50 protein-coding genes (1 of these 50 cut by a window edge) are annotated in these 55393 nt (G+C 69.1%); 25 read left to right on the forward strand and 25 right to left on the reverse strand.

The window, feature by feature from the left end; genetic code table 11:
* Positions 1 to 161: 161 nt before the first annotated feature.
* A complete protein-coding gene (locus tag Q8Q88_RS03715) occupies positions 162 to 1073 on the reverse strand; it encodes a methyltransferase domain-containing protein (RefSeq protein WP_305673854.1) in 912 nt (303 codons plus the stop codon).
* Positions 1074 to 1565: 492 nt separating this feature from the next.
* On the opposite strand from Q8Q88_RS03715, the gene Q8Q88_RS03720 reads away from it, so the two are divergent.
* From Q8Q88_RS03720 to clpB, 9 genes are all read left to right on the forward strand, one after another.
* Positions 1566 to 1838: a hypothetical protein gene (locus Q8Q88_RS03720; RefSeq protein WP_305673855.1), complete on the forward strand. Its 273-nt coding sequence runs from the start codon at positions 1566 to 1568 to the stop codon at positions 1836 to 1838.
* A 31-nt stretch (positions 1839 to 1869) separates the two neighbouring features.
* Positions 1870 to 2517: a ComF family protein gene (locus Q8Q88_RS03725; RefSeq protein ID WP_305673856.1), complete on the forward strand. Its 648-nt coding sequence runs from the start codon at positions 1870 to 1872 to the stop codon at positions 2515 to 2517.
* A 32-nt stretch (positions 2518 to 2549) separates the two neighbouring features.
* Entirely contained in the window at positions 2550 to 2807 is a 258-nt protein-coding gene (gene grxC / locus Q8Q88_RS03730; RefSeq protein WP_305673857.1) for a glutaredoxin 3, read from the forward strand.
* Between the two features lie 38 nt (positions 2808 to 2845).
* Positions 2846 to 3679 carry a carbon-nitrogen hydrolase family protein gene (locus Q8Q88_RS03735; protein ID WP_305673858.1) on the forward strand — a complete coding sequence of 278 codons (834 nt, stop codon included), beginning with the start codon at positions 2846 to 2848 and terminating at the stop codon, positions 3677 to 3679.
* Positions 3676 to 4104: a DUF1178 family protein gene (locus tag Q8Q88_RS03740; RefSeq protein WP_305673859.1), complete on the forward strand. Its 429-nt coding sequence runs from the start codon at positions 3676 to 3678 to the stop codon at positions 4102 to 4104. Before Q8Q88_RS03735 ends, Q8Q88_RS03740 begins: the two co-directional genes overlap by 4 nt.
* Positions 4105 to 4206: 102 nt before the next feature.
* Positions 4207 to 4659 (forward strand): CHRD domain-containing protein, encoded by a 453-nt coding sequence (locus Q8Q88_RS03745; protein ID WP_305673860.1) that lies wholly within the window; start codon positions 4207 to 4209, stop codon positions 4657 to 4659.
* A 107-nt stretch (positions 4660 to 4766) separates the two neighbouring features.
* On the forward strand, positions 4767 to 6176 hold the full coding sequence (locus Q8Q88_RS03750; RefSeq protein WP_305673861.1) for a M20/M25/M40 family metallo-hydrolase: 1410 nt from the start codon (positions 4767 to 4769) through the stop codon (positions 6174 to 6176).
* Positions 6177 to 6187: 11 nt separating this feature from the next.
* Entirely contained in the window at positions 6188 to 8413 is a 2226-nt protein-coding gene (locus Q8Q88_RS03755; RefSeq protein WP_305673862.1) for a sulfatase-like hydrolase/transferase, read from the forward strand.
* Positions 8414 to 8534: 121 nt separating this feature from the next.
* A complete protein-coding gene (gene clpB / locus Q8Q88_RS03760; RefSeq protein ID WP_305673863.1) occupies positions 8535 to 11117 on the forward strand; it encodes an ATP-dependent chaperone ClpB in 2583 nt (860 codons plus the stop codon).
* Between the two features lie 57 nt (positions 11118 to 11174).
* Here the strand turns inward: clpB and Q8Q88_RS03765 are convergent, their stop codons facing one another.
* The 3 genes from Q8Q88_RS03765 to arfB all read right to left on the reverse strand — a co-directional run bounded on the left by Q8Q88_RS03765 (position 11175) and on the right by arfB (position 12653).
* Positions 11175 to 11558, reverse strand: coding sequence for a hypothetical protein (locus Q8Q88_RS03765; RefSeq protein ID WP_305673864.1), 384 nt, complete (start codon positions 11556 to 11558; stop codon positions 11175 to 11177).
* Positions 11559 to 11630: 72 nt separating this feature from the next.
* The gene (locus tag Q8Q88_RS03770; protein ID WP_305673865.1) at positions 11631 to 12176 is read right to left on the reverse strand and encodes a hypothetical protein; all 546 of its coding nucleotides are present in this window, start codon (positions 12174 to 12176) and stop codon (positions 11631 to 11633) included.
* 51 nt (positions 12177 to 12227) lie between these two features.
* Entirely contained in the window at positions 12228 to 12653 is a 426-nt protein-coding gene (gene arfB, locus Q8Q88_RS03775) for an alternative ribosome rescue aminoacyl-tRNA hydrolase ArfB (RefSeq protein ID WP_305673866.1), read from the reverse strand.
* A gap of 201 nt (positions 12654 to 12854) precedes the next feature.
* Between arfB and Q8Q88_RS03780 the strand changes: the two genes are divergently transcribed.
* Complete coding sequence (locus Q8Q88_RS03780) at positions 12855 to 13346, forward strand: GNAT family N-acetyltransferase (RefSeq protein WP_305673867.1); 492 nt, start codon at positions 12855 to 12857, stop codon at positions 13344 to 13346.
* Here the strand turns inward: Q8Q88_RS03780 and Q8Q88_RS03785 are convergent.
* The gene (locus Q8Q88_RS03785; protein WP_371129807.1) at positions 13343 to 13828 is read right to left on the reverse strand and encodes a Fur family transcriptional regulator; all 486 of its coding nucleotides are present in this window, start codon (positions 13826 to 13828) and stop codon (positions 13343 to 13345) included. The genes Q8Q88_RS03780 and Q8Q88_RS03785 overlap by 4 nt on opposite strands.
* Before the next feature lie 127 nt (positions 13829 to 13955).
* Between Q8Q88_RS03785 and Q8Q88_RS03790 the strand changes: the two genes are divergently transcribed.
* The gene (locus Q8Q88_RS03790; protein WP_305673868.1) at positions 13956 to 15998 is read left to right on the forward strand and encodes a TonB-dependent receptor; all 2043 of its coding nucleotides are present in this window, start codon (positions 13956 to 13958) and stop codon (positions 15996 to 15998) included.
* A gap of 148 nt (positions 15999 to 16146) precedes the next feature.
* Here Q8Q88_RS03790 and Q8Q88_RS03795 read toward each other — a convergent pair whose 3' ends face one another.
* From Q8Q88_RS03795 to Q8Q88_RS03810, 4 genes are all read right to left on the reverse strand, one after another.
* A complete protein-coding gene (locus Q8Q88_RS03795) occupies positions 16147 to 17241 on the reverse strand; it encodes a DUF4167 domain-containing protein (protein ID WP_305673869.1) in 1095 nt (364 codons plus the stop codon).
* A 241-nt stretch (positions 17242 to 17482) separates the two neighbouring features.
* Positions 17483 to 18352 (reverse strand): peptide chain release factor N(5)-glutamine methyltransferase, encoded by an 870-nt coding sequence (prmC, locus tag Q8Q88_RS03800; RefSeq protein ID WP_305673870.1) that lies wholly within the window; start codon positions 18350 to 18352, stop codon positions 17483 to 17485.
* On the reverse strand, positions 18349 to 19119 hold the full coding sequence (locus Q8Q88_RS03805; protein WP_305673871.1) for an MOSC domain-containing protein: 771 nt from the start codon (positions 19117 to 19119) through the stop codon (positions 18349 to 18351). Before Q8Q88_RS03805 ends, prmC begins: the two co-directional genes overlap by 4 nt.
* A 53-nt stretch (positions 19120 to 19172) precedes the next feature.
* Positions 19173 to 20498 (reverse strand): S9 family peptidase, encoded by a 1326-nt coding sequence (locus tag Q8Q88_RS03810; protein WP_305673872.1) that lies wholly within the window; start codon positions 20496 to 20498, stop codon positions 19173 to 19175.
* Positions 20499 to 20625: 127 nt separating this feature from the next.
* Here Q8Q88_RS03810 and Q8Q88_RS03815 point away from each other — a divergent pair, with 127 nt between their 5' ends.
* On the forward strand, positions 20626 to 21861 hold the full coding sequence (locus Q8Q88_RS03815) for a YihY/virulence factor BrkB family protein (RefSeq protein WP_305673873.1): 1236 nt from the start codon (positions 20626 to 20628) through the stop codon (positions 21859 to 21861).
* Here the strand turns inward: Q8Q88_RS03815 and prfA are convergent.
* The 3 genes from prfA to ispG all read right to left on the reverse strand — a co-directional run bounded on the left by prfA (position 21819) and on the right by ispG (position 24570).
* The gene (gene prfA / locus Q8Q88_RS03820) at positions 21819 to 22895 is read right to left on the reverse strand and encodes a peptide chain release factor 1 (RefSeq protein WP_305673874.1); all 1077 of its coding nucleotides are present in this window, start codon (positions 22893 to 22895) and stop codon (positions 21819 to 21821) included. The two genes, Q8Q88_RS03815 and prfA, sit on opposite strands and share 43 nt — an antisense overlap.
* A gap of 130 nt (positions 22896 to 23025) precedes the next feature.
* The gene (locus Q8Q88_RS03825; RefSeq protein ID WP_305673875.1) at positions 23026 to 23319 is read right to left on the reverse strand and encodes a hypothetical protein; all 294 of its coding nucleotides are present in this window, start codon (positions 23317 to 23319) and stop codon (positions 23026 to 23028) included.
* A 111-nt stretch (positions 23320 to 23430) separates the two neighbouring features.
* Positions 23431 to 24570, reverse strand: a complete 1140-nt coding sequence (ispG, locus tag Q8Q88_RS03830; RefSeq protein ID WP_305673876.1) for a flavodoxin-dependent (E)-4-hydroxy-3-methylbut-2-enyl-diphosphate synthase — start codon at positions 24568 to 24570, stop codon at positions 23431 to 23433.
* Between the two features lie 163 nt (positions 24571 to 24733).
* Between ispG and Q8Q88_RS03835 the strand changes: the two genes are divergently transcribed.
* A complete protein-coding gene (locus tag Q8Q88_RS03835) occupies positions 24734 to 25165 on the forward strand; it encodes a nuclear transport factor 2 family protein (RefSeq protein ID WP_305673877.1) in 432 nt (143 codons plus the stop codon).
* 76 nt (positions 25166 to 25241) lie between these two features.
* Here the strand turns inward: Q8Q88_RS03835 and Q8Q88_RS03840 are convergent, their stop codons facing one another.
* The 3 genes from Q8Q88_RS03840 to Q8Q88_RS03850 form a co-directional block, all read right to left on the reverse strand.
* Positions 25242 to 26162, reverse strand: a complete 921-nt coding sequence (locus Q8Q88_RS03840; protein WP_305673878.1) for a helix-turn-helix domain-containing protein — start codon at positions 26160 to 26162, stop codon at positions 25242 to 25244.
* A gap of 319 nt (positions 26163 to 26481) precedes the next feature.
* Complete coding sequence (gene ptsP, locus Q8Q88_RS03845; RefSeq protein WP_305673879.1) at positions 26482 to 28749, reverse strand: phosphoenolpyruvate--protein phosphotransferase; 2268 nt, start codon at positions 28747 to 28749, stop codon at positions 26482 to 26484.
* 78 nt (positions 28750 to 28827) lie between these two features.
* Positions 28828 to 29103: a metal-sensitive transcriptional regulator gene (locus Q8Q88_RS03850; protein WP_305673880.1), complete on the reverse strand. Its 276-nt coding sequence runs from the start codon at positions 29101 to 29103 to the stop codon at positions 28828 to 28830.
* Positions 29104 to 29210: 107 nt separating this feature from the next.
* Between Q8Q88_RS03850 and Q8Q88_RS03855 the strand changes: the two genes are divergently transcribed.
* Both Q8Q88_RS03855 and Q8Q88_RS03860 read left to right on the forward strand, forming a co-directional pair.
* Entirely contained in the window at positions 29211 to 31529 is a 2319-nt protein-coding gene (locus Q8Q88_RS03855) for a heavy metal translocating P-type ATPase (RefSeq protein ID WP_305673881.1), read from the forward strand.
* 62 nt (positions 31530 to 31591) lie between these two features.
* Positions 31592 to 33316 (forward strand): alpha/beta hydrolase, encoded by a 1725-nt coding sequence (locus Q8Q88_RS03860; protein ID WP_305673882.1) that lies wholly within the window; start codon positions 31592 to 31594, stop codon positions 33314 to 33316.
* Here the strand turns inward: Q8Q88_RS03860 and Q8Q88_RS03865 are convergent.
* Both Q8Q88_RS03865 and Q8Q88_RS03870 read right to left on the reverse strand, forming a co-directional pair.
* On the reverse strand, positions 33313 to 33858 hold the full coding sequence (locus Q8Q88_RS03865) for a GNAT family N-acetyltransferase (protein WP_305673883.1): 546 nt from the start codon (positions 33856 to 33858) through the stop codon (positions 33313 to 33315). The two genes, Q8Q88_RS03860 and Q8Q88_RS03865, sit on opposite strands and share 4 nt — an antisense overlap.
* The gene (locus Q8Q88_RS03870; RefSeq protein WP_305673884.1) at positions 33831 to 34472 is read right to left on the reverse strand and encodes a metalloregulator ArsR/SmtB family transcription factor; all 642 of its coding nucleotides are present in this window, start codon (positions 34470 to 34472) and stop codon (positions 33831 to 33833) included. The genes Q8Q88_RS03865 and Q8Q88_RS03870 overlap by 28 nt, the downstream gene beginning before the upstream one ends.
* 70 nt (positions 34473 to 34542) lie before the next feature.
* Between Q8Q88_RS03870 and Q8Q88_RS03875 the strand changes: the two genes are divergently transcribed.
* Positions 34543 to 35937 (forward strand): MFS transporter, encoded by a 1395-nt coding sequence (locus Q8Q88_RS03875; RefSeq protein WP_305673885.1) that lies wholly within the window; start codon positions 34543 to 34545, stop codon positions 35935 to 35937.
* Here the strand turns inward: Q8Q88_RS03875 and Q8Q88_RS03880 are convergent.
* Positions 35934 to 37184 carry an aspartate kinase gene (locus Q8Q88_RS03880; RefSeq protein WP_305673903.1) on the reverse strand — a complete coding sequence of 417 codons (1251 nt, stop codon included), beginning with the start codon at positions 37182 to 37184 and terminating at the stop codon, positions 35934 to 35936. The genes Q8Q88_RS03875 and Q8Q88_RS03880 overlap by 4 nt on opposite strands.
* A gap of 176 nt (positions 37185 to 37360) precedes the next feature.
* Here Q8Q88_RS03880 and ubiG point away from each other — a divergent pair, with 176 nt between their 5' ends.
* The 4 genes from ubiG to Q8Q88_RS03900 are packed head-to-tail and all read left to right on the forward strand — an operon-like array spanning position 37361 to position 41000.
* Positions 37361 to 38110 carry a bifunctional 2-polyprenyl-6-hydroxyphenol methylase/3-demethylubiquinol 3-O-methyltransferase UbiG gene (ubiG, locus tag Q8Q88_RS03885; protein ID WP_305673886.1) on the forward strand — a complete coding sequence of 250 codons (750 nt, stop codon included), beginning with the start codon at positions 37361 to 37363 and terminating at the stop codon, positions 38108 to 38110.
* A gap of 25 nt (positions 38111 to 38135) precedes the next feature.
* Positions 38136 to 38939 (forward strand): FkbM family methyltransferase, encoded by an 804-nt coding sequence (locus tag Q8Q88_RS03890; protein WP_305673887.1) that lies wholly within the window; start codon positions 38136 to 38138, stop codon positions 38937 to 38939.
* Between the two features lie 4 nt (positions 38940 to 38943).
* The gene (locus tag Q8Q88_RS03895) at positions 38944 to 39369 is read left to right on the forward strand and encodes a thiol-disulfide oxidoreductase DCC family protein (protein ID WP_305673888.1); all 426 of its coding nucleotides are present in this window, start codon (positions 38944 to 38946) and stop codon (positions 39367 to 39369) included.
* A complete protein-coding gene (locus Q8Q88_RS03900; protein ID WP_305673889.1) occupies positions 39366 to 41000 on the forward strand; it encodes a DUF4166 domain-containing protein in 1635 nt (544 codons plus the stop codon). The genes Q8Q88_RS03895 and Q8Q88_RS03900 overlap by 4 nt, the downstream gene beginning before the upstream one ends.
* Before the next feature lie 21 nt (positions 41001 to 41021).
* Here Q8Q88_RS03900 and Q8Q88_RS03905 read toward each other — a convergent pair whose 3' ends face one another.
* On the reverse strand, positions 41022 to 41432 hold the full coding sequence (locus tag Q8Q88_RS03905) for a nuclear transport factor 2 family protein (RefSeq protein WP_305673890.1): 411 nt from the start codon (positions 41430 to 41432) through the stop codon (positions 41022 to 41024).
* Positions 41433 to 41780: 348 nt separating this feature from the next.
* On the opposite strand from Q8Q88_RS03905, the gene Q8Q88_RS03910 reads away from it, so the two are divergent.
* From Q8Q88_RS03910 to Q8Q88_RS03930, 5 genes are all read left to right on the forward strand, one after another.
* Positions 41781 to 43397: a long-chain fatty acid--CoA ligase gene (locus Q8Q88_RS03910; protein ID WP_305673891.1), complete on the forward strand. Its 1617-nt coding sequence runs from the start codon at positions 41781 to 41783 to the stop codon at positions 43395 to 43397.
* 85 nt (positions 43398 to 43482) lie between these two features.
* Complete coding sequence (locus Q8Q88_RS03915) at positions 43483 to 44427, forward strand: alpha/beta fold hydrolase (RefSeq protein WP_305673892.1); 945 nt, start codon at positions 43483 to 43485, stop codon at positions 44425 to 44427.
* A 66-nt stretch (positions 44428 to 44493) separates the two neighbouring features.
* The gene (locus tag Q8Q88_RS03920; RefSeq protein WP_305673893.1) at positions 44494 to 44937 is read left to right on the forward strand and encodes a hypothetical protein; all 444 of its coding nucleotides are present in this window, start codon (positions 44494 to 44496) and stop codon (positions 44935 to 44937) included.
* Between the two features lie 201 nt (positions 44938 to 45138).
* A complete protein-coding gene (locus Q8Q88_RS03925; protein WP_305673894.1) occupies positions 45139 to 46221 on the forward strand; it encodes a Zn-dependent alcohol dehydrogenase in 1083 nt (360 codons plus the stop codon).
* 196 nt (positions 46222 to 46417) lie between these two features.
* Positions 46418 to 46555 carry a hypothetical protein gene (locus tag Q8Q88_RS03930; protein ID WP_305673895.1) on the forward strand — a complete coding sequence of 46 codons (138 nt, stop codon included), beginning with the start codon at positions 46418 to 46420 and terminating at the stop codon, positions 46553 to 46555.
* A gap of 3 nt (positions 46556 to 46558) precedes the next feature.
* Here Q8Q88_RS03930 and Q8Q88_RS03935 read toward each other — a convergent pair whose 3' ends face one another.
* The 6 genes from Q8Q88_RS03935 to Q8Q88_RS03960 form a co-directional block, all read right to left on the reverse strand.
* Positions 46559 to 47791, reverse strand: coding sequence for a TetR/AcrR family transcriptional regulator (locus tag Q8Q88_RS03935; RefSeq protein ID WP_305673896.1), 1233 nt, complete (start codon positions 47789 to 47791; stop codon positions 46559 to 46561).
* Between the two features lie 250 nt (positions 47792 to 48041).
* Positions 48042 to 49661: a response regulator gene (locus Q8Q88_RS03940; RefSeq protein ID WP_305673897.1), complete on the reverse strand. Its 1620-nt coding sequence runs from the start codon at positions 49659 to 49661 to the stop codon at positions 48042 to 48044.
* Positions 49661 to 53017, reverse strand: a complete 3357-nt coding sequence (locus Q8Q88_RS03945; RefSeq protein ID WP_305673898.1) for a PAS domain S-box protein — start codon at positions 53015 to 53017, stop codon at positions 49661 to 49663. Before Q8Q88_RS03945 ends, Q8Q88_RS03940 begins: the two co-directional genes overlap by 1 nt.
* A 182-nt stretch (positions 53018 to 53199) precedes the next feature.
* Positions 53200 to 54561 (reverse strand): M23 family metallopeptidase, encoded by a 1362-nt coding sequence (locus Q8Q88_RS03950; RefSeq protein WP_305673899.1) that lies wholly within the window; start codon positions 54559 to 54561, stop codon positions 53200 to 53202.
* A 182-nt stretch (positions 54562 to 54743) separates the two neighbouring features.
* Positions 54744 to 55094, reverse strand: coding sequence for an arsenate reductase (glutaredoxin) (arsC, locus tag Q8Q88_RS03955; RefSeq protein WP_305673900.1), 351 nt, complete (start codon positions 55092 to 55094; stop codon positions 54744 to 54746).
* A 23-nt stretch (positions 55095 to 55117) separates the two neighbouring features.
* Positions 55118 to 55393, reverse strand: partial view of a M20/M25/M40 family metallo-hydrolase gene (locus Q8Q88_RS03960; RefSeq protein WP_305673901.1) — the 3' end only. The gene runs 2121 nt beyond the window's last position; 276 of the gene's 2397 nt are visible here — the last part of the coding sequence; its start codon lies beyond the right edge, outside the window — the gene reads right to left on this strand; the stop codon is at positions 55118 to 55120.

The following is a 55393-nucleotide window of genomic DNA, read 5'->3' on the forward strand; positions in this document are numbered from 1 at the left end:
GCGGCGGCTTGCCGGGCTCCGACGGAACCCGCAGGTCTTCGTCGGCCGAGTGGCGGCCCCTCAGGCGGCGTGATGCTTTCGACTTGGCCATGGGCTCCTCCTTTCCAGTCCAACGCGCCGCGCGTCGACGAGGGTCCAGGGTTGGCGGCCGTCGGCTCGCTCTAGTCTTCTTCCCGCGGCAGGGGGTTTTCGACCACGCCCAGGGCGTCGGCCAGGCGCATCTTGGCCGAGCCGGGCTTCAGCGGCTTCTGCTGGCTGGGATCAGGCGCCCATCCGGTCAGGGTGAGGATCTCGAAGGTGGCCGGAATCCGGCCGTCGGGCTCGGCGAAGCGCGCCACATAGAGCTCGAAGGCCCGCGCCAGCACCGCCCGGGTTAGCGGCTTGGGATGGCGTTCGGCCAGCACGCTGGTCTCGCCCATGGCCCGCAGGTCGGCCAGCAGCTTCAGCGGATGGGCGTAGCGGACGGTGACCCGGTCCACATCGGCCACCGGCAGGGCGAAGCCGGCGCGCTGCAGCAGGCCCGCGGCGTCGTAGGCGTCGGCGAAGGGCGAGACGCGGGGTCCGGCCCCGCCGGTCAGTTCGGCCTCGGCGTCGAGCAGCGAGCGGCGCAGCTCGGTGAGCGTCGCCCCGCCCAGCATCGAGCCGATGAACAGCCCGTCCGGCTTCAGCGCCCGGCGAATCTGGATCAGGGCGCCCACCACGTCATTGGTCCAGTGCAAGGCCAGCGTCGAGACCACCAGGTCGAGACTGCCGAAGGCGAAGGGCAGGCGCTCCTCGTCGGCCACCAGCCGCGGTCCGGTCCGGCCGGCCAGCATCTTCGCCGACAGGTCGGCCTCGATCAGGAGGCCCACGCGCGCCTGGGCGTCGCTCTGGGCCAGGGCCTCGCGGAAGGCGCCGGTCCTCGACCCCAGGTCGACGGCGCGCGGGAACTCGCGCATGATCGCCTCGAGGCGGACCACGGCGTCCTCGGCGGCCCGGCGCTTCAGGAAGTCGGCGCCCGCATAGGCCGACGCGGCGCGATCAAGGCGGGTGCGCAGCAGGGCGCGGTCGAAGAGGCGGGGCGGAACGGACATTGTCACTTCAAGATGATGACGCGCGGGCTCGATGGAAGCCGAGCCTGCGTGTGGAGGCCGCGGTTCGTACCGCGCTCGACCTCATTTTCCCACCGCAATCCCTCGATGTCGGGCCGTTGCCGCAGTCGCCGGGCTTTTCCGCCGAGGCCCGGAGCCGGATCAGCTTCATCGACGGGCCGCTGTGCGACGGCTGCGGGCAACCCTTCATTTTGATTACGAACCTGCGAGCGTCAGGAGTCCGCACCTGACCTAAGTTCGGCTTCCGACCGAGGCTGTGTAAAAACTCGCTTCGTCCAGGATCGGGAGCAAATTTCTACCGCGCAGCGGCCGGATTATAGAAAATAGCACGCCTCCCTACCGTCATTAATGCGCGTGGCAGGTAGAATCTTGCGCTGAAAATTCCGCTCGCCGAGTTTTTACACAGCCTCGACCCATGTCAGACGTTAGGTTCGTCCGCTTTTGCGGAGCCCCCACGCCAAGCGAGGACAGGACATGAGCGCCAAGAAGCCTGCAGGACATATGGACCAGCATCCCCAAAACGACTGGGATGCAATCAGCTATGATCCAAGGTTCGACGAGTACACCATTCCCACGGGCGGCGCGCTTCAGCAGCTATTCTACTGCCCCTTTTGTGGCGAACGCTTGCCAGACAGCAAGCGAGACGATTGGTTCGACCAGCTTGAAGCGCATGGCGTCGCGGACCCATGGCATGACGAACTGCCCATCAAATATCAGTCAGATGCGTGGTGGAAAGCGCCTGACTGAAGGTCCGCTCCCCCATTCGCTGACCTTCCGAATGTCCACTCGTTGGGGGAATCGTCTCCCTCCGCTTCCATCGCCGTATGGCGGGTGCGGGACGCCGTTCGAATACGACCAGGGGGAGGGGGTGCGCTGCGCCGACTGCCTGGCCAAGCCCAGGGCCTTCGCCCGCGCGCGCGCCGCCTGCCTCTATGACGAGGCCTCGCGCGGTCCGATCCTGCAGCTGAAGCACGCCGACCGCACGGACCTCGCACCGCTGTTCGCCCGCTGGCTGTCGCGGGCGGCGCGCGACCTGCTGGCGGACGCCGACGCCATCGCCCCTGTGCCGCTGCACCCGAGCCGCCTGCTGGGCCGGCGCTACAACCAGGCCGCCGAGATCGCCCGGCCGCTCAGCCGGCTGGCGGGGGTGGCCTATCTCCCCGACGCCCTGGTGCGGTTGCGGGCCACCGGGACCCAGGGCGGCAAATCCGGCTCCGGCCGGCGGCGCAACGTGGCCGCGGCCTTCGGCGTACCGGCCCGCCGCGCGCTCCAGGTGGTGGGCAAACGCATCCTGCTGATCGATGACGTCATGACCACCGGCGCCACTTTGGAAGGCTGTTCGCGCGCCTTGTTGGCCGCCGGGGCCGCCTGCGTCGATGTGGCGGTCATCGCGAGGGTGAAAGAATCCGCGAACCGCTCCATATGAAGCCCTTAGGATTCCTCTGCGTTCATTGAGCCATGGCCCAGATCACCATCTACACAAAACCGTACTGCCCCTACTGCATCCGCGCAGTTTCGCTGCTGGAGAAGAAGGGCGCGCCGTTCACCGAGATCGAGGCCGCCTTCGATCCCGCCAGGCGCCAGGAGATGATCCAGCGCTCCGGCGGCCGGGCGACCTTCCCGCAGATCTTCATCGACGACCGACACATCGGCGGCTGCGACGACATGATGGCCCTGGAATATGACGGCAAGCTGGATGAGCTTCTCGCCGCCTGAGCTTGAGCCGGGCGCTGGTCTGACCTAACGCTCACGCCATGAGCCTTCGCGTCGGACTGATCCAGACCCGCACCCCCGCCACCCACGCCGCGGCCTTGGCCCATGTGGCGCCGCTGGTGCGCGAGGCCGCCGCCCAGGGCGCGACCTTCGTCGCCACGCCCGAAGGGACCAACATCCTGCAGCGGGACAAGGCGGCCCTGCTGCCGCGGCTCACCCTGCTGGAAGACGATCCGGTGGTGGCCGGCCTGCAGGCCCTGGCGCACGAACTTTCGATAGGTGTGTTGATCGGCTCGGCCCTGGTCAAGCGCGAGGACGGCAAGGTCGCCAACCGATCGGCGCTGATTTCACCGCGCGGTGAAATATCCGCGACATATGACAAAATCCATATGTTTGATGTTGATTTGCCCACCGGCGAGACGTCGCGTGAGAGCGCGGTCTACGAGCCCGGCGACCGGGCGGTGGCGGTCCAGGCCGCCGAGATGAAGCTCGGTCTCACCATCTGCTACGACGTTCGCTTCCCGGCGCTCTACCGGGCCCTGGCGCTCGCCGGCGCCGAGGTGATCGTCACCCCGGCGGCCTTCACCCGCCCGACCGGCGAGGCCCACTGGGAAATCCTGCTGCGCGCCCGGGCCATCGAGACCGGCAGCTTCGTCCTGGCCCCGGCCCAGGGCGGCTTGCACGAGGACGGCCGCGGCACCTATGGCCGGACCATCGCCATCGGCCCCTGGGGCGAGGTGCTGGGCAAGCTCGACCACGACGAGCCCGGGGTCCTGGTGGTCGACCTGGACCTGGCGGCGGTGGCCAAGGCCCGCGCGGCGATCCCGGCGCTCGCCAATGCAATGGCCTTCGAAGCTCCTATATCTATTCAATGATCCGCTACGCCCTGGCCTGCGAGGCCGCCCATGAGTTCGAGGGCTGGTTCGGGTCGTCGGACGATTTCGACGATCAGTTGGCCCGCGGCCTGGTGGCCTGCCCGGTCTGCGACTCCAAGGCGGTGGCCAAGCAGATCATGGCCCCCAACCTGGCCGGCACGAAGAAGAACACCCCCGACCTGCCCTGGCCGATGCGATCCATGGTGATGGAGGCCATGGGCCAGGTGCGCCGGCACGTGGAGGAAAACTTCGATTATGTGGGCGATGCGTTCGCCGGCGAGGCCCGCGCCATCCACGAGGGGCGCTCGGAGGACCGCGGCATCTACGGCGAGGCCACCCCCGCCGAGGTCAAGGCGCTCATCAAGGACGGGGTGAGGATCGCCCCCTTGCCGCCGGCCGCGCCGAAGAAGTCCGAGGTCAACTGAGATCGCATTCGCCGCTCCGTGAAACGAGGCGCGCCGCGGAGCGTTGTCGACAGCACGACAATGCAAGGGACGCCGCGGGCGTCCGAGCCTGGGAGGCTTCCAATGCATGCTTCAAGACTCTCGACTGTCCTTCCCGTCCTGACCATGGGCGTCGCCCTGGCGATCGGCGGGGCCCCCTCCGTCTCCGCGCAGGAAGGCGGCCGTCCTATCAGCGTCGCCCTGACCGGCCCCGCCGAAGCGCCGACGCCCGGCGATGCGGACGGTTCGGGCACGGCCAGCCTGCGGATCAATCCCGGTCAGCAACAGATCTGCTACGAGCTCTCGGTAAGCGGAATCGGGGCGGCCACCGCGGCCCATATCCATAAGGCCCCGGTTGGCACGGCCGGACCGGTGGTTGTGGGGCTGACGGCGCCGACATCGGGCTCCTCGAAGGGCTGCGCCGAGGTCGCTCGACAGCTGGCGCTCGACATCCTGAAGACCCCGGCGGACTACTATGTGAACGTCCACAACGCCCAGTTTCCGGGCGGCGCCGTGCGGGGTCAGCTCTCGAAGTAGGGCCGGATTGGCCGGCGGCGGAAGGCGTCCGGGAGAGCGGCCAAGCATGGCCGTTGCCTGGCGCACCGCCGCCCCATAGGGTCGCTCCACCTCGCTTGGAGTGCTCCATGATCCGTCTGTTTTCCGCCGCGGCGTTCGCGGCGCTGGCGCTGGCCGGCCCGGCCGCAGCCCAAACCCCCCGCCCCGACCAACTCGCCTTCCGAGAACTCTACAAGGAGCTGATCGAGATCAATACGACGCTCTCGTCGGGGAGCTGCACCGCCGCGGCCGAAGCCATGGCTGGCCGCCTGAAGGCCGCCGGCTTCGCCGACGAGGACCTGAAGATAATCGCTCCGCCCGAACGCCCCAAGGACGGCGCGCTGATCGCCACGCTGAAGGGTTCGGACGCCAAGGTCAGGCCGATCCTGCTGCTGGCCCATATCGACGTGGTCGAGGCCAACCGCGCCGACTGGGAGCGCGATCCGTTCAAGCTGGTGGAGGAGGATGGCTTCTTCTATGCCCGCGGAGCCGGCGACGACAAGGCCCAGGCGGCGATCTGGACCGACAGCCTGGTCCGCTACAAGACCGAAGGCTTTAAGCCGCGCCGGACCATCAAAATGGCGCTCACCTGCGGCGAGGAGACCCCCGACACCTTCAACAGCGTCCAGTACCTGATCGCCAACCACAGAGACCTGATGGACGCCGCCTTCGTGCTGAACGAGGGCGCCGGCGGGCGGCTGGACAAGGACGGCGCTCGCGTCTCACTGGGCATCCAGGCCGGCGAGAAGGTCTATCAGGACTACACGCTGGAAGTGACCAACAAGGGCGGCCACTCGTCCGTGCCGGTCCGCGACAACGCCATCTACCACCTGTCCAGCGGCCTGGCGCGGCTGGGGGCGCACGACTTCCCGGTGAAGCTCAACGACGCCGTGCGCGGCAATTTCGAACGCATGGCGGTGATCGAGGGCGGGGAGTCCGGCGCGGCCATGGCCGCTGTCGCCAAGAACCCGGCCGACGCCGAGGCCGTGGCCAAGGTGGCCAAGGATCCCGGCCGCAACTCGATGATGCGCACCACCTGCGTGGCCACGATGGTCAACGCCGGCCATGCGCCCAACGCCCTGCCGCAGCGGGCGCGGGCCAATGTGAACTGCCGCATCCTGCCGGGCGAGGGCGTGGAGGAGGTGCGCCAGGCCCTCGTCAAGGTGCTGGCCGACGACGCGATCAAGGTGACCACGGTGGGCGTACCCAGCCCGGTCTCGCCGCCGCCCAGCCTGGGCAAGAACATCACCGGCCCCGTGGAGCAGGTGTCCAAGAAGATGTGGCCGGGCGTGCCCCTGGTTCCGGTCATGGCCACCGGGGCCACCGACGGGCGGTTCCTGAACGCGGTCGGCATCCCGACCTATGGCCTGTCGGGGCTGTTCGGCGAGGCGGAGGGCAACGGCGCTCACGGCCTGAACGAGAAGATGCGGGTGCGTTCCCTCTATGACGGCCGCGACTTCCTGCACGAGGTGGTCAAGCTCTACGCGAACCAGAAGTAAGGCGAACGGCAATGGCGGCGAAGATCGGTCGGACGCTCGCGGATTCGACCCCGCACTGGCCCGAGCGGCCTGCACCTCCCAAGGGCGCCCCCAACATCCTGGTGGTGCTGTTCGACGATGTCGGCTTCTCGGACTTCGGCTGCTACGGCTCGCCGATCAGGACCCCCACCATCGACGCCATCGCCGGGCAAGGGCTGCGCTATACAGGCTTCCACACCACGGCCATGTGCTCCACCACGCGCGCGGCGCTGCTGACCGGGCGCAACCACCACTCGGTGGGGATGGGCTGCCTCGCCAACTTCGATTCAGGCTTCCCGGGCTATCGCGGCAAGATCTCCAAGGAGGCCGGGACCCTGCCGGAAATGCTGCGGGCCAACGGCTATGGGACCTACATGGTCGGCAAGTGGCACGCGACGCCGCTCACCGAGACCGGGGCCGCTGGGCCCTTCGACGGCTGGCCGCTGGGTCGGGGCTTCGACCGCTATTACGGCTTCATGGACGCCGAGACGGACCAGTATTCCCCCGAGCTGGTGCGCGACAACACCCCCATCGATCCGCCCGCCACCTATCCCGAGGGCTATCACCTGACCGCCGACCTGGTGGACCAGTCGATCCGCTACGTGGCTGACCACGTCGCCGACGCGCCGGACAAGCCGTGGCTGCTGTGGCTGGCCTTCGGGGCCTGTCACGCCCCGCACCAGGCGCCGCAGGACATCATCGAGAGCTATGACGCCGTCTTCGAGGGCGGCTGGGACGCGGAGCGGGAGCGCCGCCTGGCGCGGCAGAAGGCGCTGGGGATCGTACCCCCGGACACACGGCTTCCCGACCGCAACGACGGGGTGGAGGCCTGGGCCGATCACGGCCCCGACGAACAGCGGATATTCACCCGGCTGCAGAGCGCCTTCGCGGGCATGCTGGACCACGCCGACCGCCACCTGGCGCGGCTGGTCGCCTTCCTAGACGAGGCGAACCTGCGCGACGACACCCTGATCCTGGTGCTGTCGGACAATGGCGCGAGCCAGGAGGGCGGCCCCTTCGGCTTCGTCAACGCCATGGGCCCCTACAACATGAAGCCCGAGCCGGTGGCCGAGAAGCTGGCCCGGATCGAGCTGATCGGCGGACCCGACAGCCACTCGAACTTCCCGCACGGCTGGGCCATGGCGTCGAACACGCCGCTGCGGCGCTACAAGCAGAACACCCACGGCGGCGGCATCCGCGATCCGCTGGTGATCTCCTGGCCCAAGGCGATCGCGGCGCGCGGCGAGCTGCGCGGCCAGTTCGCCCACGCCAGCGACTTCACCCCGACCCTGCTGGAGGTCCTGGGCCTGACCCCGCCGGACAGCATCAACGGCGTGGTCCAGATGCCGATGGAGGGGGTGAGCTTCGCCCCGTCCCTGGCCGATCCCGCCGCCCCGGCTCGGAGCCGGGCGCAATATTTCGAGATGTTCGGCCATCGCGGCCTCTGGAAGGATGGCTGGAAGGCGGTGGCCTACCATCCGCCCGGCCTGTCGTTCGACGACGACCGGTGGGAGCTGTTCCACCTGGACGCCGACTTCTCCGAGACCGACGACCTGGCCCAGGCCCAACCCGAGAAGCTCGCCGCGCTGCAGGCCTTGTGGTGGAAGGAGGCAGAGGCCTGCAAGGTCTTGCCGCTGGACGACCGCTTCGCCGCCCGTTTCGCCGAGAACGCCGCGCGCTATTCCGGCCCGCGCAAGCGCTTCGTGTTTCACCAGGGCATGGGCCACCTGCCCACCGACTGCGCCCCGGACGTGCGCTCGCGCGACTACCGCATCGTCGCCGAGGCCAGGATCGAGCCCGGCTGCGAGGGGGTGCTGATCGCCCACGGCGACGCCACCTGCGGCTATTCCCTGTTCGTCCGCGACGGGCGACTGCACCACACGATCAATATCGGCGGGAGTCGGGCCACGGTCAGCTCCGAGGCGCTCCTGGCGCCCGGCTGGCGCAGACTCGGCGTGACCTGCGCTCAGGGCGACGGGCGGACCTTCACCCTGACGGTCGACGACGCGCCGGCCGGTCAGCTCCACACCTATCTGGGCTTCGCCACCCTGATCTCCTGGTCTGGCCTGGACATCGGCCGCGACCGCGGCAGCGCGGTTGGCGACTATCCCGCGCCGTTCAGCTTCACGGGCAAGCTGCGCAAGGTCACGGTCACCATGGACGGCGAGCAGGACCTCGACGGCGAGGCGGTCGGCCAGGCGGAGATGGCGCGGCAATAATCCGCCCAACTAGGCGGGATCGCGATCCCTTGTGTGGCGTTGAAGCCACACTACATCGGGTCAGGCCGGCGTTGCGCTTGATCAAGGCGACGCCTGCTAATCCGCCTATTCAGGGGACAGCATGAACATCGATCTCTATTCCGATCGCGCCAAGCAGGCGATCCAATCGGCCCAAAGCCTCGCGCTTGCGCGGCGCCACCAGCAGCTCGCGCCCGAGCACCTGCTGAAGGTCCTGCTTGAAGAAAAAGACGGCCTGAGCCGGGCCTTGATCCAGAGCGCCGGTGGACGGCCCGAAGCCGCCGACACGGCCGCCGACACCTTGCTGACCAAGCGGCCCAAGGTCGAGGGCGGGTCTGGCCAGCTCTATATGACGCCGGAGGTGGCGCGCATCTTCGCCGACGCCGAGGCCGGGGCGAAGGCCGCCGGCGACGCCTTCGTCACCACCGAACGGCTGCTGATCGCCATCGCCAAGGAAGGCGGCGACGCCGCCAAGGTTCTGGCCGAATCCGGCGTCAAGGCCGGGGCGCTGGAGGAGGCCGCCACGGCCATGCGCAAGGGCAAGACCGCCGACTCGGCCTCGGCCGAGGAAGGCTATGACGCGCTCAAGCGCTATGCGCGCGACCTGACCCAGGCCGCCCGCGACGGCAAGCTGGACCCGGTCATCGGCCGCGACGAGGAGATCCGTCGCACCATCCAGGTGCTGAGCCGCCGCACCAAGAACAATCCCGTCCTGATCGGCGAGCCCGGGGTCGGCAAGACCGCCATCGTCGAGGGCCTGGCCCTGCGCATCGTCAATGGCGACGTGCCCGAGAGCCTGAAGGAGAAGCAGCTCCACTCCCTGGACATGGGCTCGCTGATCGCGGGCGCGAAATACCGCGGCGAGTTCGAGGAGCGGCTGAAGGCGGTGCTGAACGAGGTCACCGCCGCCGAGGGTTCGATCATCCTGTTCATCGACGAGATGCACACCCTCGTGGGCGCCGGGAAGAGCGAGGGGGCCATGGACGCCTCCAACCTGCTCAAGCCCGCCCTGGCGCGAGGCGAACTGCACTGCGTGGGCGCCACCACCCTCGATGAGTACCGCAAGAACGTCGAGAAGGACGCCGCCCTGGCGCGGCGCTTCCAGCCGGTGTTCGTCTCCGAGCCGACGGTTGAGGACACCGTCTCGATCCTGCGCGGCCTGAAGGAGAAGTACGAAGTCCACCACGGCGTGCGCATCTCCGACGCCGCCATCGTGGCCGCCGCGACCCTCTCGCACCGCTACATCGCCGACCGCTTCCTGCCCGACAAGGCCATCGACCTGATCGACGAGGCCGGCAGCCGGGTGCGCATGGCCGTGGATTCAAAGCCCGAGGAACTGGACGAGATCGACCGGCGCATCGTGCAGCTGAAGATCGAGCGCGAGGCGCTGGCGCGGGAGACCGACGCGGCCTCGAAGGCCCGGCTTGAGAAGCTGGAAGAGGAACTCGACGACCTGGAAGGCCAGTCGACCGAGATGACCGCCCGCTGGCGTTCGGAAAAGGAGAAGGTCTCCTCGGCCGCCCAGGCTCGTGAAGCCCTGGACCGGCTGCGCGCCGAGCTGGTGACCGTCCAGCGCCGCGGCGACCTGCAGCGCGCTTCCGAGATCGCCTATGGCGAGATCCCGGCCCTGGAGCGGCGTCTCGAGACCGAGGAGGCCGCCGCCGCCGAGGACCCGATCAGTCCCGAGGTGGTCGACGCCGAGCAGATCGCCGCCGTCGTCTCACGCTGGACCGGCATCCCGGTCGAGAAGATGCTGGAAGGCGAGCGCGAGAAGCTGCTGCAGATGGAGGACGCCCTGCGAGGCCGCGTGGTCGGCCAGGAGGAGGCCTTGCTGGCGGTGTCCGACGCCGTGCGCCGCGCCCGAGCCGGCCTGCAGGATCCCAACCGTCCGATCGGCTCGTTCCTGTTCCTGGGCCCTACCGGCGTCGGCAAGACCGAGCTCACCAAGACCTTGGCCGACTTCATGTTCGACGACGAGGCCGCCATCACGCGCATGGACATGAGCGAGTACATGGAGAAGCACTCGGTCAGCCGGATGATCGGCGCACCCCCCGGCTATGTCGGCTATGACGAGGGTGGGGCGCTGACGGAGGCGGTGCGTCGCAGGCCCTACCAGGTGGTGCTATTCGACGAGGTGGAGAAGGCCCACCCAGACGTGTTCAACATCCTGCTGCAGGTGCTGGACGACGGTCGCCTGACCGACGGCCAGGGCCGCACGGTCGACTTCCGAAACACCATCCTGATCATGACCTCGAACCTCGGCTCCGAGTTCCTGGCCAACCAGGGCGAGGGCGAGGATGTCGACGAGGTCCGACCGATGGTCATGGACGTGGTGCGCCGCCACTTCCGGCCGGAGTTCCTGAACCGGATCGACGAGATCATCCTGTTCAAGCGTCTGGGCCGCGGCGCCATGGACGACATCGTCAAGATCCAGCTCACGCGGGTGGAGAAGTTGTTGGCCGATCGGCGGATGTCCATCGCCCTCGACAGCGCCGCGACCCATTGGCTGGCCGAGAAGGGCTACGACCCGGTCTATGGCGCCCGTCCGCTGAAGCGGGTGATCCAGAAGGACCTAGTGGACCCGATCGCCCGCAAGCTGCTGGCCGGAGAGCTGGAGGACGGATCGGTCATCCAGGTTGGAGCCTCGGCCGAAGGCCTGGAGATCGGCAAGGCCAAGGTCCATTAGGCGCGCACTAGGAAACGGCGAACGCCCCGGGTCATCCCCGGGGCGTTTTGCTGTCGGCTACCAGCAGCGCCTCACCCGCACATAGCCGCCATAGTAGGGATCCCACTGCGAGTAGGTACGGCAGCTCGAGCGCCGGTGGCGCGGGACGTAATAGCCGTAGACCGGCGGGCGGTAATAGCGCCGCTCATAGTAGCCGCGCGGGTAGTAGCCTCGGTCGTAATAGCCGTCCCGATAGTAGTAGTCGTTGCGATAGTAGCCACGATCGCGGCTGCCGGACGCTAGCGCCGCCCCGATGGCCAGGCCGGCGATGCCGGCGGCTATGGCCGCGCCGTCGTCATTGTCCCGGTGATAATAGCGGCGGCGGTCGGCGGCGTCCGCGCCCGAGGCCAGGGCCCCGGCGAACGTCAGGGCTGCCAGGCCGGTGGCGATAAGTTTGCGCATCTTCGCCTCCGTGCGGATTTGCGCGTCCCTCGAGAGATTAACGCGCGAGCCCGTGGTGGAGGTTCCGCGAAACTACAGATCGACGCCCACCGGCTTGCCGCCGCGGATCTCGATGCGGCGCATGATGGCGATGTCGGGGCCCTTGCCGGGCGCGATCGGCTTGGCGACCGTGATCACGAACCAGGCGCCGTTGGCCAGGCCGGAAAACGAGAAGCGGCTGCCCGCGTCGCAGACCGTGCGCTTGACGAAGGCGGAATAGTCGCCGCTGGGCGCCGAGGGGGTGCGGGCGCGCACATCGGCGGCCGGCAGGGCCGCACGGTCGGGCGATAGATAGAGGATGGTCATCCGCCGCCGGGTCCAGGCAGTCTCAGGGGTCAGCACCACGCCCGCGCCGGCGCAGCTATAGCGGACCGGACCGGCGCGATAGGTCAGCCGCCCATCGACGCGGCCGGGGCCAGGCACGGCCGACCAGGAGAAGTCACCGGCCCGGAAGCCGCCGGCGGACGGCGGCGGCGACCTGTCGCGAGGCGGCGGCGGGGGCGGTGGGGGACCCAGGGTGGGCGCGCAGGCGGCGACCAGGATGAGGGCGGCGAGGGCGGAGGCAAGGGGTCGGAACATGGCCGACGCACCATAGGCAAGCCGAGGGGCGCGCGCCAAGGCCTTCCTCGATCAATCCTCGCCGGTCACCCGGCCGCGGTTCGACTTGATGCCACCGCGGCGGACCTTGGCGTCCACCCGGCGGATCTTGGAGGCCTTGGTCGGCTTGGTCTTCTTGCGCGGCGGCGGCGGGGGCACCGCGGCCTTGCGGATCAGCTCCAGCAGGCGGGCCAGGGCGTCGGCGCGGTTGCGCTCCTGGGTGCGGTGGGTCATGGCCACCAGGACCAGCACCCCATCCTGGGTCACCTTGCGCCCGCCCAGCTTCATCAGCCGGATGGCCACGTCGTTGGGCAGGGACGGCGAACCGCGCACGTCGAAGCGCAGCTCCACGGCGGTGGAGACCTTGTTGACGTTCTGGCCGCCCGGCCCCGCCGCGCGGATGAAGCGCTCGATGAGTTCGTCGTCCGACAGGCTGATGGTGGGGGTGACTTCGATCACCGGCTTTTCCGATTCCCTTTTCCGACCTAAGCTTAGCCCATGCACGCCGCGATTTTCATGCACGTAACGCTTTGCACCGCCCAGGCCGGGCCGGTGGGAGACGTCGTGCGCTGAGGGCCAGCGTCGCCTTCGAACACCAGCCCCGCCGGCGACGGACGGGGCTTTTCTTTGGCCCGTCCTCCGGCTTCAAGGAGAGACGAGATGACCCAGGACATGCTGGTCCGCGCCCGCGAGCCGGAGGACGCCGCCGACGTCGCCGAACTGCTGAACCAGCCGAAGGCGGTGTGGGGAACCTTGCAGACACCGTTCACCAGCGTGGACGAGCGGCGAAAACGGATGGCGGCCCTGCCGGCCGGCCACACCAACTTCGTGGGCGTGATCGAGGGCAAGGTCGTGGGAACCCTGGGCATGAACCGGCTTGAGGGGCGGCGCGCGCATGTGGGCACGATCGGCATGGCCGTCCACGACGCCTATGCCGGGCGAGGGGTCGGGACAGCCTTGATGTCGGCCGCGGTCGATCAGGCCGACAAATGGCTGAATCTCCGGCGGATCGAACTGTCCGTCTGGACCGACAACGCCCGCGCCATCGCTCTCTACGAGCGGTTCGGGTTCGAGCGGGAGGGGGTGCTGAGGCGCTACGCCTGGCGGGATGGCGAGTACGTCGACGCCCTGTGGATGGCGCGGCTGCGCTAGGTCCGGCAGGCGGCGCAGCGGCCGCGAGCTTCCAGGGTGATGCTGGCGACTTCGTAGCCGGCGGTCCGGGCGGCGGCGAGCTGGGCGGTGAAGTCGGGTTCGAACTCCTCCGCCGCCCCGCAGCAGTCGCAGATCAGGAAGGCCGCGCGATGGCTCTGGCCGTCGATGCGGCAGGGGACATAGGCGTTCAGGCTCTCGATGCGGTGGGCGAAGCCCAGACGCTCCAGGAACTCCAGTGCGCGGTAGACCGTCGGCGGCTTGGCGGGCTCACCCTGGGCGCCGAAGGCGGCGATCAGGTCGTAGGCCTTCTGCGGCGCGTTGGATTCCAGCAGCAGTTCCAGCACCCGGCGGCGCGGGGCGGTCAGGCGTTCCTGGGTTGCGGCGCAACGGCTCTCGGCCGCGCCCAAGGCGTGGCTCAGCGCGTGGCCCTTCAGGCCCGGATGCGCGCCGTCGGCGTGGTGACATTCTGCTCCCATATCCATCAGCTAACCACCTCCTGGCCGGTTCGCAACCATAGCCGCTTGACGGCTGGTTATGTTATCTCATAACAGACGGTGTTATTTCGTAACAGGGCCGCCGGAGCGCCGCCCTGGATTGCAGGATCGCCGCATGACCAAGACCGCCCTGTTCGCCGCCGCCGGCATCCTCGCCCTGATCTCCGGCCCCGCCCTGGCGGACGACGCAGCGCCCCCGACGGGGGCCAGGCAGGTCTCCGAGGTGGTGGTCACCGGCGCGCCCTACGTGGTCTCGATGGATTCCACCACCACCGCCGTCAACGTCATCATGCGTGACGATCTGGACACTGCCGCGTCCGGTGGCCTGGGCGACGTCCTGTCGGGCCTGCCGGGGGTGCGGTCGACCTTCTTCGGTCCCGGGGCCAGCCGCCCCGTCATCCGCGGCCTGTCCGGGCCCCGTGTCCTGGTGCTGACCAATGGCGTGGGCATGATCGACGCCTCGGCCCTGTCGCCCGACCACCAGGTCGCCACCGATCCGCAGGAGGCAGAGCGGATCGAGGTGCTGCGCGGACCGTCCGCCCTGGCCTATGGCGGCTCGGCGATCGGCGGCGTGGTCAATATCATCGACGACCGGATCTCCGAGAAGGTGGTGGACGGTTTCCATGGCCGGCTGATCGCGGCCACGACCAGCGTCGACGACGGGTCGACGGCCTCGGCCGCCTTCAAGCTGGGCGTTGGCAACTGGGTGTTCAGCGCCGATGGCCTGCGCCGCGAAAGCTCGGACTACAAGATCCCGGTTCCGGCGGAATCGCGTCGCCAACTCGCCGCGGACGGCGAGGCGTTCCCCGGGCCGATCAACTCCACCGTCGAGAACACGGCGGTCGACCTCTATGCCTATGGCGGCGGCGTTTCCTATGTGGGTGATCGCGGCTTCCTCGGGTTCGCGGTCAAGCGCACCGAAACCACCTACGGCGTCCCGGGCCACGCGCACGAGGAGGAGGAGGGAGAGGAGCACGAAGAGCATGAGGAGGAAGCCGGCGTCCTGATTGACCTCAAGCAGACCCGCTACGACCTGCGGGGCGGGCTGAACCTCGACCTCGGCGTCTTCAACCAGCTCAAGGTGTCGGCGGGCTATGCCGACTACGAGCACGCCGAGATCGAGGATGGCGCGGTCGGCACCCTGTTCCTGTCCGATGGCTGGGAAGCCCGCGCCGAACTGGTGCAGGTCGAGCGCGACGGCTGGCAGGGCGCGGTGGGCGTCCAGGGCCTGTCACGGACCATCGAGGCCATCGGCGACGAGGCCTTCATCCCATCGACCGAGATCAAGGAGGTGGGGGCCTTCACCCTCCAGCGCCTCGACCGCGAGGGCTGGGGTGTCGAGGGCGGGCTGCGCCTGGACCGTCGCGAGTTGAAGAGCGCGCTCGGATCGCGCGACTTCACCAATGTCTCCGCGAGCGCGGGCGCCTTCCTGCGCCCGGCGACCGGCTGGTTCCTCGGGCTTTCGGGCTCGCGCACCTCTCGCGCGCCGACCGAGGTCGAGCTGTTCGCCAATGGGCCGCACGCGGCGACCCGCGGATTCGAGCAGGGCGATCTGGATCTGGACTCCGAGATCTCCTATTCGCTCGACGCCACCCTGCACTACGGCGGGGGACCCTGGGATATGGACCTGCACGTTTTCGGCGTCCGCTACGACGGCTTCATCGATCTGCGGCCGACCGGGTTCGACGACGCCGACAGCGGCCTGGCGATCTTCGACTATGTCCAGACCGACGCGGAGTTCTATGGCGCCGAGGTCGAGATCGCCCACCGCCTCTGGGAGGACGGTGAGCGCAGCTTCACCCTGGAGGGGGCCGCCGACTATGTGCGCGGCGACACGGATCTCGGCGCGCCAGCGCGAATCCCGCCCTGGTCGGTCACCGGACGCGCGGTGTTCGAGGGCGGCTGGTGGACCGGCAAGCTGGAACTCCGCCAGGTGGGCGACCAGGATCGGGTGGCGGAAGCCGAGATTCCCACGGACGGCTACCGGATGCTGAACGCCTCGCTGATCATGCGGCCGTTCGATGACAAGGGCCTGAAGATTTTCGCCGACGTCCGCAACCTCAATGACGCCGAGGCGCGGGAACACGCCTCGTTCCTGAAGGATTTGGCGCCCCTTCCGGGCCGCAGCTTCCGGATCGGCGCCGGCTACACCTTCTAGGCTCGCGGCGGCGCTTGCCGCGGGTGATCTTGGCGCCTGGGGCGTCGAGGTGGTTCCAGAAGCCGCCGAGCCTCGCTGACACAAAAAATCCCTCCCAAGTTGGGAGGGATTGATTGTCTCGCAGGGCCCGAAGCCTCGCCTTGAAGCCTCAGGCTTCCTCCGTCTCATTCGAAGCCGAGCCTTCGCCACCCTCGAAGCTGCGCGGGGCGCGGCGACGCCGGGCCTTGGGCTTGTCCTCGGCGGCGGCCTCCTCGACCGGCGCCTTGGGCGCGGCCGCCCGCGGCGGTTTGGGGGCCTTCAGGAAGGCCGGGGCGTGGCTCTCGCCGCCATCGTCGTCGCGCAGGACCGGAGAGGCCTGTTCCTCGCGGGCGACCAGGGGCGAGGCCTTGGGCTCGACCACCGCAAGGGGATCACGGTCCGGCCGGTCGGCGCGATCGCGGTCCCGGTCGAAGCGTTCGCGGCGCGGCGGACGGTCGTCCTGGGCGGCGCGGTCTTCGCGAGGTCGTTCGTCGCGCGCCCGATCATCCCGGGGGCGATCGTCACGCGGGCGTTCGTCCCGCGGGCGTTCGTCGCGGGGGCGGTCGTCGGCGCGGGCCGGACGATCGTCGCGTTGTTGCGGTTGTCCGTCGCCGCGGGGGCGATCGTCGCGATCGCGCCAACGGTCGCGGCCGCGGTTCTGGCCTTGGCCTTGGCCCTGACCCTCGAAACGATCGGCGCGCGGCCGATCGTCACGTTGCCGGTCATCACGGGGCCGATCGTCGCGCTGCCGTTCGTCGCGGGGGCGTTCGTCGCGCCAGCGTTCGCCGCGGGGCTGCTGGCCTTCGCCTTCGCCGCCTTCGGAGTTGTCACCTTCCGCCTCGGCCGCCGCGGCGTCCGCGGCGGCTGCGGCCTGGGCGCCGCTCTCGTCCTCGAAATCGATGTCGAAGCCGGAGGTTATGCTGTCGCGGCCCAGGATATCGCTGGCCGGACGCGTGGGCTGCATGGCCCGCACCACCCGGAAATAGTGCTCGGCGTGCTGCAGGTAGTTCTCCGCCAGCACCCGGTCGCCGGCCGACGACGCGTCGCGGGCGAGCTGTTGGTATTTCTCGAAAACGTGTTGGGCGTTGCCGCGCACCTTCGCGCCTTCGGGGCCGTTCGAATCGAAGGCCCGGTTGGCGTTCTGCTGCTGTGGCTTACCGCCACCACCACCGCCGCCGCCGCGATTGCGGCCGCGCTGGCGCTTCATACCCTTGAAATCTCTCATTCTTTGTGATCATCCCGCTGCGCCCCGGCTATGCCGGCGGCGCGCGGTCTATCCTCTCGCCTTGGGTCGGACGCCATCGTCCGAAATCCGTGTTGAAGACGTGTGTGTTCCCCGTCGTCCGCCCTGACATCTAGGCGCGTGACACGCGATCCGCGCGCCTGCCGAGGCGTTTGTCCGTTCCGGTTCTCAGAACGTCCGAAGCCCGGCGAATTGGGTGGAGACAGGACAAAGACTTAGCGATTCAAACGCGAGTTTCCAAGGGGTTTTTCGTACCGACCACCACGCGGTCATGCAGGGAGAGGTCTTTGATGGTCCAGACGTCGCTTCCGCCGGCCTCCGCGAACAGGGCTTCGACGGCGTCCTTCTGGTCGTAACCGATCTCGACGGCGAACATTCCGCCGGGCTTCAGCACCCGCAGGATCTCCGGGGCGAGACGGCGATAGTGGTCCAGACCGTCCGGGCCCCCGTCCAGGGCCACCCTGGGCTCGTGGTCCTTCACCTCGGGTTCGAGGGTCTCGATGACGTCGGTGGCGATATAGGGAGGGTTGGAGACCACCACGTCGAAGCTGGCGTCGCCCAGGCCCGAGGTCCAGTCGCCGCGCAGCAGGGCCAGGCGCGAGGCCAGGCCCAGATTGGCGGCGTTCTCCCGCGCCACGGCCAGGGCCTCGGCCGAGACGTCGACCCCCAGGCCCTTGGCGGCCGGCCGCTCGGCCAGGATCGACAGGATGATGGCGCCCGAGCCCACGCCCAGGTCCAGGATGTTGAAGGCCATCTGCTCGGGCCAGCCCTTCAGCACATAGTCGACAATCACCTCGGTGTCCGGCCGCGGTGTGAGAACGTCGGGAGTCACCGCCAGCATGATCTTCCAGAAGCCCTTGCGGCCCAGGATGTGGCTGACCGGTTCGCGCCGTTCGCGGCGGGCCAGGTAGTCGGCCAAGGTCGCCTCCTGTTCCTCGGTGAGCGGCCGATAGGGATCGGAGACGATGTCGGCCCGGGTGGCGTCGGCGGCGGCCTCGCCCATCAGGCGCGCGTCGATGACCGGGCCGGGCAGCCCCGCGGCCTCCAGCCGCGCCTTGGCGCTCTGCCAGGCCTGCAGCAGGTTCAGGCTCATGCCGCCGGCTCCGGCTCCGTGCAGGCGTCGCCCACCGTGAGGCGGCCGCCATCGGCCACGTGGACATAGATGCCCAGGTTCATGTGGCCGTAGTTGTCGAACAGGGCCTTGACCACGTCCATGTCGCGTTCGGCGGTGGTGGGATCCACATGGGTCGCGGCGCAGCGGACGATGGGCTTGAACACCTTCACCCGGGCGAAGCCGACCATCAGCTCGCGGCCGGCCCAGTCGTTCTCCACCCAGGCGGGCCAGCCCTCGACATAGACATTGCCGCGGAAGCGCAGCGGATCGACCGGCTTGCCGATCCTGGCCTCCAGGTCGCGCACCGTGGCCAGGTTGATGATCGAGACATGGCCCAGGGGGTGGTCCATGAACCGGTGGCCCGTCGCCTGGATGACTCGAAGCGGACCTTGGGCCTCCTCGCCCAACAGACCGCCCAGCCAGCCGGCGAAGGCGGTCTGGCCCGCTGCGTCCGACATGGCGCCGGTGAAGTCCGGCTGGCCCGGAGCGGTGGCGCGCAGGGTGTGGGTCGCCTCGTCATAGGCGGTGCGGGCCTTGGCGACCTCGGGAATGGCCGCCAGGACGGTGAACTTCTGCTTGGAGATATGGCCGGGCGCCGCGGCGTCGAAGCCCGACGGACCGTTCTCCACCGCATAGAGCCGGTCGCAGGGGAACGGCCCGCCCAGGGTCAGGTCGGCGTGGTCCAACCGCTCCGGGGTGAACCCTTTGACGGGATGGCGGTAGAGGGCGGCGATATGACCGATCATGGCCCCTGGTAACCGCAACTCCCGCGCCAGTTCAAGCCGCGTCTCGGGCCGTCTCAGGGCTTGAGGCCGTCCGTCAGCCGCAGGGCCGCGCCATAGCGGCCGGAAAGGGTCCCGGTCTTCTCGAAGTCGAGCACCGCGCCGTAGTAGCCGTCCGCATAGCGGATCGGGGTCCGCTTGCCGTCAGCGCCGGTTTCGAACTCGACGATGCCGCGGTCGGTGTTGGGATATTCCAGCACCTGGATCGGCCGGCCCTCGCGGGCCAGCGCGACCAGCCGGCGGCGGGTCTCGGCCGGCGGCGCCTCTCGATCGGAGCCGGCCAGAATCCACAGCATCGGCGTGTCGAGCGCGCGTAGGACGGGCAGGGGCTCGTAGTCCCAGGAGGTGCCCTGGTTGAAGAACGGCCCGGCGATGCGGCCGGCGGCCTCCGGGGCGCTGAGAATCTGGCCGCTGAACTCGCCCTTGATGTCCTTGAACCAGGGCTCGGCGCCGTAGCGCTTGCGCACGGCCTCCAGTTCGACCCAGCCGTCGGTGAAGTTGCTGGTCATCACCTTGCCAGTAGCGTCGGTGACCTCGCGCGCCTTGGCCAGGATTTCTGGGCCATGGCCCCTGTCGGTCAGGCCCTGCATGACCTCGCCGCGGTCCTCGGCCAGGGCGCTCTCGGCCATGCCGAACCGGGCGACGACGAAATCAACCGGCGTTAGCGTCGCGGCGAGGGGCGCGATCCAACCCCCCTGGCTTCCGCCGTCCAGACCGACCCGACCGGCGCGGCTTCCGGCCAGCCGCCGCGCTTCCGTGACCGCCGCGGCGGCGTCGCGGGCCAGCTGGCGGAAGTCCTGATTGTAACGACCCTCCGACCCGCCGGTGCCGCGCTTGTCGTAGACGAAGACCCCCACGCCGTTGGCCGGCCAGATGCGCTGGGTAGAGTTGTTTTCGACGGCCGCGTTGCTCTCCGAACCATGCACCAGAATGGCGATAGGGACAGGGCCCTTGCCCGGCGGCAGGACCAGCCGGCCGCGCAGGGCGACGCCGTCGCCCTGGAACCGGGTGTCCTGGACCTCGAACTTCAGTCTATGTCCGGCCTGGCCGGCGAAGATGAGGGTGTCCTGCGCGCAGTCGCCGAAGCTCGCCGTGATCCCGTCGGGCCGGGCGGTCCACCCCTGGCGGCTGGTCCAGACGCCGTCCGCTCCCTTGGTGATCTTGCCGGTTGTCCCGTCCATCCGCCGCCAGCGCATGCCGCCGTCCGTGGGCCCGACATCGACCAGTTGGCCGTCGGCCAGGCGGTAGGTTCCGAAAAGGCAGAGGCCGATGGGTTCGGCGGCCTTGGCGACGCCGCCGAAGCCCAGGCCCAGGGCCAGGCCGATCAAGGTCAGATGCTTCATGAGGTCGCTCCACGAGCGGCGATGAATGCAAGCCCCGGGCGGTTTGTCCAATGACCGATCCGTAAGGCGCCAGGAACGGCGCCGGGCCTCAGGTGTTGAGGCTTTTGCGTCGAATGGGAGCCCGAGCTTGGACAGCAGAACCGGTCGCGCCCTAAGCGGTGTCGGGTCGGTGGCCCTCAAGTTGGCGCCCTGGATCGCCCTGGCCGCCATGACGGAACTGTGGCGGCGGCGCGGCCTCCCACACCGGCCCGGCATGAGCGTGGAGGCCACGGCCACGCCGCACGCCTTCGACGCCGCCGAGCCTGGACGGGGACGCCTCGCCCACGGTCCTCATCGCATCCCGCCGCGCGGCTGGAAGGACATCGCCTGGCGCACCTATCAGGAAATCGGCCGCGACCGCCTGTCCGCGGTGGCTGGCGGCGTGACCTTCTACACTCTGCTGGCCCTGTTCCCGGCCATCGGGGTCTTCGTGTCGCTGTACGGCATCTTCGCCGATCTGGGCGCGGTCCAGCAGCAGCTTTCCGAGATGGCCACCGTCTTCCCGCGTGAGGTGGTCAGCATCGTCGGCGAGCAGATGGTGCGCCTGGCGACCCGGCCGCAGGCCACCCTGTCGGTGGCGTTCATGGTCAGCCTGCTGCTGTCGGTCTGGTCGGCCAACGCCGGGATGAAGGCGCTCTTCGAGGGCCTCAACGTCGCCTATGACGAGGAGGAGAAGCGCAACTTCTTCAAGCGCTCGGCGCTCACCTACGCCTTCACCTTCGGGGCTCTCGCGTTCCTGGTGGTGATGACCGCGATCCTCGTGGCCGCGCCGGTGGCCCTGGAGCGGCTGGGTCTGCACGGCCTGGCCGGCATCTGGATTCCGTTGCGGTGGCTGGTCCTACTGACCATGGCGGCGGCGGCCTTCTCCGCCATCTACCGCTATGCGCCCTACCGGGCCCGCGCCCGCTGGCGCTGGGTGTCCCTGGGCGGCGTGCTGGCGGCCTGCTTTTGGCTGGGGGGATCCCTGGGATTCTCCTGGTATGTCAACAACGTCGCCCATTTCGACGCGACCTACGGTTCGCTGGGCGCGGTGATCGGATTCATGATGTGGATCTGGTTCTCGGTGATGGTGGTGCTGATCGGGGCCGAGCTGAACGCCGAGATCGAGCATCAGACGGCGCGGGATTCCACCACCGGGCCCGAGCAGCCCATGGGGACGCGGGGCGCGGCCATGGCCGACACGGTGGGCCTGGCCTTCCACTTCAACGCCAGCCAGATCGCCAGCCGCGCCTGGACCGACAGCCAGCGCCAGGCCGAGCGGGTGCGCAAGGCGCTGCGGCGTCAGCCGAACTCGTCTTCCAAAGCCGCCAACCGGGCGGCCTGATCCTCGGCGATCAACGGATTGATCACGTCGGCGAGGCCCTCGCCCTCCATCACCTTGGCCAGATTGTAGAGGGTCAGGTTGATGCGGTGGTCGGTCACCCGGCCCTGCGGGAAGTTGTACGTGCGGATGCGCTCGGAGCGGTCGCCCGAGCCCACCTGGCTCTTGCGCGCGTCGGCGCGGGCGGTGTCGAGCGCCTCGCGCTGCTGGTCGTAGAGCCGCGCCTGCAGCACCTTCATGGCCCGCGCCCGGTTCTGGTGCTGCGACTTCTCCGAGGAGGTCACAACGATGCCGGTGGGCAGGTGGGTGATGCGCACGGCGGAGTCGGTCTTGTTGACGTGCTGGCCGCCCGCGCCGGACGAGCGGTAGGTGTCGATGCGCAGGTCGGCGTCGCGGATGTCGATCTCCACGTCCTCGACCTCGGGTAGGACCGCCACGGTGGCGGCCGAGGTGTGGATGCGCCCGCCGGCCTCGGTGTCGGGCACGCGCTGCACCCGGTGCACGCCGCTCTCGAACTTCAGCTTGCCGAACACCCCATCGCCGTTGATCGAGGCGATGATCTCCTTGTAGCCGCCGACCTCGCCCTCGGAGACCGAGTCGATCTCCACCTTCCAGCCCTGGGCCTGGGCGTAGCGCTGGTACATCCGGAACAGGTCGCCGGCGAATAGCGCCGCCTCGTCGCCGCCGGTGCCGGCGCGGACTTCCAGGATCGCCGAGGCGTTCTCGTCCTTGTCCTTGGGGGCCAGCAGCAAGGCCACCTGGCGTTCCAACTCGGGCAGGCTGTCGTTCAGCTTCTGGAGCTCTTCCTGGGCCAGGCCCGCCATCTCCGGGTCGCCAGCCTTGGCCATCTCTTCCAGCTCAGGCAGCTCGTCGCGGGCGCGAGCCACGGCCTTGACCGCCTCGACCACGGGCTTCAGCTCCGCATGCTCCTTGGAGAGCTTGACGATCTCGGTCCCGTCGGTGGCGGCTTCCATCCGCGCCTCGATCTCGCGGAAGCGGTCGAGCACCTGGTCCAGTCTGGCCTGGGGAAGTCGCACGGGGTCTGATCACCGAAGGAAAATGGGAGGCCTCCTCTAGCGCTCCCGCGCTAAGAAGCCAAACACCCCGGCATACGAAAAGGCCCCCGCCGCGAGGCGAGGGCCTTCCACGTCGCTTGCGCGAAGTCGCTTAGGCGCGGACGCCGGTCAGCGGGGCGTTGCCGAACGCGCCCAGCTTCACATTGCCGGTCATGCTGTCACCGGCCACCGTGGCCGAGAATTCCAGCGTCATGGGCATGGGTTGGGTGATCGAGGTGGACCAGGTCAGCGTATCGCCGGCGACCTTGCCTTCGATGGTCTGCTCACCCATGCGGCCCTTGGTGGAGCCCGTGAAGGTGTCGCCGCTGGTGGTGATGGCCGCCTCGACTTCCTGCGCGCCCATGGGCGAGTTGATGGTGATCTTCCAGTTGCCGTCCGCGGACATGGTGTCCCTCCCTGATTAGGCGGACGCCACCTAATCAAGCCCTTGCCCCGGGCGCAAGAGTGACGCGGGCGTCATTTTCATGTCATCCGTGCAATGTTCGGATTGACGCGGCTATTCGGCCGCTTCGAGGGCTTGGTCCCGCGCCTTGAGTTCAGCGGCCTTGGCCTCGACCAGTTCGACGATGTGTTCGACCATCGCCTCGTTGTCCATCTTATGGTGCGCCTTGCCGGCCATATAGACCATGCCCGCGCCCTTGCCGCCGCCGGTGAAGCCGATGTCGGTCATCAGGGCCTCGCCCGGACCGTTCACTACGCAGCCGATGATCGACAGGCTCATGGGTTGGGAGATATGCGCCAGCCGCGTTTCGAGGGTCTCCACCGTCTTGATGACGTTGAAGCCCTGCCGCGCGCAGGACGGGCAGGCGATGATATTGACCCCGCGATGGCGCAGGCCCAGCGACTTCAGGATGTCGAAGCCGACCTTGATCTCCTCCACCGGATCGGCGGCGAGGCTGACCCGGATGGTGTCACCGATGCCGGCCCAGAGCAGATTGCCCATGCCGATCGCCGACTTCACCGTGCCGTTTCGGAGGGCGCCGGCCTCGGTGACGCCCACATGCAGCGGGCAATCGATGGCCTCGGAGAGCTGCTGATAGGCGGCCACGGTCATGAAGACGTCCGACGCCTTCACGCTGATCTTGAACTCGTGGAAGTCGTGGTCCTGCAGGATCTTGGCGTGGTCCAGCGCGCTTTGGACCATGGCCTCGGGGCAGGGCTCGCCATAGCGCTCCAACAGGTGCGGCTCGAGGCTGCCGGCATTGACCCCGATGCGCATGGAGCAGCCGTGGTCGCGGGCCGCCTGAATGACTTCTCGCACCCGGTCGGGATGGCCGATATTGCCGGGATTGATCCGCAGGCAGGCCGCGCCGGCCTTGGCCGCCTCGATGCCGCGTTTGTAGTGGAAGTGGATGTCGGCGACGATCGGGACCTTGGAGGCCTTAACGATCGTGCTGAGCGCCGCGGTGGAGGCCTCGTCGGGGCAGGAGACGCGGACGATGTCGGCCCCGGCCTCTTCGAGCTGACGGATCTGGTCGATGGTCGCCGCGGCGTCGGCCGTCAGCGTGTTGGTCATCGACTGGACGGTGATCGGAGCGTCGCCGCCCACCTCGACATTGCCCACCCGGATCTTGCGCGAGGGACGGCGCGCGACGGCGCGCCAGGGGCGGAGGTGGTTGTGGTCTTGGCTGCTCATTGCGGTCGGAAAATAGGGCCTTTCGCCCCAATCCCCAAGCCCGTCGCCGCCTCGATCCGTCGATGGAGAAAAAATCGCCGACGCGAAATGTCGGGGCCGGGCTCGGCGCGGCCGTCCTTGGGGCGATCCCCCGGGCGCAACGCCCACCCAACAGGAGCCACCCATGACCGACGCTGAGCAGATCCGCGCCCTGCTGCAGGCCCGCGCCGACGCCCTCCACGCCCGCGACGCCCGGGCCGTGGTCGCCTTCCTGGCCGAGGAGGTGGTGAGCTACGACCTCGACCCGCCGCTCGCCCATGCGATCGGGCGTTCCCACGAACGGTCCGGTCTCGAGGCCTGGTTCGCCACCTGGACCACGCCAATCGGGTCGGAGGTCCGCGACCAGCATGTTGAGGTTTCCGGCGACCTGGCCTGCGCCTACGGCCTGATCCACATGACCGGGACCAAGACCGACGGCGAGACGGTGGACCTGTGGTTCCGCTCCACGATCTGCCTGCGGCGCGTCGAAGGCGCCTGGCGGATCGTCCACGAGCACAGCTCGACGCCCTTCTACATGGACGGGAGTTACAAGGCCGCGACCGACCTGAAGCCCTAGGAAAAAGATTTCCGGACCCTGTCGGAGCCGGAGGCGTCTCGTTCGTCCTCGGTGCGCCCGTCCGGCGAAATGGCCGCTACAGCGCCAGCTTTTCCAGCGACGCGGTCGGCGCCGGCATCAGGCCCTTGGACTGGCCGCCGACGAAGACCTGGACGACGGCCGGATCGGAGACCTCAACCGTCAGGCCCTTGAGCGCCGGGGCGCGATAGGCCTCGCCGGCCGCGAGCTGGCGGGCGAAGTAGACGGCTCCGTCGGCGCCGCGCACGATCAGCGAAGCTGATTTGCGGGCCTGGAGGGTGACCACGGACAGGCCGGGCTCGGCGCCGTAGACCGTTCCGCTGGCGACGAAGGTGGGCGGCAGGGGCTCGGCCGGGACGACCGGCTGGGCGTCCGGATTGGCCTTGGCCGCCTTCTTGGCGGCGATCACGGCGTCGGAGGAGCCGCCGGCGGCGGTGGCGTCGGCCAGGCCGGGGGTTTCATAGGGCGCGGGTGTGGTGGATTCCACGGGCGCCGGCAGGGGGGCGCCGAGGGAGACAGGCCCCGTCGGCGCGGCGGCGGCCGGGCTGGCCGCGGCCGTTTGCGGGGCGGCGGCCGCGGGCGGCGGCTGCTGGTCGCTCATCGCCCGCTGGGCGACATTCCACAGGACGATGGCGCCGATCATCAGGGTCCCGACCACCAGGACCAGGGTCAGGCGTGGGTCTTTCTCATTGCTGACGCCCACCGGTTCGCGCAGGGCGGTGTCGGGGGTGGGTTCGTCCAGCTTGAAACGGTCGACCGCGGCCTCGCCGTCCAGCCCGAGCGCGTTGGCGTAGGCGCGGACATAGCCGATGGTGAAGGGGCGCGACGGAAGCTGCTCCAGCCGCATCTCCTCGATGGCCGCTAGATAGGCGCGGCGGATGCGGGTGATGTCGGCCAGCGCCTCCAGGCTCAGCCCGCGGGATTCGCGAACGGCCTTCAAGGCCGCGCCGATATTCGGGCCGCTGGTCAAGGTGGGCATGTTGGATTCAACCGGACCGGGATCGACAGGCCCATCGCTCCGCAAATGCAGATCCGTAACCCGGCCAGTATCGAGCGCCATGGCTACCCGAAGCCCCTTCTCTCATCCGCGACCAGAGGCGCGCGCGAAGACAGCCCGATCTGATGGCACACAGTCTTTAACAGTCTGTTGCAAATACCAGTTTTGGCCCCAAAATTCAATGTGCTATTGCGCCGCGGCAAGGCCGTGAGGCGGCTTCTCCAGCGCATCGACCGGCCGAGTTCTGGCGGTGAATCGGGATCGAAATGTGACCAATGGCCAAGCTCGACCGGCCGCCAGGTCAGATGGCGAGATACAATTTCCGCGCGAGGGTCTCGATCTCGTTGCGGATCGATCCCGCCGAGCCCTTGATCAAAGCCGAGACCCCCCGGCGGGCGGCTTCGCGGTCGCAGGACAGCACCATCTGCTTGACCGGCCCGATCCCGGCCGGCGGCATGGAGAGCCGGTCGAAACCCAACGCCACGAGGACGAAGGCCTCCAGCGGCCGGCCGGCCATCTCGCCACAGACAGAGACGGGCGTGCCGGTCTCGGCGCAGGCTCGCTGGATCGCCTCCAGGGCGCGCAGGGCCGGCGGCGACAGGAAGTCGTAGCGGTCGGCCACCCGCGGGTTCCCCCGGTCGGCGGCGAACAGGTACTGCATCAGGTCGTTGGTGCCGACGCTGACGAAGTCGGTCATCGGCAGCAGGGCGTCCAGGTGCCAGATCAGGGCCGGGGCCTCGATCATGGCGCCGACGTCCAGCCGCGAGGGAGCCGGCCGGCCGCGGCGCTGGGCCCAGGCCACCTCGTGGTCGACGAGGGCGCGGGCGGCGCGGAACTCGTCGACGCTGGCCACCAGCGGGAACATGATCCGCAGCGACCGGCCGCGCGAGGCGGCGATCAGGGCGCGGAGCTGCAGGCGCAGCAGCCCTGGCCGGTCCAGTCCCATGCGGATGGCGCGCCAGCCCAGGGCCGGGTTCTCTTCACGCTCGGCCTCCATGTACGGGAGGATCTTGTCGCCGCCGAGGTCGAGCGTGCGGAAGGTCACCGGCATGTCGCCGGCGGCGTCCATCACCCGGCCGTAGAGCGCCGTCTGGGCGTTGAAGCGCGGCATCTCCTCGGCGACCATGAACTGGAATTCGGTGCGGAACAGGCCGATGCCCTCCGCCCCGGTCTCGGCCAGGATGTCGAGGTCGACGTCGAGGCCGGCGTTCATCAACAGGGTGATCTTGGCGCCGTCACGGGTGAAAGCCGGCGTGTCGCGCAGCTTGGCGAACTCGGCGCGGCGCTGCAGGCGGACTTCGAGCCGGGCCTTGAAGGCCTTCACCACGTCGAGGCGCGGACGTAGATAGGCCTCGCCGGTTTCGGCGTCGACGATCACCGCGTCGCCCTCCGAAACCCGGTCGCGCAGGCCCGAAAGCCGGCCGACGCAGGGAATATCCAGGGCGCGGGCGACGATGGCCGCGTGGCTGGCCGAGGAGCCTTCCTCCAGCAACAGGCCCTTCAGCTTGGTACGGTCGTATTCCAGCAGGTCGGCGGGGCCGAGGTTGCGGGCGATCAGGATGGCGTTCTCGGGCAGCTCCCGGGCCGAATGGGCGTCGCCTGACAGGTGGCGCAGCAACCGGTCGGCCAGGTCCTCGAAGTCGTGCAGCCGTTCGCGCAAATAGGGGTCGCGGGCCTGGCCCAGGCGCGCGCGGTGCTCGGAACGCACCCGCTCCACGGCCGCCTCGGCGGTCAGGCCATTGCGCACCGCGTCTTCCAGGCCGCGGTTCCAGCCACGGTCGTGGGCGAACATCCGGTAGGTGTCGAGCACCTCATAGGAGACGTCGGCCAGCAGGCCGTGCTGGCCGTCCAGCATCTCGTCGATCTGGGCCTGCAGGCTGGCGATCGCGGTGTTGAGCCGCGCCTCCTCGGCGACCACGTCGTCGGCCAGCAGTTGCGAGGGCGCCACGGGCGGTTCGTGCAGGACCGCCACGCCCAGGGCCAGGCCGTCGGCGAACTTGGCGCCCTTCAGCCGCTCGGGCTTGTGCGGCGCGAGTTCGACGCCCTTCAGCTCGCCCTCGGAGATCAGCTCGCCGCCGGCCACCATCTCGGCCAGGACCATGGCGACGATCTGCAGGTCCTCGACCTCGTCGTCGACATAGACCCGCTCGGTGCGGTTCTGCACCACCAGCACCCCGATGGCCCGGCCACCGCGCAGCAGGGGCACGCCCAGGAAGGCGTGGAACGGGTCCTCGCCGGTCTCCGGGCGGTACGAGAAGGCCGGATGGTTCGGGGCGTCCGACAGGTTGAGCGGCCGGCCCAGGCGCATGATCTCGCCCACCAGGCCCTCGCCCGGCTTCATGCGAGTGACGTGGACAGCTTCGGGGTCAAGGCCCTCAGTGGCGAACAGCTCGATGTCGCCGGCCGCGCGGCGCATGTAGAGCGAGCAGACCTCGGCCACCATCGAGCGGGCGATGATCCGCACCACCATGTCGAGGCGCGCCTGCGCGGGTCCGCCCGACGCCAGAGCCTCGCGGATCTGACGCAGCAGGCTCCGCTGCCCCCGGATGGCGACGCCCTGTAAGGCCATCGGCCGTTTCTCTCCCTCGTTCAGTCCGCTCCTAGCAGCTTTGGATGTCGGAACGGAGATGGAAAAGCGGTCCTAGCGTCAACGTGAGACGCGACCGAGCAGTTCGATCAGCTCGCCGGCCTTTTTGCGCTGTTCCTGAACATCGCCGCTGATAATGGCCCCTTCGATGCAGTGGCTCAGGTGATCCTTCAGCATCTCGGCCTCCACGCGCGACAGGGCCGCGCGCACCGCCTGCAGCTGGGTGAGGATGTCGATGCAGTAGCGATCCTCCTCCACCATGCGCGCGATCCCGCGCACCTGGCCTTCGACCCGGCTCAGGCGGTTGAGCAGTCTGGGTTTGTCGTCGCGCTTCATCCGGATGTCCTCTCGCCGCGGAAATCATACCCTCATGGGGTAATTGCAATATGCCCCATGGGGGTATATGTGGCCAGGTGAAATCGAGAACGAGCGGAGGTTGCGCCATGTCGCGTCATCATCACGACCACGATCACGGCGCTGACGGTCATGCCGCGCACCTGGCCATCGATCCGGTCTGCGGCATGAGCGTCGACACCACGGCGGGAAAACCGTTCGCCGAGCACGACGGCGCCACCTTCCACTTCTGCTCTGCCGGGTGCAGGACCAAGTTCACCGCCGACCCCGAGCGCTACCTGGCGCCCCGCGAGCCCGATCCGCCGACGCCTCCCGGGACCATCTACACCTGTCCCATGCACCCCGAGATCCGCCAGGTGGGGCCGGGCGCCTGCCCGATCTGCGGCATGGCCCTGGAGCCCGAGGTGTTTTCGCCCGAGGCCGGACCCAATCCGGAGATCTCCGACTTCAGCCGCCGGTTCTGGGTGGGGTTGGTGCTGACTGCGCCGCTGCTCGCGCTGGAGATGGGCGGCCATCTGGGCCTTGCCCTGCCGGTTCCACATGACTGGGGCCCATGGCTGCAGTTCCTGCTCGGTACGCCTGTGGTGCTGTGGGCCGGGGCGCCGTTCTTCGCCCGCGGCTGGGCTTCCGTGATCAGCCGCAACCTCAACATGTTCACCCTGATCGCGCTCGGAACCGGGGTCGCCTGGGCGTTCAGCACCCTGGCCCTGCTGGCGCCGGGCCTGGTCCCGGCGGCCTTCCGCGACGCCCACGGGACGCCGCCGCTCTATTTCGAGGCCGCCGCGGTGATCGTCGTCCTGGTGCTGATGGGACAGCTTCTTGAGTTGCGGGCCCGCGAACGGACGTCGGACGCCCTTCGCGCCCTGATGGACCTGGCGCCTAGCACCGCGCTGCGGGTCCGGGACGGACGGGATGAGGAGGTCGAGGTGGGCGACATCCATCCCGGCGACCTGCTGCGGGTCCGTCCGGGCGAGAAGATTCCGGTGGACGGCGTGGTGGTCGAGGGCCGCGCCGCGGTCGACGAGAGCCTGATAACGGGCGAATCCATGCCGGTGACCAAGGCGCCGGACGATCCCGTCACCGCCGGCGCCGTCAACACCACCGGTGGCTTCGTCATGCGGGCCGAGCGGGTCGGCGCCGAAACCGTCCTGGCCCAGATCGTCCAGATGGTGGCCGCCGCCCAGCGCAGCCGCGCACCGATCCAGCGTCTGGCCGATCGGGTCTCCGGGTGGTTCGTGCCCGCCGTCGTCGCCGTGGCGGCGCTCGCCTTCGCCGTCTGGGCCATGATCGGCCCGGAGCCGCGCCTGGCCTACGCCCTGGTCGCCGCCGTCTCGGTGCTGATCATCGCCTGTCCCTGCGCGCTCGGCCTGGCCACGCCCATCTCGATCATGGTGGGCGTCGGGCGCGGCGCGCGCTCCGGCGTGCTGATCAAGGACGCCGAGGCCCTGGAGCGGCTGGAGAAGGTCGACACACTGGTGGTGGACAAGACCGGCACCCTCACCGAGGGCCGGCCGAAGGTGACCGCCATTCGGCCCGCGCCTGGCTTCGAAGAGTCCGAGTTGCTGCGCCTGGCCGCGAGCTTGGAGCGCTCCAGCGAACACCCGCTGGCCCGGGCCATCGTCGCCGCGGCGGAGGGGATCGAGCTGTCGGAGGCGAGCGAGTTCGACTCGCCGGTCGGCAAGGGCGTGCTCGGGCGCGTAGGCGGGCGTGAAGTTCTCATCGGCAGCGCGGCCTTCCTAGGCGAACGGGACGTCCTCGCCGCCGCGCCGCACGCCGACGCCCTGCGGGCGGAAGGCGCCACCGTGGTCCTGGTCGGCGTCGACGGGCGTTTCGCCGGGCTGATCGCCATCGCCGATCCGATCAAGAGTTCGGCCGCGGCGGCCATCGCCGCCCTGCACGCGCGCGGCGTGCGGATCGTCATGCTGACCGGCGACAACGCCGTCACCGCCAGCGCCGTGGCGGCCAAGCTCGGCATCGACGACGTGCAGGCCGAGGTCTCCCCCGCCGACAAGGCCGAAGCGGTTCGGAAGCTGAAGGCCGAGGGCCGCGTGGTCGCCATGGCTGGCGACGGCGTGAACGACGCCCCGGCGCTCGCCGTGGCTGACGTGGGCGTGGCCATGGGCGCCGGGGCCGACGTGGCCAAGGAGAGCGCCGGCGTCACCCTGCTGGGCGGCGATCTGGCAGGCCTGGACCGCGCCATCCGGCTCTCGCGGGCGACCATGGGCAACATCCGCCAGAACCTGGTCTTCGCCTTCGCCTATAACCTGGCGGGCGTGCCGGTGGCGGCGGGTCTGCTCTACCCGACCTTCGGCCTGCTGCTCTCGCCGGCCATCGCGGCCCTGGCCATGTCGCTCTCCTCGGTGAGCGTGGTGGGCAACGCCCTGCGGTTGCGAGCCCTGAAGCTCTAGCGTCGCGGGCCGCGGGCGCCCATAGTCGCGCCCAAGAACAAGCTGCGTCTGGGGAGGCGACGATGCGGAAGACCTGGCTGCCGTTTGCGGTGGGCGTTTTGCTGATCCTGGCCGGATCGTTGCTGGCCAACGCGATCCAGACCTCCGGCGGCGTGACCGTGAAGGATGTGCGCTTCCCGGGCGACAAGGGCACGACCCTGTCGGCCCTGATCTACACCCCGCCCGGCGCCAGCGCGGCCAAGCCCGCGCCGGCGGTCCTGGTCAGCCACGGCTACATCAACACCCGCGAGATGCAGTCGGCCTTCGCCATCGAGCTGGCCCGACGCGGCTTCGTGGTCCTGGCCATGGACCAGTCGGGGCACGGCTATTCCACCGGCATCGTCGGCAGCAACGACTTCGGCGGCCCCGCGGCCCTGCGCTATCTCAAGAGCCTGCCCCAGGTGGACAAGGCCAATATCGGCCTGGAAGGCCACAGCCTGGGCGGCGGCCCGGTGGTGGGGGCCGCGGCCTCGGATCCGGGCGGCTACAGGTCCGCTGTCCTGGTGGGCTCGACCCCGGCGATCGGCGCGGTGTTCGGCAGCCAGGCCAAGGTCGAACTGCGCAACCTCGCACTGGTGTTCGGCGGCTATGACGAGTTCGCCCAGCTGATGTGGCAGGTGGAGCGGGGCTCCGACGTCGCCAAGTCCAAGGCCATGAAGGCGCTGTTCGGCACCACGACCCCCGTGGTCGAGGGCCGGGTCTATGGCGACCTCAAGGCGGGCACGGCCCGGGTCCTGTACAACCCGGCCATCACCCATCCGTGGGAGCATTTCTCCGTAGCGGGCGTGGCGCCGGCCCTCGACTGGTTCCAGCAGACCCTGGACGGCGAGGCCAATCCCTTGCCGCCGACCCAGCAGGTCTGGTTCTGGAAGGAGGTCGGCACCCTGGTGGCCTTCGCGGGCCTGGTGGCGCTGATGCTGGGGACCTTCCAGCTGCTGCTGGCGGCCCCGTGGCTCTCGGGCCTCGCTCAGCCGGCCGCGCCCGTGGCCGAGAAGCGGGACCGCCGCTGGTGGCTGGCTTTCGTCCTGACGGCGGCGATCCCCGCGATCACCTTCTTCCCGTTGATGAAGGTCGGTCAGCTGTTCTTCCCGATCCCGGGCTTCCCGCAGTGGATCACCAACCAGCTGCTGGTCTGGGCCCTGGCCAACGCCGCGATCACCCTAGTGCTCGGTCTGGTGCTGAAATCCGCCAAGCCCGCCTTCGCGACCCAATGGCTGAAGAGCGCCGCCATCGCCGTGGCCACAGTGGGGGTCGGTTACGCCTCCCTGGCCCTGGTCGACGGCCTCTGGCACGTCGACTACCGGTTCTGGGTGCTGGGCCTGAAGCCGCTGGACGGACTGCACCTCACCTATGCGCTGGCCTACCTGCCGCTGTGGACGGCCTTCTTTCTGGTCGCCCTGCGGGCCCTGCACGCCAACCTGGGACGGAAGGGGGAAGGAAAGGGCCAGTACCTGGCCGCCGCGCTCGCCATGTGCCTGGGCTTCGTTGTCCTGCTGAGCGTCCAGTACGCTAGCCTGTTCGCGACTGGCGTCCTGTCCATGGCCGAGCCGCTGAACACCATCGTCGGTATCCAGTTCGTGCCGCTGCTGGCCATCGTGGGCGTGATCGCGGTCTTCACGTACCGGCGGACCAATTCCTACGTCCCGGGCGCCCTGATCTGCGCCCTGTTCATCACCTGGTACGTGGTCTCCGGCACGGCGACGCATTGGTCGCCGGACTTCCAGCTGCCGATACCGGGACGCGGCTAAGGCTTGGCGACCCGCTTGGCCATCAGCAGGTCGGGCTTGCCGTAGCCGTTGGCGTCGGGGATCAGGCCCACGGGCTCGTAGCCGTGACGGCGGTAGAAGAAGAACGCGTGGCCGCTGGTGGGCTCGATGGCCGCCAGCTTGGCGAGCGCGCCCGGAAAGACCTCGGCGGCGAACAGGCTGGTGCCGCCGATCTCATCGTCCGTGCCGAGATAGACGGTGAGCTTGCCCATGGCGGCGGCCCGCGCCTCCAGGGCCGCCAGCAAGGCCGCGCCGACGCCCTTGGCCTGGTGCGCCGGATCGACGACCATCGGGTGCAGTTCGACGGCCTTGGGATAGCTGTCGATACCGCCGACGAAGCCCACGACCACTCCCTCGATCAAGGCGGCCAGGGCGAACCGATCGGGATCTTCGAAGAAGGTGGTCACCTCGGCGTCGGCCGCCTCGCCCTGATAGGCGCCGATGGGCGCGAAGCCGGCGCGCATCACCTGTGCGGCCTGGGCGCGCTGGTCGTTGGTCAGGGCTGGGAAGTCGACGATGTCCATGGGGTCACGACATAGGCGCAGCGCCGCGCCCCCGCCAGGATGTGCTCGGCGCGTTCGACCCTGGCCGGGGCCAGCATCATCTGGAACAGGGTCAGCTCCGAGCGGCAGAACCCCTGGCAGGCGCTGGCCGCCGCACAGATCGGGCAATGGTTCTCGATCAGCAGGTAGGCGCCGTCCTCGCGCCGGCTCCACTCGGCCATGTAGCCTTCGGCGGCCCGGATCTGGGCCAGGCGCTCCAGGCGCTCTTCGAGGGCGACCGCGCCGTCCAAGGCCTTGGCGTAGCCGGCCTCCGTGGCCGCCTCGCGGCGCTTGATCAGCCGGTCCAGCCCTTTGTCGCCGAACTCGCCGCGCACCGCCTCGATCAGCTCGACGGTCATCTGGGCGTGGGTGTCCGGGAACCGCTGGTTTCCCAAGGCGGTCAGCGACCACGAGCGGCGGGGCCGGCCCACGCCCATGCGCTCGGTGGCATGTTCGACCAGGCCCTCGGCGGCCAGGCGTTCCAGGTGTTGGCGCGCGGCCTGGCGTGTCACCGCGACGGCGGCGGCCACGTCCTTGGTCTGGACAGGCCCCCTGGTCTTGAGCTGCAACAGGATCTGGTCGGATGTCGTGTGCATTTGACAATCAGTACATTGCAAAATTTGCGGGCCGGGTCTACCTCGGATTTGTAAACTCGGAGATTGTCAAATGATGGCAGGGGCGCGGACGGACGGAAGCTGGGCCGATGTGCTGGGCGACGGCCGTCTGCCGCGCTTCGTCCTGATCTGCCTGGGCGTCTGGATCAGCGCCGCCGACTCGCTGGTCACCGCCACCATCATGCCCAGCGTCGGGGCCGACCTCGGCGGCTACGCCTATTTCGGCTGGGCGACGGCCGGGTTTCTGCTGGGCTCGGTGCTGGCCGGCGCCAGCTCGGGCCTGCTGGCCCTGCGCTTCGGCCTGCGCCGGGCCACGGCCGCCGCGGCCCTGCTCTACGCGGTGGGCTGCGCCCTGAGCGCGGCGGGCCCGGACATGGCGAGCTTCCTGGTCGGCCGGGTGCTGCAGGGCCTGGGCGGCGGTTGGGTGGTGGGCTTCTGCTCCGTCGCCATCGGCCTGATGTTCCCTGACCGCCTGTTGCCGCGGGTCTACGCGGCCGTCACCGGCGTCTGGGGGATCGCCAGTCTGCTCGGCCCCCTGATCGGCGGTATCTTCGCCGACCTCGACGCCTGGCGCTGGGTGTTCTGGCTATTCGCCATCCAGGCGCTGGGCGTGGCCTGGGCCGCCTGGGCGCTGCTGCCGGCCGACGGCAAGGCCGGCGACAGCCGCGTGGCCTGGCCGCAGCTCGGCCTGATCGCCGCGGGGGTCGGCGCCATCGGCCTGGCCGACATCGTCCACGACTTTGCCCGCTCCATCGGCCTCACGGCCCTGGGCCTAGGTCTGTTGATCGCCATGGTCGCCCTGGACGGCCGCGCGCCCGTGCGCCTGCTGCCCAAGGGATCGGGCGACCTGCGGACCATCGCCGGCTCGGGCTTCGCCGCCATGTTCCTGCTGACGGCCGCCTCGATGGGGTTCTCGATCTACGGCCCGGCGATCCTGCAGACCCTGGCCGGGCTCTCGGCCCTGGGCGCGGGCTACATCATCGCCGTCGAGGCCCTGGCCTGGACCGTGCTGGGCCTCGCCGTCGCCCACCTGACCGGACCCTGGCCCCAGCGGATGATCCGGGCCGGCGCGGTCATGGCGACCTTGGGCGTCATCGGCAGCGCCCTGGTCTTTCCAGGGGGTTCGGTTCCCGGGGTCGTGCTGGCCGGCATGTTCCTGGGCGGCGGATTCGGCCTGTCCTGGGCGTTCATGAGCCAGCGGCTGCTGGCCAGCCTGCCCGAGGGCGATGAGCGCGCGATCGGCGCGGCGGCCATGACCACGGTGCGTCTGACCGGCTCGGCGGTGGGGGCGGCGGCCTCGGCGGCGGTCGCCAATCTGGTCGGGTTCTCGGCCGGACTGTCCCCGGCCAGTGCGGTCTCGGCCGGGCTGTGGGTGTTCGTGGCTGTCGCCCCGGTCTCGATCCTGGGCGTCTGGGCCGCCTGGCGGCTCAGCGCGGACCGTCTCTAGAGCTGGTCCAGGCCGAAGCCGGCGTGCAGGGCGCGGACGGCCAGTTCGGTATAGGCCGCGTCGATCAGCACGCTGATCTTGATCTCGCTGGTGGAGATCACCTGGATGTTCACGCCCTTGTCGGCCAGGGCCTTGAACATGGTCTTGGCCACGCCAGTGTGGCTGCGCATGCCCACCCCGATCACCGAGACCTTCGCCACGTCCTCGTTCACCTGCACGTCGTCGAAGCCGATCTTCGGCTGGGCGGCGCGGACGATCTCAACGGCGCGCTGGGCGTCGCGCTTGCCGACCGTGAATTCCATGTTGGCGGTGTCGGCGGTGCGCGCGTGGCTCTGGACGATCATGTCCACGTTCACGTTGGCGTCGGCCAGGGCGCCGAAGATCTCCGACGACACGCCCGGATGGTCGGGCAGGCCGAAGAGGCTGATCTTCGCCTCGTCGCGGCTATAGGCGACGCCGCTCACGATCCGCTTTTCCATGATCTCTTCCTCGTCGCACACGATGGTGCCTTGGCCGGGCGCTTCGCCGGGCTCGACAAAACTGGACAACACTCGCACCGGCACGTTCTTGGCCATGGCGAGCTCGACCGAACGGGTCTGCAGCACCTTGGCGCCCAGGGACGCCATCTCCAGCATCTCCTCATAGGAGATCTTGTTGAGCTTGCGGGCCTTGCTCTCGATGCGCGGGTCGGTGGTGTAGACCCCGTCGACATCGGTGTAGATGTCGCAGCGGATGGCCTTCACCGCCGCGGCGATGGCCACGGCGCTGGTGTCCGAGCCGCCTCGGCCCAGGGTGGCGATGCGACCGTCGCGGGTCACGCCCTGGAAGCCGGCGATCACCGCCACCTCGCCGGCGTCGAGCGCCGCGGAAAGCTTCTCGGGCGGGATGTCGTCGATGCGGGCGCGGCCGTGGGCGTCGTCGGCGATGATCGGGATCTGCCAGCCCATCCAGGAGCGCGCAGGCAGTCCCATGTTGCGCAAGGTCATGGCCAGCAGGCCCGCCGTCACCTGTTCGCCCGAGGCGACCACGGTGTCGTATTCGTCGTCGGATGGGTTCAACCCTTGCGCCGCGGCGCCGGCGCCGTCGGTCCAGGCGACCAGTTCGTTGGTCTTGCCGGACATGGCCGAGACCACCACGGCCACGCGGTGCCCGGCCTCGACCTCGGCGGCGACCAGGCGGCCGACGCGCCGGATGCGCTCCAGGTCGGCCACGGACGTGCCGCCGAATTTCATCACCAGCCGGGACAGGGCGAGAGCTCCGCGTGAGGGAAAGGGCTGCGCCTCATAGCGGCGCGCGCCGCAGGGGGCAATGTCTGCCTTCCGCCCAGGTGAAAAGCGAGCTTTCCGGCAAGATGGCGCCCGCTGGCGGGCCTTCGTCGCATGGGGACTAGCGCGCCGCGCCGCGCGGGTGGAAAAGGGCGGCCATGACCGCCGCCGCCACCTCCATCGACCCGGAAGAGGTCGAGCGTTTCTCCCGGATCGCCGCCGAATGGTGGGATCCGCGGGGCAAATTCGCGCCGCTGCACAAGTTCAATCCTGTGCGGCTGTCGTTCATCCGCGAGCAGGCTCTGGTGCGCTTCGGCCGCGACGCTTCGGCGCGCAAACCTTTCGAGGGCCTGCGCCTGCTGGACATCGGCTGCGGCGGGGGCCTGCTCAGCGAGCCTATGACCCGGCTGGGATTCGCGGTGACCGGGGTCGACGCCTCGCAGCGCAACATCGGCACGGCCTCGGCCCATGCGGCCGAGCAGGGACTGTCAATCGACTACCGCGCCTCGACCGCCGAGGACCTGCTGGCCGCCGGCGAGCCGGCCTTCGACGTGATCCTCAACATGGAGGTGATCGAACACGTGGCCGATCCGCGCGCCTATCTGCGTGATTGCGCCGCGCTGCTGGCGCCCGGCGGCCTGATGATCGTGGCCACGCTGAACCGCACCCTGAAGGCCTTCGCCCTGGCCAAGGTCGGCGCCGAATACGTGCTGCGCTGGGTCCCGGCCGGCACCCATGACTGGAACAAGTTCCTCAAGCCCGCGGAACTGCGCGGCTTCCTCGAGGGGGAGCCGGTGGCGGTGCAGGGCCCGTTCGGCGTCGCCTATGATCCTCTGGGCGGACGTTGGTCCCGTTCGTCGGACTGCGACATCAACTACATGATGACGGTCACCCGCGACGTGGCGTAAAGAGCGCCCTCAAGGGGAAGTATCCATGCCTTCGATACGCGTGCTCAGTCACGCATTCCGCGCCTGGCGGCGCAATATGAAGTGGGCCAAGCACGAGCCCGAAACACCTTACCTCGCCGACCTGCTGTCCGGAGCGCCGGTCTGCCTGCATGTTGGGGCCAGCGACGGGCGCCACTCCTATGTGATGACCCAGGTCGCGCCCGACGCGCGCATCTACGCCTTCGAGCCGTCGGCCTTCACCTTCGAGGTGCTGAAACTCTGCCTGAAATGGCATGGGATCGCCGACCAGGTGACGCCGGTCCACGCCGCGGTCTCCGACATGCCAGGCGAACTGCTGCTGGTGACGCCGAAGAAGACCTCCGGCCGCATGGGTCGGGCCTACGCCTTCGTCGCCGAGGCGCCGCCGGAGGGCAAGGTGCGCCCCGACCTCGAGGATACCGGCGTCGAGATCCAGCCCACCCCGGTGGTGACCCTGGACGACTATTGCCGTCGCCATGGCGTGACCCGGGTCGACTTCATCCGCATGGATATCGAGGGCGCCGAGCAGAAGGCGCTGAAGGGCGCCGAGCACGTCATCGACCGGGATCTTCCCCACGTACTGCTGGAGATCCACCCGATCATGCTGGAGAGCCGGTTCGGCGGCTCGGCCGACGCGGTGGTCGATCTGTTCCGCTCGCGCGGCTACCGGATGTTCGCGCTGAACGGCGACCGGCTGGAGGAGCGCACCACCGTGGCGCCCGACGTGCCGTGGAAGGACTACTTCTTCGTCCATCCCGCGCGCGCCCCCAACCTTCCGGACGGCGTCTTCAAGGCCCGGATGGCGGCCTGAGCGGATGGCGGCTGCGGGTCCGGACGGAGTGTGGGTCTTCGACGGCGTCTGCAACTTCTGCTCCGGATCCGTTCGCCTGGCGCTGGCCCTGGACCGCGCTGGCGGCCTGAGGTTCACGCCGATCCAGTCGCAGTACGGCGAACTTCTGGCGAGATCGGCGGGGATTGATCCGCAGACACCCAACACCTTCCTGTTTTTTGATCATGGCCGCGTCCTTGGCGGATCGGACGCCGTGCTGGCCCTGGTTGGGCGGTTGCCGGCGCCCTGGCGGTGGGTGACGATCTTGCGCCTCGTGCCCAAGGCGATGCGAGACCGGGCTTATGACTGGATCGCGCGCAACCGGTATCGCCTGATGGGACGTCGCGCGACCTGCATGGTGCCCTCTCCGAATGTCCGGGCCAGGTTCATACTCGAACCACCAACCCCGTGACGCATCGCATCCTCCTGGTGGGCGCGACAGGCGCCTTCGGACGTCGGCTGGCGAGGCTGCTGGCCGTCATGCCAGGGATCGAGCTGGTGCTGGCGGCGCGACGGGAGGCCCCCTTGCAGGCCCTGGCCGCTGAGCTGGGGTCGGGCGTTCAGATCGCCGCCTTCGACCGTGAGCGTCCCGAGACGCTCACGGTCCATCGTCCCTGGGCGGTGGTCGACGCTGCTGGACCCTTCCAGCGCAGCGACCTGCGCCTGCCCCGCGCAGCTATCGCCTGCGGCGCCCACTATGTCGACCTCTCCGACGCCCGCGACTTCGTGGCCGGCTTTCCGGACGCCCTCGGCGCGGAGGCCCGCGCCGCCGGCGTGCTGGCGGTCGCCGGCGCGAGCTCGACTCCGGCTCTGTCCAACGCCGTGCTGGACCGGCTGACCGCCGACTGGCGCGCCGTCGACCAGGTCACCGTGGCGATCTCCCCAGGCGCCAGGGCGCCGCGCGGCCTCTCCGTGATGCAGGCGATCCTCTCCTATGTCGGTCAGCCCGTGCGGCTGTTCACGGGCGGCCGCTGGCGCGACGCCCCGGGTTGGAGCGGCGTGCGGCGCCTAGACTTCCCAGGCCTCGGATCTCGCCTGGCGTCCCTGTGCGAGACCCCCGACCTCGACATCCTCCCGGCGCGGTTCGCGGTCCGGCGCGAGGCGCGGTTCATGGCGGGGCTGGAGTTGGCGCCGCTGCATCTTGGCCTCTGGCTCTTGTCGTTCGCCGTCCGCTGGCGGCTGCTGACTTCGCTCGCGCCGCTCTCACGCCCGCTGCTATGGGCTGCGGGCCTCGTGGCGGGCCTGGGCTCGGATCGTGGCGGCATGCTGGTCGCCGCGAACGGTGAAGGACCGGACGGCGGCCGCGTCGCCGCCAGGTGGGGCCTCTGGGCGGAGGACGACGCCGGGCCGTATGTGCCGGTCGCCGCCGCGGCGGCCATGCTGCGCGGCCTGGCCAATGGCGAGATCGGCGCGCGGGGCGCTCGGGCCTGTGTCGGTCTGCTGACCCTTGAGCAGATACTGGCCGAATTGGCCCACCTGCCGATCTTCACCCGCGTTGACGCGGCCTCGCCCGGCCATCCCTCGCTGCTGCGGCGCGTGCTGGGGTCGCGGGTCGAGGCCCTGCCGGTCCGCGTCGCCCGGGTGCATGCGGGCCAGGAGCGGGCGACCTTCCATGGCCGGGGCAGGGCGCGCGGTTCGCGCTCGCCGCCCGCACGGTTGGCGCGGGCTTTCGGCGGCCTGCCCGAGCCCGGCGACTATCCGAACCTAAAGGTCGACATCGTTCCCGACGCCACCGGAGAAACCTGGACTCGGCGGTTCGGCGCGCGCGCCTTTCGTTCGCGGCTCGCAAGCCTCCCCGCCGTCGGCGAATTCGAGGAGCGGGTCTGGCCGCTGGCCTTCGCCTTCAGGAGCGACCTCGCGCCGGATGGTTTCCGCTGGCGGCTCCTGCGCTGGCGCCTGGGTCCGTTGAGGCTGCCCATGATCTTGGCGCCGCGCATCCGCGCGATCACCTTCGCCCGCGACGGTGTTTACCGGTTCAGGGTTCTGGTGGCCCATCCGGCCTTGGGGACCATCTTCGCCTATGCGGGGCGCCTGGAGCCGTAGATCGCGTTGCCGCCGGCCGGATCAGTCCGGGAACTGGATCAGGGCGTCGAATTTCTCGCGCCGCCGCATCGCCTGCAGCGGCGCGGTGTCGGCATAGACGATCTCCTCGATCACCTTACCGTTGCGCAGGGTCAGCTTGTCGACGCCGCGCCAGGTGACGACATGCTCGCCGTACTTGTTCGAGCTCTCCCACTCGATCACGACCACATCGCCGCGCGAGGTCCAGTCGATCAGCTTCCAGGTCAGGTCCGGCGCATTGGCCTTGGTCAGGTCGTTGAGCTTGCCGATCTCGTCGCCCCGGATCACGCGGTTGGCGAAGGGGTAGTGTAGCTTGCCCTCGGCGTGCCAGAGCGCGAGAAACGCCTGGCCGTCCTTGGCGGCCCAGGCCGCGGCGAACCTGTCGACGAACGCCTGCTTGTCGGTCTCGTTCATTGCTATCCTCCGATGCGATGCCCGAGCCATAGGCGGGCCGCGCTCCGTCGTCTGGCGCGATACGGACTCAACCCCCGGCGCGGGGGGCTCGCGGCTGGGCTGCGCGACCGCCGCCGGCGCCGTGAGCGCCAGGGCGAGTAGGAAGGGCGCCGCGCCTAGGGTTGTCCTGTTCATCGTCTCACCTGTTTCCAATGGAAACGGCGATGTACCCGTTCGGCCAAGGCGAGGCTGGCGGCGTTCGGACTCAACCTGTCACCCGGCGCGCCCGGCGCCTCTCACGGGGCGCCTAGCGCGCTCTGGCGCCTCGCCCTAGGTTCACCTGAACAACGATAAGGGAGAAGGTCGCCGATGCTGGCTCTGATGATGGACCGGGCGCTGAGCCTGCCGTCGATCCTGGAATACGCCGCGACCTATCATGGCGACCGCGAGGTGGTGACCCGCACCCTCGAGGGCCCGATCCACCGCTACACCTATGCCGAGGCCCTGGTCCGGGCCAAGCGCATGGCCAATGCGCTCACCGCACTGGGCGTGAAGCCCGGCGACCGGGTGGCGACCCTGGCCTGGAGCACCTATCGCCACTTCGAGCTCTACTATGCCGTCTCCGGGATCGGGGCGATCCTGCACACCATCAATCCGCGGCTGCATCCGGACCAGGTGGCCTGGGTGGCCAACCACGCCGAGGACTCGGTCCTGCTGTTCGACATCAGCTTCGGCGAGCTGGTGGGCGAACTGGCCCCCAAGCTCGCAACCGTGAAGACCTTCGTGGCCATGACCGACCGCGCGCACCTGCCGGCGGAGGCTCCCGCCGGGACCCTGGTCTATGAGGAACTGATCGAGGCCCATTCCCCGGACTTCGACTGGCCGGAGCTGGACGAGCGGCAGGCCTCGGGCCTCTGCTACACCTCCGGCACCACGGGCAATCCGAAGGGCGTTCTCTACGGCCACCGTTCGACGGTGCTGCACGCCATGGCCCTGGTGGCGCCCGACGCCTTCGACCTCTCGGCCCGCGACGCCGTCCTGCCCTGCGCCCAGATGTACCACGCCAACGCCTGGTGCACGCCCTACGCCGCCCCGCTTGTGGGGGCCAAGCTGATCCTGCCCGGACGCCACTTGGACGGTCCGTCGGTCTGCGAGCTGGCGGTCGCCGAGCAGGCGAGCTTCCTGTTGGGCGTGCCGACCATCTGGGTGGGGGTGCTGGATCACCTGGACAAGACCGGCCAGAAGCTCACCAGCGTACGCAATGTCGCTATCGGCGGCTCGGCGCCCACCGCCACCCTGATGCGGCGGGTGGAGGCGCAGCTCGGGGCCACGGTGCGCCAGATCTGGGGCATGACCGAGACCAGCCCCATGGGGGTGATCAACACCCCGCTGCCGCGGCACGCCGCCGAGGACGCGGACGCCGGCTACGCCCGCAAGCTGAAGCAGGGCCGTGGCATGTTCGGGGTCGAACTGCGGATCATGGGCGACGACGGAACAGTCCAGCCGCGCGACGGGGTCAGCGTCGGCGCCCTGCAGGTGCGCGGGCCGTGGGTCTCGTCGGCCTACTACAAGAATGACGGCGCCGAGGTGTTCCTGAAGGACGGCTGGTTCGACACCGGCGACATCGGGACCATCGATCCCGAGGGCTATCTGCGGCTCACCGACCGGGCCAAGGACGTGATCAAGTCGGGCGGGGAGTGGATATCCACCCTGGACCTGGAGGACGCGGTCTCGTCCCACCCGGCGGTGGCGCTCGCGGCCGCCGTCGGCGTACCCCATCCCAGGTGGGACGAGCGCCCGCTGCTGCTGGTCACCCTGCGCCCCGGCCAGAGCGTGGACCCCGAGGTCCTAAAGGCCCACGTGGCCGAGCGAGTGGCCAAATGGTGGATCCCCGACGAGGTGCGGATCGTCGACGAACTGCCCATCGGGCCCACCGGAAAAGTGCTGAAACGCGAACTGCGTAACCAGATCGCCACCCTCTCCTGAAACAATCTTGACCGGGAGCGAACCCGGCTTGCGATTCCGCGTTCAACCCCCACGTCTAGAGGGCAGGATCTGGGAGCTTCGGACTGTGGCGCGTAAGAGACCCAAGGGCGTGCTTTCCATGGGCTGGGCCGTGATCGAGGCGGCCGCGGCCGGACGAACGGAGCACGTTCCAACCTCCGCCGACTATCCCGACACCGTGGTGCGCCGCCTGCATTTCCACGCCGGGGCCGGCCTTGGCTGGAAGATCTCGGCCCTCACCACCCCGCGGGCGAAGACCGCGCCCTGGAAGATCGTGGTGGTGACCGGAGCGCCGTCCTGGGCCGAGTACTGGGCGCCGGTCCTGGCCGCCCTGCCGCAGGACCGCGAGATGATCGTGGTGGACCGCCCGGGCTACGCTGGCTCCGAGCCGGTGGAATATGTCGGCGACATCCACGTCCAGGCCAGGGCGCTCGCCCCGCTTCTGGAGGCCAGGTTCGGCCAGAAGGTGCTGCTGGTCGGCCAATCCTATGGAGCGGCCATCGCCTCGCTGATGGCCGCTGAGAACCCGCGCAAGGTGGCGGGCCTGGTCCTGCTGTCGGGCTATTTCGGCGAATCCGGCCCAACCGCCCGCTGGCTGCTCGATGTCGGCTCGCGCCTGCTGAAGATCATTCCCCGCGACCTACGCCACGCGGTGATGGAGGTGACCAACCAGCCGACCCAGCTGGACGGCATGCGCGCCGCGCTCGCCCGCCTCCGGGTCCCGGTTCATGTGGTCCACGGGGACAAGGACGATTTCGCCCCCATCGAGATCGCCGAACGGCTGGTGTCGGAGACCCGCACCCGGCGCCCTATGCGCTTCGAGCGGGTGCCGGGCGCGACCCATTTCATGAACGAAGGGCCCACCGAGCCCCTGTTGCAGCACATTGAGGCCTGTATTCCGCGGCCCTTCGTCTTCAAGCTACCCAGAATCCCGGGCCTGCCCAAATTGCCGTCTTTCGGCTGGTTCAAGCCCCGCGCGGAGCGCCAGCGTCAGACCGCCGCACCAGCTTGAGGGGAACCTCCCGGCTCATCCCCTCGTTGTGCCCACGGTTGGCGGGGTAACCGAGGGAACATCTCAATGACGACCAAGCTTCTTCTGGCTGGCGCTGCTTTCGCCGTGCTCGCCTTCCCGGCCATGGCTCAGACCCCAGCGGTTGCGCCCCCTGCGGGAGCCTCGTCGGCGACGAGCGCCCTGCCGCCGGCCGCCACGCCGCCGGTCAGTCCGGACCCGACCGCCGGCGCGACGTCGAGCTCGGCCGGCGCCTCGGCCCAGGCCGACACCGGCATGGCCGCCAACACCTCGGCCACCGAAGCCGACCTGAAGACCGGCGCCACGGTCACCGACTCGACCGGCGCGGAAGTCGGCAAGATTTCCAAGGTCACCAAGAAGGCCGACGGCGCGGCGCAGGTCACCCTGAGCGCCAGCGGCAAGACCATCTCGGTTCCGGCCTCCAGCCTCTCGGTCTCCGGCGGCGCCCTGGTCTCCAGTGCGTCCAAGGCGGAAATCTGGGGTCCGAAGTAGACTCCTTCCAGCGAACGAAATCCAAGGCCCTGGCTCGCGCCAGGGCCTTTTTCGTTTTCGCCGAATCCGGGCTTCGCCACGGAAAATCTCTTGGCCCGCGCCATCTGAACAGCGATAAGGTTGGCACGCGAATGCTGCGGCCATACCGCGACTTCGAGAAATCAGCCCCCCTGGGGGGCGCCGGTTAGGGGAAACGCCGTCATGAAGGCCGCAGTGCTGCGCGAAGTGGGTAAGCCGCTTCAGATCGAAGACGTCCAGATCAACAAGCCCGGCCCGCACGAGGTGCTGATCCGCACCAAGGCCGCAGGCCTTTGCCACTCCGACCTGCACTTCATGGAGGGTTCCTATCCGCACCCGCTGCCGGCGGTGCTAGGCCATGAGAGCGCCGGGGTGGTCGAGGCGATCGGCTCGGAAGTCCGCACGGTGAAGGTGGGTGACCACGTCATCACCTGCCTGTCGGCCTATTGCGGCCACTGCGAATCCTGCCTCACCGGCCACCTGTCGCTGTGCGTCTCGCCCGAGACCAAGCGCGGTCCGGACGACGAGCCGCGGCTGTCGACAGCCAACGGCCCGATGATCCAGTACCTGAACCTGTCGTCCTTCGCCGAACAGATGCTGATCCACGAGCACGCCTGCGTCGCGATCCGCAAGGACATGCCGCTGGACCGGGCGGCCCTGATCGGCTGTTCGGTGATGACCGGGGTAGGGGCCGCGATCCACACTTCCAACGTCCGCCCCGGTGAGACCGTGGCGGTCATCGGCTGCGGCGGGGTCGGCCTGGCCGCCATCAACGGCGCGGCCATCGCCGGCGCGGGCCGGGTCATCGCCATCGACATGGTCTCGTCGAAGGGCAACCTGGCCATGGAGTTCGGCGCCACCGACTTCATCGACGCCTCCCAGACCGACGCGGTCAAGGAAGTGATCGAGATGACCAAGGGCGGCGTGCACCACTCCTTCGAGGCCATCGGCCTTTCCAAGACCGCCGAGCAGGCCTTCAACATGCTGCGCCGGGGCGGCACCGCCAACGTCATCGGCATGATCCCGGTCGGCCAGACTATCACCCTGATGGGCGCCGCCTTCCTGGGCGAGAAGCGCATCCAGGGCTCGCTGATGGGCTCCAACCGCTTCCCGGTCGACATGCCGCGGCTGGTCGACTTCTACATGTCGGGCAAGCTGAAGCTGGACCAGATGGTCTCCCAGCGCATCCGGCTGGACCAGGTCAATGAGGGCTTCGCCGACATGAAGAAGGGCGAACTGGCCCGGTCGGTCATCGTCTTCGACTAGTCGAATTCGATAGAAAGAATATGGAAAAACCCTCTGCCTCGGCGGAGGGTTTTTTGTTTTCGGATTGTCGATTTGGAACAATCGGCATGATTAAGCCATTGTTAACCCTAGAAAAATCTGTGAGGGAGTGAAACCCGCGAGCCCACCACGGGTTCCCCATGCGCGGTGGCGTCGCTCGAAGGGGACTTCCCAGAATATGTCACGGGATCACGATGAAGAAATACTGGCGGTCGCACGCCTGTGGGAGGAACGGTTCGGCGAACCGCCGCCCATCCTCACCGATCCGGACCTGATGCGCTCGGTGATGGACGGGACGTACGACGAAGCAGCCTAGGAACTACTCGACGAAGAAGCCCAGCAGGGCCGGTCGCACATAGGCCTCCATCAGCCCGGTGACGTCGCCGGGCTGGTTGCGCCAATCCAGCGCCAGGGAGGCGTTGAACACCACGAGCACGAGCTGGGCGGCCAGCAGCGGATCCACCGCTCGCACCGAGCCGTCGGCCACGCCGTCGGAGATCAGGCCCGCGAAGGAATGGCCGATCTGTTGGAAGCGGATCAGCACCCTTCGGCGCATGGCGTGAGGCACGGCGGCCAGGGCGGGGTGGCGGAGCATCCGGCCGCCTTCGGCCGAGGCCTGGTGCATGGCCAGGGACACGGTGGCCAGCCACAGGCGCTCCCAGCCCGTCGTGCCGGCGGCCAGGGCGCGGCGCTTGGCGTCGTCGACCAGTTCGAAGGTGCGGGCGAAGCAGGCGGCGGCCAGCTCATCCTTGTCGGCGTTGTGGTGGTAGAACGAGCCCTTGGTGACCTTCAGCTCGGCGGAGATCTTGTCCACCGAGGCGCCGCGATAGCCCTCGCGGTTGATCAGCTTGGTGGCCGCCACCAGGAAGCGGTCGCGGGTCACCTCGTCGTTCTGCGCCACGGGCGAACCCAGGGGCAGCAGCGGCAGGTCGGGCCAGACCTGGCCCTCGGCGGCGAGGCCGTCGATCATCACATCGGCGATGCGGGCGGCGACCCGGCCGTAGTCCTCGGGTTCATAGCTGCTGAGCCAGGTGTCGGACCAGGTGAGCTGGAAGACCACCAGCCGCGAAAGCGCCTGGCGTCGCGCCGGGGTGATCCACGGCATGTCGGGGCTCTTCATCAGCCGGCCGATGCGGATGTAGAGACCGGTGAAGGCCTCAATCAGCGGCAGGTGCTGCTCGCCCTCGATCAGCGAGATCTCGCTGAAGGGCGCCAGAGGGATCTCCTGGCCGAGCGCCACCCGGCGGCGGGTCTCGTAATAGGCGGCGACGAAGGCCCGCAGGCGCGCGGCGGGCGTGGTCTGGACCTCGGCCTGCTCCAGCATGGCGTTGAACCGCGCCATGGTCTCGTGCAGCACCGCGGCGGCCAGGTCTTCCTTGCGCTTGAAGTAGTAGGTCAGGCTGACCGGATGCAGATCCATCCGCTTGGCCACCGCCGCCAGGGTGAAGCCGCTGACCCCGTGGTCGTTGAAGACCGTGGTGGCGGCGGCCATGATCGCGTCCCGTTTGGCCGCGTAACGCGCGCGGGCCTTGGGCTTGACGGCTGCGGTCAAGTTGGATTCTCCGCCGAAAACATCACCAGAAGCGCGACCTTAGTTCGGCGCGGTCCGGGTTGAAAGCTACCGCAACGGGAGGTCCCTCCCGGGCCGCCAGCTTCGCAACAAGCCGTTGTGAAGCCCCGACCCAGGGTTGGCGGCTTAGCGCCCGCTTGGCTTCCCTTGTGGTCTTGGTGGTTCGATACAAGCCTCCCAGCACCGCAGGGCTCACGCAGGCTCGTGGACGGTCGGCCTGCGTCAGAAACCGTCAGATCGACCCAAGGCGCGGCGCGAGCAGTCCCGAGACCATGCGCGCGAGGGCGGGCACGGCGACCGGCTTGCGCGCAATGAGGGCGTCGTCGACGCCCTCGAGGGCCAGGGTGTCGGCATAGCCACTGCAGAACACCACCGGCAGGCCGGGACGCAGCGCGCGCGCGCGTCGGGCCACTTCGGCCCCGTTCATCTCCGGCATGGCGTAGTCGAGCACCAGGGCGTCGGGCGTCTCGCGCGCCAACGCCAATAGGCCCGCCGGCCCGTCCGCCGCTTCGAAGACCTCGAAGCCTTCGAGGCGAAGGCCATCGACCAGGACCTGGCGCACGGCGTCGTCGTCGTCCACCACCAGCAATCGGACGCCCGACGCGCCCTCCAGGCCGCTAGTGTTTTCAATCTTGTCGGTTGCGGGAGATTCGATGGCCGATGGCTCCGCGGGCGGCAGGCGGACTCGGACGGTCGCGCCAGCGCCAAGCGCGCTCTCGATCCCGACCTCGCCGCCGCACTGGTTTGCGAACCCATAGACCTGGGCCAGGCCCAAGCCCGTGCCCTTGCCGCGGTCCTTGGTGGTGTAGAACGGCTCGAGCGCTCGCGAGCGCGTCTCCTCCGACATCCCCATGCCGGTGTCGCGCAGCCAGACCGCGGTCCTTGCCGGGCCGTCGCCGACAGCCACCTCGCGGGCCACGCCCAGGGTCACCTCGCCGCCGTCGGGCATGGCGTCGCGCGCGTTGATGGCGAGGTTGATGACGGCCAGCTCAAGCTGGTCCGGGTCGGTCATCGCCCAGGCCGCGTCCAGCGGCAGGTCAAGTTTCAACGAGATGGTGGGACCAAGCGCCTGGGCGAAGATCGGCGCGGCGTTCGCAAGCGCGCCACAGACGTCGATCGGCCGCAGGTCGAACCGTTGCGTCCGCGAGAACGCCAACAGCTGGTTGGTCACCTTGGCGCCCCGGTCCGTCGCCTGGCGTGCGCCGTCGATGTACTTCCGCCCCACGTGGTCCGCGTCCAGCTTCTTGTCGAGAAGGTGGAGGGCCCCATCGATGGCCATCAGCAGATTGTTGAAGTTGTGCGCGACCCCGCCGGTCAGCCGTCCGATCGCCTCCATCTTCTGGCCCTGCATCAGCGCCTGCTCGGCCTTGAGGCGCTCGGCCGTCTGCGCCTCGAGGTCCCGCAACGCGGCCTCCAGCGCCGCGGTCCGTTCGCGTACGCTGTCCTGGAGCTCCCGGTTTTCAAGGCGTAGCTGTCGCGTGGCCAAGGCGCGCGCGAGGACGTGCACGATGTCCGCCACCTTGAAGGGCTTGAGGACATAGTCGAGCGCGCCGGTCTTCATCGCCTCGACGGCCGTGCCGATGGTGCCCTCGCCGGTCATGATGACGCCGACGAGCGCAGGATCGCGCCGTCGCGCCTCGCGCAGTAGCTCGAGGCCGCTCATCTGCGGCATGGTGAGGTCGGCGAGCAGCACCTCGAACTTGCTCGTCTGCAAGGCGTCGAGGGCGGCTTGCGCATCGCCGAGGCCGACGGGCTCGTACCCTTGCAGGTGCAGCGTCTGGCTGAGCGCGGCCACGATCGCCGGGTCATCGTCGACGATGAGGATGCGGGGGTGATGCGGAGCGGAGACCATCAGGATCCTCCTTCCGCCACGGCGTGGTCCGCCAACGACGCCGTACAATGCCGCGCCAGGGCCTCGCGGATTTCGCCGAGCTTGGGCGGCTTGCTGAGCACCTGGTCCACGTGCGGGGGGATGTCGACCTCCGCGATCAATCCCTGGCCCCAGCCGGTCAGCAGCAGCACCGGGGTTGAGGGTGAGAGCGCCTTGATCTCCGCCGCCACCTTGCGGCCGTCGACATAAGGCATACCCAGGTCGGTGATTACGGCCGCGAACGCCTCGCCGCCGGCATGCGCGGCGCGGAAGGTGTCGATGCCAGCCTGACCGCCATTGGCGATGACGAGGAGGTGTCCATCGGTCAGTAGCGTGTCGCCCAGCGCCTTCAGCAGCACGGGATCGTCATCGACCAGCAACAGGCGCAGCCGGAGCAGCGGGGTCGCCGGACCGTCGCTCGACACGCCCGCGACCGGCGCCGTCGTCGGGACGGGGAAACTCAGGCGGGCGGTGGTTCCTGTCCCGGCGGCGGAGCGGATGTCCATCTCCGCGCCATGCCGCTGGACGACGCCGTAGACCATCGCCAGCCCCAGGCCGGTGCCGCGCTCGCCCTTGGTGGTGAAGAAGGGCTCCAGGCATTGCAGGCGCGTGGCTTCATCCATGCCGACGCCGTCGTCCTCCACCTCAACGTGGACTGCGCGGGCGTCGCCGCCGGCAGCGGCCACCTTGGTCCGCAAGGTCAGCGTGCCACCGTTGGGAACCGCATCGATGGCGTTGAGGACGAGGTTGATCAGCGCCTCACGGATCTCGCTCTCCACGCCCATGACCAGGGGCAGGTCGGGAGCGAGCTCGGTTTGCACCTCAACGACCTTCCCTCGCTGTATAGCCATGTCGCTCCAACGCGCCTTGGTGAGGTCGATGACCTGTTGCATCAGGTCGTTGAGCTTCACCGTCGTCAGGGCCAGCTGGGGTTCGCGCGGCCGGTAGAATTCCCGCATCCGGGCGATCGTCTGGGTTACGTCCTCCACGGCGCGCTGGATGACCTGCAGGTTTCCGCGGGCGGTGGGGCTGAGGCCGGTTTCCGTCTCCAGCATGGAGTCGGTGTAGAGCGCGACCGGCGAGAGCGCATTGTTGATGTCGTGGGCGATGCCGCTGGCCATCTGGCCCAGCGCGCGCAGGCGCTCCTGCTGCATCACCGCCTGCTGCGACCGGCGCAGGTCGTCGTAGGCGTGCTGCAAGGCGTCGTAGAGCTGGGCCTGGTGTATGGCGAGCGCGGCGTGCTCGCTCAGTTGCCGCAGGAACTCGCACTCGCCGCTCGCGAAGCCCTGCGCCTGGAAGCGCGCCACCACGAGGACGCCAAAGACCTTGCTCTCGATCTGCAGGGGCGCGGCCACCAGCGAGCGGAGCCCGCCGCCGGCAAGCCGCTTGGGGAACGGAAAATCCAGATCGGCGATGTCCGGCTCATAGACGAGTTGGCCCTGCACACAGCGCGACAAGCCGTTCTCATCGATGTCGACGCGCGCCCGCTCGGGCATGGCGAGGTCGAGGGCGAGCGGCTGGCTGCCCACGCCGACGGCCGCGACGGTCAATGCCCGGTCCAGACCGTCATAGAGGCACAGGCAGGCGAAATCGGCCGGCAGCTGGGTTTCGATGCTGCGCACCACGACCTGGAAGATGCTCTGGACGTCCTGGCGCTCGCCGATCGCGCGGGTGACTTCGTCGAGCAGAGCCAAGCGTTCGAGCTGGGTTCGCAGCTTGGCGTCGGCCTGCCTGCGTTCGGTGATGTCGCGAACGAAACCGGCGAAGGTGACCGCCTCGCCCGAGCGGATCTCCGTGATCGCGAACTCAACCGGGAACTCGTGACCGTCCCGATGCAGCGCGGCGATCTCGATGCGCTTGTTGAGGAGGGATGTCGCGCCGGTGGCGAGGTAGCGGTCCAGTCCCTGCCGGTGGGCCTCGCGATAGCGCTCCGGCATGATGGTCGCCTCGACCGTCCGGCCCACGGCCTCATCACGGGTCCAGCCGAAGACCTGCTCCGCCTGCGGGTTCCAGCCGGTGATCACGCTCGCGCTGTCCATCGTGACCACCGCGTCGAGCGCCGTCTCGACGATGAGGCGCGTGCGCTCTTCGCTGGCCGCGAGGGCGTCGCTGGCGCGCTTCTGTTCGGTGACATCGGTCGAGATGCCGAATACGCCGTAGGTTTGGCCGGACTCGTCCCGGAGGGGAGCCTTCACAGAGATGTAGGCGTGGGGCCCGTCGTCCTGGGGGGCGACTTCCTCCTCCGTGAGCGGCTGATCGGCCGCGGCGACCCGTGCATCCATCGCTCGGAACGTCTCGGCGATCTCTTTCGGGAAAATGTCGTGGTCCGTCCTGCCGATCATGGCGTCGCGGTCGACGTGGAAGATGTCGGCGTAGCGGCGGTTGACCATCAGGTACCGCCCCGCCAGGTCCTTGACGTAGATGACGGCCGGGCTGTTCTCGACAACGGCTTCGAGCAGCTGCTGGCCTTGCCGGCGCGCCTTCATCTCCGCTTCGAGTTCGGCTGTCCGCTCGAGCACCCGCTGGTCAAGTTCCTGGTTCAGCCGTGCGAGCCGGGTCTCCGCGCGGATGCGGTCGCGCATGTCGCGCGAGGCCATCTGCATCAGGGTAAGAAGCAGCATCAGGTTGGCCGTGACCCGTCCCAGGTGGGCGACCATCGCTGGCCCGTCGTCGGGCGCCCTGGAATAGAGCATGACGATGTTGGCGACGAAGGCTGTGGCGGCCATCCAGGCGATCGGCCTCAGCAACGGCTCGCCGGCGCGCATCCGCCACGCCGCCACAGCAACCACCGCATACAGCCAAGGCGCCGCGATCAGCGCCGGGCGGGTGATCTCCAGCGGCCCCGGTGGCAGATAGGTCGGCCCAAGCTGAAAAACGGCAGACAGCGCCGCCGCCAGGGCGACGATCACCGCGGTGTATCCAACGATGCCGCCGCCGCCGCGCCGGAGCAGCCAGAGCGCCGCGGCGATAGCAAGCGGCAACAGGTGCGTGGACGGCGGCCAGGTCGCCGCTCGTAGGACGCCCTTCGCCTGCGCGATCGCCGCCAGCGGCCCGGACCACTCGACCGTCACCAAGACATGGACCAGGTTCAACACGAACGTCGCGGCGAAGGCGACGGCCAGCCACTTCGGGAATGGGCGCTCGGCGTGGACCCCCATGTCCCAGAGCAGCAGCGCCAGGATGCCGGACAGCAGCGCCAGGCCGGTGTCCAGGATCGTGTGGAGGTCGGGGTAATCCGCCCGGCCGACTGCCAGCAACGCCCAGCCAATGAGAAAAAAGGCGACTAGCACGACGCCCGCGGCGCGAGGCAGGACCACGGCGTCGGAGGTTGCTGTCATGTTGTCCAATCCAAGCCACCCGAAGGCTTTCGCTGCGTCGATCCCGCAGTGGCTGGGGACCACATTGCGCGATCGGCACACGTGGACACTGCGAAGGTGAAGCTCGACAACTTCAGAGCGTATCACAGTGGCCGCTGGCGCCTATTGGAGATGGCCAGGCGCCGCTGGGCGCCCGCCGAGCGCTAGCGGCGCAGGCCCACGCGGTCGGTCTCGGCCAGGGCCAGCTTCTGGGCGTCGGCTTCCTGCTCGGCGTCCTCGCCGCGCACCATGCGGTCGATGCGGTTCTTCTGGGCGCGGAAGGCGGCGAGTTCGGAGCCGGCCAGGACCGTGCCCTGGGGCACCTTGGCGCCGACGGGGTTCACCCGCTTGCCGCCCTTCCAGATCTCATAGTGCAGGTGAGGGCCGGTGGAGGCGCCTGTGGAGCCGACATAGGCCACGACCTGGCCCTGGCGAACCCGCGTGCCGGGCCGCACGCCCTTGCCGTAGCGCGAGAGGTGGGCGTAGCCGGTCTCCCAGCCGCCCGAGTGACGGATGCGCAGCCAGTTGCCGTAGCCGCCCCAGCGGCGCGCCTCGACCACCACGCCGTCGCCCGAGGCGACGATGGGGGTGCCGGAGCCGGCCCCGAAGTCGATGCCCTGGTGCATGCGATTGAAGCCCAGGATCGGGTGGCGGCGCATGCCGAAGCGGCTGGTCATCCGCGCCCCGTCGACCGGCGTGCGCAGCAGGAAGCCCTTGATGTTCTTACCCGTCGCGTCGAAGTACTGGACCTCGCCGCCAGCCCGGTTGAAGCGGTAGAATTCGATGCCCTTGATCGAAGCGTATTCCAGGTCGCCGGTGCCGATGGTGCGACCGCTCTCCGTGACCGTGCGGTCGAAGACCAGGGTGAAGTCGTCGCCGGGCTTCAGGTCGCGGTCGAAGTCCACCTTGTGGGCGAACAGCTTGACCATGCTGCCGACCATCGAGGGGTTGGCGCCCAGGCGCGAGGCGCTCTCGTAGAGCGAGCCGGTGATCTCGCCGCGGGCCACCGTCTGCTCCTCGCGGATCTTCTCCTCCATCTCGCGCAGGCGCATGGCGCCGTCGAAGGTGCGCGACAGGGTGATGGAGTTGGCGGGGCCGGTGCGCAGCGACAGGCCGACCAGGCGGGCGGGGCCGCGCTGGCCGCGCGGGTGGGCGACGGCGGCGTCGAAGGCCATGCCGGCCTTGATGTGAACAGTGTCCATGGCCTCGCCGAGCGCCTCGACGGCCTGGCGGGCTTCATCCGGGGCGACCCCGGCGCGCTGGACGGCGTCCTCGAAGGTCTCGCCGCGCTGGATCTTGACCGGAATGCTCTCGGGCCGGGTGAAGCCCGGCTGGGCCTCGGCCTGGGTGAAGGCGGCGTGCTGCAGGGCCGCGATGGCGGCGGGGTCGAGTGGCGGTTTGGCGGGGGCCAGGCTTTCCGTGGCGGTCAGGCGCCAGCCCAGGGCCAGGGCGGCCAGGCCGGCCACGCCGACCATCAGTCGAGGCGTGACGCGGAAGGTCGGACGTCGCGGATCGAACTCTTGCAATCTAAGCCCCCACAATACTGACGACGCCCAAGGCCCGAAGCGCGAGCCTTCAAGACGGGCGTCGAAAACGATGTGTCCGGCGGCAGGGTAGCGTGTCCCGGGCCTCCACATCGTCAACGGGTTTGGTTAATCCCGGGTAAGTCTTTTCCGAGACCGCGGCGCGACGGATTCGCACGGCCCATTTAGAGCAGACCCAAGACCAGCTCGGCAGGACGGCACAGCGCCGCACCCTTGGGGGTGGTGACGATCGGGCGGTTCACCAGGATCGGGTCCATGATCATCGCCGCGATGATCGCCTCGTCCGAGGTCGAGGGGTCGGTGAGACCCATCTCCACCGCCCGCGTGCCGCGCTCGCGCAGGATCTCGCGGGCGCTGACCCCCATCCTCAGGGTCAGGGACTCCAGCTGCTGGCGGCTCCAGCCAGTGGTGAGGTACTCGACGACGGTGGGCTCCAAGCCCTTGTCGCGCAGCAGGGCCAGGGTGTTGCGCGAGGTCCCGCAGTCGGGGTTGTGATAGATGACGATGTCGCTCATCCGGCCTTTCTAGCCCGCCCGGCCTACCAGGTGAACCGCCGAGAGGCCGCCGCGACCGTGGCGCTGTCCGTGTCGAAGGCCATCACGTCCGCGGGCCGGGGCGGCAGCGGCTTGGCGCCCGCCGGCCAGGTCTCGATGATCGTGGCGTAGCGGACCTCCATCCCGCCCGGGCCGCCGGCGCGGAAGGCGACGGTCACGCCCTGCGGCGCGTTCTGCCACCGGACCCGGGTCCACTGGCCGGCCGTCTCCAACGCCTTCACTGGCCGGCCGTTCACGCTCACGCCGGTCAGCGCCGTCGA

Origin of the sequence: Phenylobacterium sp. (assembly GCF_030697925.1) — a bacterium.
GTDB lineage: Bacteria > Pseudomonadota > Alphaproteobacteria > Caulobacterales > Caulobacteraceae > Phenylobacterium.

What these genes read in the sequence shown, in the direction of transcription:
- Q8Q88_RS03715 (WP_305673854.1), bottom strand. Translation starts at nt 1,073, where the DNA reads ATGTCCGTTCCGCCCCGCCTCTTCGACCGCGCCCTGCTGCGCACCCGC.
- Q8Q88_RS03720 (WP_305673855.1), top strand. Translation starts at nt 1,566, where the DNA reads ATGAGCGCCAAGAAGCCTGCAGGACATATGGACCAGCATCCCCAAAAC.
- Q8Q88_RS03725 (WP_305673856.1), top strand. Translation starts at nt 1,870, where the DNA reads ATGTCCACTCGTTGGGGGAATCGTCTCCCTCCGCTTCCATCGCCGTAT.
- grxC (WP_305673857.1), top strand. Translation starts at nt 2,550, where the DNA reads ATGGCCCAGATCACCATCTACACAAAACCGTACTGCCCCTACTGCATC.
- Q8Q88_RS03735 (WP_305673858.1), top strand. Translation starts at nt 2,846, where the DNA reads ATGAGCCTTCGCGTCGGACTGATCCAGACCCGCACCCCCGCCACCCAC.
- Q8Q88_RS03740 (WP_305673859.1), top strand. Translation starts at nt 3,676, where the DNA reads ATGATCCGCTACGCCCTGGCCTGCGAGGCCGCCCATGAGTTCGAGGGC.
- Q8Q88_RS03745 (WP_305673860.1), top strand. Translation starts at nt 4,207, where the DNA reads ATGCATGCTTCAAGACTCTCGACTGTCCTTCCCGTCCTGACCATGGGC.
- Q8Q88_RS03750 (WP_305673861.1), top strand. Translation starts at nt 4,767, where the DNA reads ATGATCCGTCTGTTTTCCGCCGCGGCGTTCGCGGCGCTGGCGCTGGCC.
- Q8Q88_RS03755 (WP_305673862.1), top strand. Translation starts at nt 6,188, where the DNA reads ATGGCGGCGAAGATCGGTCGGACGCTCGCGGATTCGACCCCGCACTGG.
- clpB (WP_305673863.1), top strand. Translation starts at nt 8,535, where the DNA reads ATGAACATCGATCTCTATTCCGATCGCGCCAAGCAGGCGATCCAATCG.
- Q8Q88_RS03765 (WP_305673864.1), bottom strand. Translation starts at nt 11,558, where the DNA reads ATGCGCAAACTTATCGCCACCGGCCTGGCAGCCCTGACGTTCGCCGGG.
- Q8Q88_RS03770 (WP_305673865.1), bottom strand. Translation starts at nt 12,176, where the DNA reads ATGTTCCGACCCCTTGCCTCCGCCCTCGCCGCCCTCATCCTGGTCGCC.
- Q8Q88_RS03780 (WP_305673867.1), top strand. Translation starts at nt 12,855, where the DNA reads ATGACCCAGGACATGCTGGTCCGCGCCCGCGAGCCGGAGGACGCCGCC.
- Q8Q88_RS03785 (WP_371129807.1), bottom strand. Translation starts at nt 13,828, where the DNA reads ATGGATATGGGAGCAGAATGTCACCACGCCGACGGCGCGCATCCGGGC.
- Q8Q88_RS03790 (WP_305673868.1), top strand. Translation starts at nt 13,956, where the DNA reads ATGACCAAGACCGCCCTGTTCGCCGCCGCCGGCATCCTCGCCCTGATC.
- Q8Q88_RS03795 (WP_305673869.1), bottom strand. Translation starts at nt 17,241, where the DNA reads ATGAGAGATTTCAAGGGTATGAAGCGCCAGCGCGGCCGCAATCGCGGC.
- prmC (WP_305673870.1), bottom strand. Translation starts at nt 18,352, where the DNA reads ATGAGCCTGAACCTGCTGCAGGCCTGGCAGAGCGCCAAGGCGCGGCTG.
- Q8Q88_RS03805 (WP_305673871.1), bottom strand. Translation starts at nt 19,119, where the DNA reads ATGATCGGTCATATCGCCGCCCTCTACCGCCATCCCGTCAAAGGGTTC.
- Q8Q88_RS03810 (WP_305673872.1), bottom strand. Translation starts at nt 20,498, where the DNA reads ATGAAGCATCTGACCTTGATCGGCCTGGCCCTGGGCCTGGGCTTCGGC.
- Q8Q88_RS03825 (WP_305673875.1), bottom strand. Translation starts at nt 23,319, where the DNA reads ATGTCCGCGGACGGCAACTGGAAGATCACCATCAACTCGCCCATGGGC.
- ispG (WP_305673876.1), bottom strand. Translation starts at nt 24,570, where the DNA reads ATGAGCAGCCAAGACCACAACCACCTCCGCCCCTGGCGCGCCGTCGCG.
- Q8Q88_RS03835 (WP_305673877.1), top strand. Translation starts at nt 24,734, where the DNA reads ATGACCGACGCTGAGCAGATCCGCGCCCTGCTGCAGGCCCGCGCCGAC.
- Q8Q88_RS03840 (WP_305673878.1), bottom strand. Translation starts at nt 26,162, where the DNA reads ATGCCCACCTTGACCAGCGGCCCGAATATCGGCGCGGCCTTGAAGGCC.
- ptsP (WP_305673879.1), bottom strand. Translation starts at nt 28,749, where the DNA reads ATGGCCTTACAGGGCGTCGCCATCCGGGGGCAGCGGAGCCTGCTGCGT.
- Q8Q88_RS03850 (WP_305673880.1), bottom strand. Translation starts at nt 29,103, where the DNA reads ATGAAGCGCGACGACAAACCCAGACTGCTCAACCGCCTGAGCCGGGTC.
- Q8Q88_RS03855 (WP_305673881.1), top strand. Translation starts at nt 29,211, where the DNA reads ATGTCGCGTCATCATCACGACCACGATCACGGCGCTGACGGTCATGCC.
- Q8Q88_RS03860 (WP_305673882.1), top strand. Translation starts at nt 31,592, where the DNA reads ATGCGGAAGACCTGGCTGCCGTTTGCGGTGGGCGTTTTGCTGATCCTG.
- Q8Q88_RS03865 (WP_305673883.1), bottom strand. Translation starts at nt 33,858, where the DNA reads ATGGACATCGTCGACTTCCCAGCCCTGACCAACGACCAGCGCGCCCAG.
- Q8Q88_RS03870 (WP_305673884.1), bottom strand. Translation starts at nt 34,472, where the DNA reads ATGCACACGACATCCGACCAGATCCTGTTGCAGCTCAAGACCAGGGGG.
- Q8Q88_RS03875 (WP_305673885.1), top strand. Translation starts at nt 34,543, where the DNA reads ATGATGGCAGGGGCGCGGACGGACGGAAGCTGGGCCGATGTGCTGGGC.
- ubiG (WP_305673886.1), top strand. Translation starts at nt 37,361, where the DNA reads ATGACCGCCGCCGCCACCTCCATCGACCCGGAAGAGGTCGAGCGTTTC.
- Q8Q88_RS03890 (WP_305673887.1), top strand. Translation starts at nt 38,136, where the DNA reads ATGCCTTCGATACGCGTGCTCAGTCACGCATTCCGCGCCTGGCGGCGC.
- Q8Q88_RS03895 (WP_305673888.1), top strand. Translation starts at nt 38,944, where the DNA reads ATGGCGGCTGCGGGTCCGGACGGAGTGTGGGTCTTCGACGGCGTCTGC.
- Q8Q88_RS03905 (WP_305673890.1), bottom strand. Translation starts at nt 41,432, where the DNA reads ATGAACGAGACCGACAAGCAGGCGTTCGTCGACAGGTTCGCCGCGGCC.
- Q8Q88_RS03910 (WP_305673891.1), top strand. Translation starts at nt 41,781, where the DNA reads ATGCTGGCTCTGATGATGGACCGGGCGCTGAGCCTGCCGTCGATCCTG.
- Q8Q88_RS03920 (WP_305673893.1), top strand. Translation starts at nt 44,494, where the DNA reads ATGACGACCAAGCTTCTTCTGGCTGGCGCTGCTTTCGCCGTGCTCGCC.
- Q8Q88_RS03925 (WP_305673894.1), top strand. Translation starts at nt 45,139, where the DNA reads ATGAAGGCCGCAGTGCTGCGCGAAGTGGGTAAGCCGCTTCAGATCGAA.
- Q8Q88_RS03930 (WP_305673895.1), top strand. Translation starts at nt 46,418, where the DNA reads ATGTCACGGGATCACGATGAAGAAATACTGGCGGTCGCACGCCTGTGG.
- Q8Q88_RS03940 (WP_305673897.1), bottom strand. Translation starts at nt 49,661, where the DNA reads ATGGTCTCCGCTCCGCATCACCCCCGCATCCTCATCGTCGACGATGAC.
- Q8Q88_RS03945 (WP_305673898.1), bottom strand. Translation starts at nt 53,017, where the DNA reads ATGACAGCAACCTCCGACGCCGTGGTCCTGCCTCGCGCCGCGGGCGTC.
- arsC (WP_305673900.1), bottom strand. Translation starts at nt 55,094, where the DNA reads ATGAGCGACATCGTCATCTATCACAACCCCGACTGCGGGACCTCGCGC.